The sequence below is a fragment of the Kitasatospora sp. NPDC056184 genome, assembly GCF_042268405.1.
Classification (GTDB): domain Bacteria; phylum Actinomycetota; class Actinomycetes; order Streptomycetales; family Streptomycetaceae; genus Kitasatospora.
In genome coordinates this window covers 1-55,830 of the sequence record NZ_JBHJUI010000033.1, presented here as the reverse complement: position 1 = coordinate 55,830, position 55,830 = coordinate 1, and the positions used below count along the sequence as shown (strand labels likewise).

48 protein-coding genes and 1 tRNA gene (1 of these 49 only partly in view) are annotated in these 55,830 nt (G+C 74.8%); 25 read left to right on the top strand and 24 right to left on the bottom strand.

What is annotated here, in order from left to right:
* The 4 genes from ACFC0B_RS37195 to ACFC0B_RS37180 all read left to right on the top strand — a co-directional run.
* Positions 1-710 carry the end of a Cys-Gln thioester bond-forming surface protein gene (locus ACFC0B_RS37195; RefSeq protein ID WP_376096680.1) on the top strand. The gene continues 763 nt to the left of window position 1, outside the view, so only the last 710 of its 1,473 coding nucleotides appear in the window; its start codon lies off the left edge, out of view; its stop codon occupies positions 708-710.
* A 214-nt stretch (positions 711-924) separates the two neighbouring features.
* A complete protein-coding gene (ettA, locus tag ACFC0B_RS37190; protein WP_376096677.1) occupies positions 925-2,589 on the top strand; it encodes an energy-dependent translational throttle protein EttA in 1,665 nt (554 codons plus the stop codon).
* 113 nt (positions 2,590-2,702) lie between these two features.
* Positions 2,703-3,143, top strand: a complete 441-nt coding sequence (locus ACFC0B_RS37185) for an acyl-CoA thioesterase (RefSeq protein ID WP_376096674.1) — start codon at positions 2,703-2,705, stop codon at positions 3,141-3,143.
* An 85-nt stretch (positions 3,144-3,228) separates the two neighbouring features.
* Positions 3,229-3,921, top strand: a complete 693-nt coding sequence (locus ACFC0B_RS37180) for a hypothetical protein (protein WP_376096671.1) — start codon at positions 3,229-3,231, stop codon at positions 3,919-3,921.
* A 21-nt stretch (positions 3,922-3,942) separates the two neighbouring features.
* Here ACFC0B_RS37180 and ACFC0B_RS37175 read toward each other — a convergent pair whose 3' ends face one another.
* From ACFC0B_RS37175 to ACFC0B_RS37130, 10 genes are all read right to left on the bottom strand, one after another.
* The gene (locus ACFC0B_RS37175) at positions 3,943-4,347 is read right to left on the bottom strand and encodes a globin (protein WP_376096668.1); all 405 of its coding nucleotides are present in this window, start codon (positions 4,345-4,347) and stop codon (positions 3,943-3,945) included.
* Positions 4,348-4,437: 90 nt separating this feature from the next.
* Positions 4,438-5,586 (bottom strand): ABC transporter permease, encoded by a 1,149-nt coding sequence (locus tag ACFC0B_RS37170; RefSeq protein ID WP_376096665.1) that lies wholly within the window; start codon positions 5,584-5,586, stop codon positions 4,438-4,440.
* Entirely contained in the window at positions 5,583-6,500 is a 918-nt protein-coding gene (locus ACFC0B_RS37165) for an ABC transporter ATP-binding protein (RefSeq protein ID WP_376096662.1), read from the bottom strand. Before ACFC0B_RS37165 ends, ACFC0B_RS37170 begins: the two co-directional genes overlap by 4 nt.
* A 105-nt stretch (positions 6,501-6,605) precedes the next feature.
* Positions 6,606-7,784 (bottom strand): FHA domain-containing protein, encoded by a 1,179-nt coding sequence (locus ACFC0B_RS37160; protein ID WP_376096659.1) that lies wholly within the window; start codon positions 7,782-7,784, stop codon positions 6,606-6,608.
* Between the two features lie 139 nt (positions 7,785-7,923).
* Entirely contained in the window at positions 7,924-9,279 is a 1,356-nt protein-coding gene (locus tag ACFC0B_RS37155) for a VWA domain-containing protein (protein ID WP_376096656.1), read from the bottom strand.
* Between the two features lie 190 nt (positions 9,280-9,469).
* On the bottom strand, positions 9,470-10,789 hold the full coding sequence (locus ACFC0B_RS37150) for a PP2C family protein-serine/threonine phosphatase (RefSeq protein WP_376096653.1): 1,320 nt from the start codon (positions 10,787-10,789) through the stop codon (positions 9,470-9,472).
* A 3-nt stretch (positions 10,790-10,792) separates the two neighbouring features.
* Positions 10,793-13,399, bottom strand: a complete 2,607-nt coding sequence (locus ACFC0B_RS37145) for a tetratricopeptide repeat protein (RefSeq protein ID WP_376096650.1) — start codon at positions 13,397-13,399, stop codon at positions 10,793-10,795.
* The gene (locus ACFC0B_RS37140; protein WP_376096647.1) at positions 13,399-14,844 is read right to left on the bottom strand and encodes a hypothetical protein; all 1,446 of its coding nucleotides are present in this window, start codon (positions 14,842-14,844) and stop codon (positions 13,399-13,401) included. The genes ACFC0B_RS37145 and ACFC0B_RS37140 overlap by 1 nt, the downstream gene beginning before the upstream one ends.
* Before the next feature lie 133 nt (positions 14,845-14,977).
* Positions 14,978-15,973 carry a glutamate ABC transporter substrate-binding protein gene (locus tag ACFC0B_RS37135; RefSeq protein WP_376096644.1) on the bottom strand — a complete coding sequence of 332 codons (996 nt, stop codon included), beginning with the start codon at positions 15,971-15,973 and terminating at the stop codon, positions 14,978-14,980.
* 16 nt (positions 15,974-15,989) lie between these two features.
* Complete coding sequence (locus ACFC0B_RS37130) at positions 15,990-17,369, bottom strand: hypothetical protein (protein ID WP_376096641.1); 1,380 nt, start codon at positions 17,367-17,369, stop codon at positions 15,990-15,992.
* A 330-nt stretch (positions 17,370-17,699) separates the two neighbouring features.
* On the opposite strand from ACFC0B_RS37130, the gene ACFC0B_RS37125 reads away from it, so the two are divergent.
* The 3 genes from ACFC0B_RS37125 (at position 17,700) to ACFC0B_RS37115 (ending at position 20,516) form a co-directional block, all read left to right on the top strand.
* Positions 17,700-18,275: a nucleosidase gene (locus ACFC0B_RS37125; RefSeq protein WP_376096638.1), complete on the top strand. Its 576-nt coding sequence runs from the start codon at positions 17,700-17,702 to the stop codon at positions 18,273-18,275.
* A gap of 157 nt (positions 18,276-18,432) precedes the next feature.
* Positions 18,433-18,957, top strand: coding sequence for a DinB family protein (locus ACFC0B_RS37120; RefSeq protein ID WP_376096635.1), 525 nt, complete (start codon positions 18,433-18,435; stop codon positions 18,955-18,957).
* A gap of 107 nt (positions 18,958-19,064) precedes the next feature.
* Positions 19,065-20,516, top strand: coding sequence for a trypsin-like serine peptidase (locus tag ACFC0B_RS37115; RefSeq protein ID WP_376096632.1), 1,452 nt, complete (start codon positions 19,065-19,067; stop codon positions 20,514-20,516).
* A 77-nt stretch (positions 20,517-20,593) separates the two neighbouring features.
* Here the strand turns inward: ACFC0B_RS37115 and ACFC0B_RS37110 are convergent, their stop codons facing one another.
* On the bottom strand, positions 20,594-21,523 hold the full coding sequence (locus ACFC0B_RS37110) for a sigma-70 family RNA polymerase sigma factor (protein ID WP_376096629.1): 930 nt from the start codon (positions 21,521-21,523) through the stop codon (positions 20,594-20,596).
* 102 nt (positions 21,524-21,625) lie between these two features.
* On the opposite strand from ACFC0B_RS37110, the gene ACFC0B_RS37105 reads away from it, so the two are divergent.
* Positions 21,626-22,453 (top strand): SDR family oxidoreductase, encoded by an 828-nt coding sequence (locus ACFC0B_RS37105; protein ID WP_376096626.1) that lies wholly within the window; start codon positions 21,626-21,628, stop codon positions 22,451-22,453.
* On the opposite strand, the gene ACFC0B_RS37100 is transcribed toward ACFC0B_RS37105, so the two are convergent.
* A complete protein-coding gene (locus ACFC0B_RS37100; RefSeq protein WP_376096623.1) occupies positions 22,440-23,063 on the bottom strand; it encodes a cysteine hydrolase family protein in 624 nt (207 codons plus the stop codon). The two genes, ACFC0B_RS37105 and ACFC0B_RS37100, sit on opposite strands and share 14 nt — an antisense overlap.
* An 86-nt stretch (positions 23,064-23,149) precedes the next feature.
* Here ACFC0B_RS37100 and ACFC0B_RS37095 point away from each other — a divergent pair, with 86 nt between their 5' ends.
* Positions 23,150-24,118: a GlxA family transcriptional regulator gene (locus ACFC0B_RS37095; protein ID WP_376096620.1), complete on the top strand. Its 969-nt coding sequence runs from the start codon at positions 23,150-23,152 to the stop codon at positions 24,116-24,118.
* On the opposite strand, the gene ACFC0B_RS37090 is transcribed toward ACFC0B_RS37095, so the two are convergent.
* The gene (locus tag ACFC0B_RS37090) at positions 24,115-25,056 is read right to left on the bottom strand and encodes a GntR family transcriptional regulator (protein WP_376096617.1); all 942 of its coding nucleotides are present in this window, start codon (positions 25,054-25,056) and stop codon (positions 24,115-24,117) included. The genes ACFC0B_RS37095 and ACFC0B_RS37090 overlap by 4 nt on opposite strands.
* 199 nt (positions 25,057-25,255) lie before the next feature.
* On the opposite strand from ACFC0B_RS37090, the gene ACFC0B_RS37085 reads away from it, so the two are divergent.
* The 3 genes from ACFC0B_RS37085 to ACFC0B_RS37075 all read left to right on the top strand — a co-directional run bounded on the left by ACFC0B_RS37085 (position 25,256) and on the right by ACFC0B_RS37075 (position 28,618).
* Entirely contained in the window at positions 25,256-26,368 is a 1,113-nt protein-coding gene (locus tag ACFC0B_RS37085) for an FAD-dependent monooxygenase (RefSeq protein WP_376096614.1), read from the top strand.
* Positions 26,369-26,496: 128 nt separating this feature from the next.
* Complete coding sequence (gltX, locus tag ACFC0B_RS37080; RefSeq protein ID WP_376096730.1) at positions 26,497-27,873, top strand: glutamate--tRNA ligase; 1,377 nt, start codon at positions 26,497-26,499, stop codon at positions 27,871-27,873.
* Between the two features lie 238 nt (positions 27,874-28,111).
* A complete protein-coding gene (locus ACFC0B_RS37075; RefSeq protein ID WP_376096611.1) occupies positions 28,112-28,618 on the top strand; it encodes a cupin domain-containing protein in 507 nt (168 codons plus the stop codon).
* A gap of 51 nt (positions 28,619-28,669) precedes the next feature.
* Here ACFC0B_RS37075 and ACFC0B_RS37070 read toward each other — a convergent pair whose 3' ends face one another.
* Positions 28,670-28,963, bottom strand: coding sequence for a hypothetical protein (locus ACFC0B_RS37070; protein WP_376096608.1), 294 nt, complete (start codon positions 28,961-28,963; stop codon positions 28,670-28,672).
* 141 nt (positions 28,964-29,104) lie between these two features.
* Positions 29,105-29,611, bottom strand: coding sequence for a hypothetical protein (locus ACFC0B_RS37065; RefSeq protein ID WP_376096605.1), 507 nt, complete (start codon positions 29,609-29,611; stop codon positions 29,105-29,107).
* A gap of 259 nt (positions 29,612-29,870) precedes the next feature.
* On the opposite strand from ACFC0B_RS37065, the gene ACFC0B_RS37060 reads away from it, so the two are divergent.
* Positions 29,871-30,365 carry a hypothetical protein gene (locus ACFC0B_RS37060; protein ID WP_376096602.1) on the top strand — a complete coding sequence of 165 codons (495 nt, stop codon included), beginning with the start codon at positions 29,871-29,873 and terminating at the stop codon, positions 30,363-30,365.
* Positions 30,366-30,384: 19 nt separating this feature from the next.
* Here the strand turns inward: ACFC0B_RS37060 and ACFC0B_RS37055 are convergent, their stop codons facing one another.
* Positions 30,385-30,858, bottom strand: coding sequence for an ATP-binding protein (locus ACFC0B_RS37055; RefSeq protein WP_376096599.1), 474 nt, complete (start codon positions 30,856-30,858; stop codon positions 30,385-30,387).
* 169 nt (positions 30,859-31,027) lie between these two features.
* On the opposite strand from ACFC0B_RS37055, the gene ACFC0B_RS37050 reads away from it, so the two are divergent.
* The 3 genes from ACFC0B_RS37050 (at position 31,028) to ACFC0B_RS37040 (ending at position 32,208) form a co-directional block, all read left to right on the top strand.
* A complete protein-coding gene (locus ACFC0B_RS37050; protein WP_376096596.1) occupies positions 31,028-31,984 on the top strand; it encodes a Scr1 family TA system antitoxin-like transcriptional regulator in 957 nt (318 codons plus the stop codon).
* The gene (locus ACFC0B_RS37045) at positions 31,941-32,081 is read left to right on the top strand and encodes a DUF397 domain-containing protein (protein ID WP_376096593.1); all 141 of its coding nucleotides are present in this window, start codon (positions 31,941-31,943) and stop codon (positions 32,079-32,081) included. The genes ACFC0B_RS37050 and ACFC0B_RS37045 overlap by 44 nt, the downstream gene beginning before the upstream one ends.
* 43 nt (positions 32,082-32,124) lie before the next feature.
* Positions 32,125-32,208 (top strand) — tRNA-Leu (locus ACFC0B_RS37040).
* Positions 32,209-32,256: 48 nt separating this feature from the next.
* Here the strand turns inward: ACFC0B_RS37040 and ACFC0B_RS37035 are convergent.
* Positions 32,257-33,396 carry a serine hydrolase domain-containing protein gene (locus ACFC0B_RS37035; protein ID WP_376096590.1) on the bottom strand — a complete coding sequence of 380 codons (1,140 nt, stop codon included), beginning with the start codon at positions 33,394-33,396 and terminating at the stop codon, positions 32,257-32,259.
* Positions 33,397-33,544: 148 nt separating this feature from the next.
* Between ACFC0B_RS37035 and ACFC0B_RS37030 the strand changes: the two genes are divergently transcribed.
* Both ACFC0B_RS37030 and ACFC0B_RS37025 read left to right on the top strand, forming a co-directional pair.
* Positions 33,545-34,798 (top strand): sensor histidine kinase, encoded by a 1,254-nt coding sequence (locus tag ACFC0B_RS37030; protein WP_376096587.1) that lies wholly within the window; start codon positions 33,545-33,547, stop codon positions 34,796-34,798.
* Positions 34,795-35,496, top strand: coding sequence for a response regulator (locus tag ACFC0B_RS37025; protein WP_376096584.1), 702 nt, complete (start codon positions 34,795-34,797; stop codon positions 35,494-35,496). Before ACFC0B_RS37030 ends, ACFC0B_RS37025 begins: the two co-directional genes overlap by 4 nt.
* A 64-nt stretch (positions 35,497-35,560) precedes the next feature.
* On the opposite strand, the gene ACFC0B_RS37020 is transcribed toward ACFC0B_RS37025, so the two are convergent.
* Both ACFC0B_RS37020 and ACFC0B_RS37015 read right to left on the bottom strand, forming a co-directional pair.
* Positions 35,561-37,384 carry a CocE/NonD family hydrolase gene (locus ACFC0B_RS37020; RefSeq protein WP_376096581.1) on the bottom strand — a complete coding sequence of 608 codons (1,824 nt, stop codon included), beginning with the start codon at positions 37,382-37,384 and terminating at the stop codon, positions 35,561-35,563.
* Between the two features lie 95 nt (positions 37,385-37,479).
* Entirely contained in the window at positions 37,480-38,121 is a 642-nt protein-coding gene (locus ACFC0B_RS37015) for a TetR/AcrR family transcriptional regulator (protein ID WP_376096578.1), read from the bottom strand.
* Positions 38,122-38,235: 114 nt separating this feature from the next.
* Here ACFC0B_RS37015 and ACFC0B_RS37010 point away from each other — a divergent pair, with 114 nt between their 5' ends.
* The gene (locus ACFC0B_RS37010) at positions 38,236-39,288 is read left to right on the top strand and encodes an alpha/beta hydrolase (protein ID WP_376096575.1); all 1,053 of its coding nucleotides are present in this window, start codon (positions 38,236-38,238) and stop codon (positions 39,286-39,288) included.
* 155 nt (positions 39,289-39,443) lie between these two features.
* Here the strand turns inward: ACFC0B_RS37010 and ACFC0B_RS37005 are convergent, their stop codons facing one another.
* Positions 39,444-40,313, bottom strand: a complete 870-nt coding sequence (locus ACFC0B_RS37005; RefSeq protein ID WP_376096572.1) for a DUF3592 domain-containing protein — start codon at positions 40,311-40,313, stop codon at positions 39,444-39,446.
* A 33-nt stretch (positions 40,314-40,346) separates the two neighbouring features.
* Positions 40,347-41,462, bottom strand: coding sequence for a hypothetical protein (locus tag ACFC0B_RS37000; RefSeq protein ID WP_376096569.1), 1,116 nt, complete (start codon positions 41,460-41,462; stop codon positions 40,347-40,349).
* A gap of 290 nt (positions 41,463-41,752) precedes the next feature.
* Here ACFC0B_RS37000 and ACFC0B_RS36995 point away from each other — a divergent pair, with 290 nt between their 5' ends.
* The 4 genes from ACFC0B_RS36995 (at position 41,753) to ACFC0B_RS36980 (ending at position 49,592) form a co-directional block, all read left to right on the top strand.
* Entirely contained in the window at positions 41,753-41,998 is a 246-nt protein-coding gene (locus ACFC0B_RS36995; RefSeq protein WP_376096566.1) for a hypothetical protein, read from the top strand.
* A gap of 433 nt (positions 41,999-42,431) precedes the next feature.
* Positions 42,432-45,791, top strand: coding sequence for an FtsX-like permease family protein (locus tag ACFC0B_RS36990; RefSeq protein WP_376096563.1), 3,360 nt, complete (start codon positions 42,432-42,434; stop codon positions 45,789-45,791).
* Positions 45,792-45,843: 52 nt separating this feature from the next.
* Positions 45,844-48,663, top strand: coding sequence for a hypothetical protein (locus ACFC0B_RS36985; RefSeq protein WP_376096560.1), 2,820 nt, complete (start codon positions 45,844-45,846; stop codon positions 48,661-48,663).
* Between the two features lie 23 nt (positions 48,664-48,686).
* Entirely contained in the window at positions 48,687-49,592 is a 906-nt protein-coding gene (locus ACFC0B_RS36980; RefSeq protein ID WP_376096727.1) for an ABC transporter ATP-binding protein, read from the top strand.
* Between the two features lie 99 nt (positions 49,593-49,691).
* On the opposite strand, the gene ACFC0B_RS36975 is transcribed toward ACFC0B_RS36980, so the two are convergent.
* Positions 49,692-51,953: a glycoside hydrolase family 3 C-terminal domain-containing protein gene (locus ACFC0B_RS36975; RefSeq protein WP_376096557.1), complete on the bottom strand. Its 2,262-nt coding sequence runs from the start codon at positions 51,951-51,953 to the stop codon at positions 49,692-49,694.
* 150 nt (positions 51,954-52,103) lie between these two features.
* On the opposite strand from ACFC0B_RS36975, the gene ACFC0B_RS36970 reads away from it, so the two are divergent.
* Both ACFC0B_RS36970 and ACFC0B_RS36965 read left to right on the top strand, forming a co-directional pair.
* Positions 52,104-52,748, top strand: coding sequence for a TetR/AcrR family transcriptional regulator (locus tag ACFC0B_RS36970; RefSeq protein ID WP_376096554.1), 645 nt, complete (start codon positions 52,104-52,106; stop codon positions 52,746-52,748).
* 584 nt (positions 52,749-53,332) lie between these two features.
* Entirely contained in the window at positions 53,333-54,682 is a 1,350-nt protein-coding gene (locus tag ACFC0B_RS36965) for a glycoside hydrolase family 18 protein (protein WP_376096551.1), read from the top strand.
* Here ACFC0B_RS36965 and ACFC0B_RS36960 read toward each other — a convergent pair.
* On the bottom strand, positions 54,648-55,127 hold the full coding sequence (locus tag ACFC0B_RS36960) for a hypothetical protein (protein WP_376096548.1): 480 nt from the start codon (positions 55,125-55,127) through the stop codon (positions 54,648-54,650). The two genes, ACFC0B_RS36965 and ACFC0B_RS36960, sit on opposite strands and share 35 nt — an antisense overlap.
* A gap of 97 nt (positions 55,128-55,224) precedes the next feature.
* On the bottom strand, positions 55,225-55,461 hold the full coding sequence (locus ACFC0B_RS36955; protein ID WP_376096545.1) for a chaplin: 237 nt from the start codon (positions 55,459-55,461) through the stop codon (positions 55,225-55,227).
* Positions 55,462-55,830 lie beyond the last annotated feature (369 nt).

The following is a 55,830-nucleotide window of genomic DNA, read 5'->3' as shown; positions in this document are numbered from 1 at the left end:
ACGGCACGGCCGCCGTCGACGCCTCCGCCGAGACCGTGGTGCCCAGCGGCCGCGTCTTCCTCAGCAAGGGCTACACCGCGGACAAGCACAGCCAGACCATGATCCTGGCCGGCTCGACCAAGCTCGGCGTCAAGGACTCCGTCAAGGCCACCTGGAGGGCCGGCAAGGGCCCGCTGGTCGACAGCTCCGCGGTCGTCGAGTGCGTCGCCAACGGCGTGAAGGTCTTCGTCTCCAACGGCGGCGACGAGGCCGCCACCGTCTCGGTGAAGCCGGGCAAGGACGTCACCGTCCAGCCGGGCAAGATCGAGACCGTGGTCGTCCCGGTCACCGAGGACAGCCCCTACGACATCACGGTGACCGGCCCGAACGGCTTCACCAAGAACTTCAAGGGCATCCTGGACTGCAAGACCACCAGCGTGACCACGCCGAGCCCGTCGGCGACCCCGACCACCAAGCCGTCGACCCCGGCGCCGACCACCCCGGCCCCGACCACCAGCAAGCCGGCCACCCCCAGCGCCACCCCGTCGGCCACCGCCACCACCGCGCACCCGGCGCCGCCCAGCACCGCCCCCGGCACCACCGGCGGTCTGGCCCAGACCGGTGGCAGTGACGCCACCCCGGTCATCGCCGCCGTCGCCGGCGGTCTGGTCGTGGCCGGCGGAGCCGCGGTCTTCCTGCTGCGCCGCCGCCGCGGTGGCAACGCCGCCTGAGGCACCACCCGGAACACGGCCCGGTAGGGCGTGATCCGAGGGCACCGGCCCGGCTCCCCGCACCACGTGTGCGGGGAGCCGGGCCGCGCCGTGTGCGGGACACCCCGCGGGGCGCCCGGGGACGGGTACCCGGCGGTTCGGGGCTCCGGGTCGGGTGCGGCACAATGGAAGGCTGCAAGCCGAATTACTCCCGACGACGCCGGAGCGATCTCACGTGGCGGAATACATCTACACGATGCGCAAGGTGCGCAAGGCGCACGGGGACAAGGTCATCCTTGACGACGTGACGCTCAGCTTCCTCCCCGGAGCGAAGATCGGCGTCGTGGGCCCCAACGGCGCCGGTAAGTCCACCGTGCTGAAGATGATGGCCGGCCTGGAGCAGCCCTCCAACGGCGACGCCTTCCTCTCGCCGGGCTTCACCGTCGGCATGCTCCTCCAGGAGCCGCCGCTCGACGAGTCCAAGTCGGTCCTGGAGAACGTCCAGGACGGCGTCAAGGAGATCAAGGGCAAGCTCGACCGCTTCAACGAGATCGCCGAGCTGATGGCGACCGACTACTCGGACGCGCTGCTCGACGAGATGGGCAAGCTCCAGGAGGAGCTGGACCACGCCGAGGCCTGGGACCTGGACGCCCAGCTGGAGCAGGCCATGGACGCCCTGGGCTGCCCGCCCGGCGACTGGCCGGTCACCAAGCTCTCCGGTGGCGAGAAGCGCCGCGTGGCGCTCTGCAAGCTGCTGCTGGAGGCCCCCGACCTGCTGCTGCTCGACGAGCCCACCAACCACCTGGACGCCGAGTCGGTGAACTGGCTGGAGCAGCACCTGGAGAAGTACAAGGGCACCGTCGTCGCCGTCACCCACGACCGGTACTTCCTGGACAACGTCGCCCAGTGGATCCTGGAGCTCGACCGCGGCCGCGCCTACCCGTACGAGGGCAACTACTCCACCTACCTGGAGACCAAGCAGTCCCGTCTCAAGGTCGAGGGCCAGAAGGACGCCAAGCGCGCCAAGCGGCTCAAGGAAGAGCTGGAGTGGGTCCGCTCCAACGCCAAGGGCCGCCAGGCCAAGTCCAAGGCGCGTCTGGCCCGCTACGAGGAGATGGCCGCCGAGGCCGACAAGATGCGGAAGCTGGACTTCGAGGAGATCCAGATCCCGCCGGGCCCGCGTCTGGGCAGCGTCGTCATCGAGGTCGAGAACCTCAACAAGGCCTTCGGCGAGAAGGTCCTGATCGACGACCTCAGCTTCACCCTGCCGCGCAACGGCATCGTCGGCATCATCGGCCCGAACGGCGCCGGCAAGACCACCCTGTTCAAGATGCTCCAGGACCTGGAGACCCCGGACAGCGGCTCGGTCAAGGTCGGCGAGACCGTCAAGATCAGCTACGTCGACCAGAGCCGCTCCAACATCGACCCGAAGAAGACCCTCTGGGAGGTCGTCTCCGACGGTCTGGACTGGATCAACGTCGGCCAGGTCGAGATGCCGTCCCGCGCCTACGTCTCGGCGTTCGGCTTCAAGGGCCCGGACCAGCAGAAGCCGGCCGGCGTGCTCTCCGGCGGTGAGCGCAACCGCCTGAACCTGGCGCTCACCCTGAAGCAGGGTGGCAACCTGCTGCTCCTCGACGAGCCCACCAACGACCTCGACGTCGAGACCCTCTCCTCGCTGGAGAACGCGCTGCTGGAGTTCCCCGGCTGCGCCGTGGTCATCTCGCACGACCGCTGGTTCCTGGACCGGGTCGCCACCCACATCCTCGCCTACGAGGGCGACAGCAAGTGGTTCTGGTTCGAGGGCAACTTCGAGTCGTACGAGAAGAACAAGATCGAGCGGCTGGGTGCGGACGCGGCCCGTCCGCACCGGGCCACCTACAAGAAGCTGACCCGCGGCTGACACCCAGTCGTGACGACGGCCCGGCAGGCCGCCCGCCCCGTGGGGGCCGGCCTGCCGGGCCGCGGCCCGACCGGCACGCACCGCCGACGGGCACCGGACGTCGAGGAGAACCCGTGGCACGCCACATCTACGCCTGCCCGCTGCGCTGGTCCGACATGGACGCCTTCGGGCACGTCAACAACGTGGTCTTCCTGCGCTACCTGGAGGAGGCCCGGATCGACTTCATGTTCACCCAGGCCGCCGAGGCCGGCGCGGGCGAGTTCGCGGGCGGCTCGGTGGTGGCCCGCCACGAGATCGACTACAAGCGCCCGCTGGTGCACCGGCCCGAGCCGGTCACCGTCGAGACCTGGGTGACCAGGATCGGGGGCGCCTCGCTCACCGTCTCGTACGAGATCAAGGACACCGCCGCCGACGGCACCGAGACCGTCTACGTCCGGGCGTCCACCGTGGTCGTGCCCTACGACCTCGCCGAGGGCCGGCCGCGCCGGATCAGCCCGGTGGAGCGGGAGTTCCTGACGCGCTTCATGGACGAGGAGCCGGCCGTCGCGGTCTGACCGCGCCTGTCCCCGTCCAGCCCCGTCCCCGTCCAGCCCTGCCCCCGTACGCCCGATGCCCGATGCCCGGATGTGAGCCGAAGCGTTGAACAGCACCGCCGCCCTTCCTCTCGCCGACACCGGGGAGGCCGCCGACCTGGCCGCCTTCCTGGTCCGCCTGCTGCGCTTCGACAAGGCGGCGGCGGTCCGGCTGCAGGGCGTGCCGCGGCCCGACGGCGGCGGCGTGCTGGCCGTCTTCGGGCGGCTGCCGCTGGGCGGTTCGGGCGCGCTGGCGGTGCGCACCGCGCGGCTGGCCCGCCTCGCCGGTCCGCTCGACCTGACCGCCTCGGCCGGGCAGCTGCTGGACGGCGTGGACACGGAGGCGGACACCGTCGCGCTGCCCGCCCCGGTCACCGGCCCGGCCTGGGCCGGGCTGCTGCCGCCGCGTACCGGCTGGCGGCCGGTGGGCACCCCGCCCGCCGCCCAGGTGCGCCTCGAAGTGGCGGCCGCGGTGCGGGAGTTCCGTGAGCGCAGCGAGGCCGTCCCGGCGCACCACCGGACCCGTGCGGTGCTCGACGCGCTGGCCGACGAGATCTGGTCCCGCCCGGTGGCCGTGCTGCCGGAGATGCCGCTGCGGGCCGCCCACGCGGCCCAGGTGATCGGCTTCCTGGCCCCGCAGGCCCCGCTGACCGTGCACCGGGCCGGCGGCTGGCTGCGGCTGTCCGCCCCGGCCGGTTCGGTGGCGGTCCGGACGGCGGCCGCCCCCGGCGCGGGGCTCGGTCTCAGCCCGATCGGGTAGCTCCCGGGGGCAACGCCCCGGTCAGCCCTCGGTGTTGATCATCGAGGCGGCGGCGTAGGTGAGGTACTCCCAGAGCTGCCGCTCGGCGTCCTGCGGCAGGCCCAGCTCGTCGAGCGCCACCCGCATGTGCTTCAGCCAGGCGTCGTGCGCCGCCCGGTCCACCTTGAACGGCACGTGCCGCATCCGCAGCCGCGGGTGGCCGCGCTGCTCGCTGTAGGTGCGCGGGCCGCCCCAGTACTGCATCAGGAAGAGCGCGAACCGCTCCTCGGCCGGCCCGAGGTCCTCCTCCGGGTACATCGGCCGGAGCAACTCGTCCTCCGCGACGCCCTGGTAGAACCGGTGGACCAGTCGCCGGAAGGTCGGTTCGCCGCCGACCTGCTCGAAGAAGGTCTCCTCGCTGAGCGTGCCACGCCGGATCTCGTTCACCCGACCATGGTCGCAGACGGCGGCGGGGCCGTACACCGGGACCTGGGAACCAGGTCCGCGGGCGTACGACCCCGCGCGGGCGCCGGGCGCTCAGTCCTCCCAGCGGAACAGCTTCCAGGAGATGCCGGTCAGCACGGCCGCGAAGAGCAGCAGCCCGCCCATCGCCGGCAGCGCGTCCATCACGCCGCCGCCCCGGGAGAGCACCGACTGGGCGGCGGTGACCAGGTGCTTCAGCGGCAGCGCCTCGGAGATCGCCTTGAGCCAGCCCGGCATGTCGTCGGTCGGGAAGAACGAGCCGGACAGGAAGGACATCGGCAGCACGATGATCTGCGAGAGGCCGTTGGCGGCCTCCTCGGTCTTGGCGATCGAGCCGACCAGCAGGCCGATCGACATGAACGCGATGGTCGCGCAGACCACCAGCGGGATCACCAGCCACCAGTCGCCGGTGAGCTTCAGCCCGAAGAACGGCAGGGTGGCGAGGGCCAGGAAGATCGCGGTCTGGGCGAGCGCGGTCAGCACCGAGACGGCGACCCGGGAGGCGACGATCGCCCCGGCGCTCACCGGGGCGAGCCGCAGCCGCCGCAGCACCTTCTTCTGCCGCCAGCCGACCAGCGTCAGCGCGGCGCTGAACACCGCGCCGGTGGCCACCGCCCAGCCGAGCAGGCCGGGGGTGAGGAACTGGATCGGCTTGAGCGAGCCGTCCTCGACCCGGCTGCTCTCCAGGGTGTACGTGGGCGCCTTGCCGCTGGCGGCCTGGTTGGCCTGCTGGACCACGGAGTTGACGATGCCCTGGACGGTGCCGGCGCGGACCTGGTCGGCGGCGCTGTAGCGGACGACCACGGTGCCGTTCGGGCCCTCCTTGATCATGGCGTCCAGGTCGCCCTTGCGGACCTTCTCCAGGGCGGCGGCCTCGTCGTCGCCCCGGGTGATGGTCAGCACCTCCTCCAGGCCGGTCCTGGCCTCGCCCTGGACCGAGTCCAGCAGGCGCACCGCGCCGATCTGCTCGACCTTGGCGTGCTGCGTGGTGGCCCCCTTGAGCAGGGTGCCGAACAGCATCAGGAACATCAGCGGGAAGAGCAGCACGAAGAACAGCGCGCTGCGGTCGCGGACGAAGGCGACCAGCATCACCCGGGAGAGGCTGACGAAGGCGGAGACCCGCTCGCGCTCGGCGGGTTCCGGGGGCGTGCCGCCCGGCGCGGGGGCGGCCGCGGGCGCGGCCGTGGTGGGCTCGGCACTCATGCGCGGTACTCCCGTCCGGTGAGCTGGAGGAAGACGTCCTCCAGGGTGGCGCCGCGGACCTCCAGGCCGCGCAGCGCGCCGCGCTCGGCGAGCACGGAGAGCACTGGCGCGGGCAGGCGGGTGGAGAGCGACAGCGAGACGCCGTCGTCCTCCAGCGAGCTGATCTCCGCCCCGGCGGCGGTGAACAGCCCGCGCGCGGTGTCGAGGGCCAGCAGGCCGGACTCCACGCTGATCCGGACGGTGTCGTCGATCTCGCGGATCAGCGCGGCGGGCGCCCCGGTCCGCAGGATCCGGCCGCGGTCCATCACCGAGACGCGGTCGCAGAGCACCTCGGCCTCGTCCAGGTAGTGGGTGGTGAGCACGACGGTGCGGCCCTCGGCGTTGATGTCGCGCAGGAGGTCCCAGAGGTTGCGGCGGGCCTGCGGGTCGAGGCCGGTGGTGGGCTCGTCCAGGAAGACCAGCTCCGGGCCGTGCACCAGGGCGCAGGCGATCGAGAGGCGCTGGGCCTGGCCGCCGGACATCTTGTCGGTCATCACCCCCGCCGACTCGGTCAGGCCGACCCGTTCCAGCATCGCGTCGGCCCGCTTGGGGCCGACGCCGTAGAAGGAGCCGAAGGTGCGGATGGTCTCCCGCGCCGTGAGCTTGTTGAAGAAGGCGGAGGCCTGGAACTGGACGCCGATGCGCGGCAGCAGTTTCGGGTTGCGCGGCCAGGGCCTCAGGCCCAGCAGCTCGATCCGGCCCTCGTCGGGCTTGCGGATCCCCTCCAGGATCTCCAGCGTGGTGGTCTTCCCGGCGCCGTTCGGCCCGAGGATTCCGTAGAATTCGCCGGCCTCGACGGTGAGTGACACCCCGTCGACGGCCTGCACGTCCCCGTACCGCTGACGGATTCCGTCGGCGGATATTGCAGCAGTCATAACGACTGAGACTAGGGGTGGCAGGCCGTCACGGGGAGTTCTCCAAGCATCATTTGATGATCAGTTTTACAACGGTGTCGAACGCCGGGTCCCGATCCGGGGCGGTCAGGCGCGGTGGACGGTGATCGTGGTCCAGGCGCCGATGTGGATCCGGTCGCCGTCGTTCAGCGGGATCGCCGTGTGCGGGGCGACCGGCTCCGCACCGCCGTTCACCGTGGTGCCGTTGGTGGAGTCCTGGTCGACCAGCACCCAGCTGCCGTCCGGCTGCTCCGCCAGCAGGGCGTGCTGGTGCGAGGCGCCCGGGTCCTCCGGCGCGACCGAGAGGTCGATCTCCGGCACCGTGCCGCGGTGCTGGCTGCGCCGGCCGATCCGCAGCTGGCCGCGCCCGGTCAGCGGGATCCGCCGCTCGGGGCAGTACGGCGGGAAGAACAGGCCGGCCGCCTCCGGACCGCTGCGGGCCATCATGTCGGTGAAGTAGTCGCGGTCGGCCGCGATCACCGCGAACCAGGTGGTCCGCACCGGCTCGGCGGGCGGGCCCTGCGGGGGCGCCGGCGGGGCCAGGTGGAACGAGGTGCCGAACTCGTCGCCGCGCCGGGCCGGGCCGGGCTGGGCGTAGACCGGGCCGGAGTCCTCGCGCGGCTGCGGCGCCCCGTACGGCCGGTCGGGCCGCGGGTCCGGGTGTCCGGGGGCCGGCTGCTCGACCGGGGCCGGGGCCGGGGCCGGCTGGGCGTGGAGGGGCTGGGCGTGGAGGGGCTGGGCGTGGACCGGCGGCGGGTAGCCGTAGCCGGTGGGCGCGGTGGGCTGCGGCGGCAGCGGCGGGGCCTCGCCCGGGTGGTGGCCGAGGTGCTGGCCCGGGTGCCGGCCCTGGCCCGGGTGCTGCCCCTGGTACGGGGCGGGGTGCGGGGCCTCCGGCGCGCCGCCGTACGCCGCCGGGATGTTCAGCGGTGCGGGCGCGGGCGGCGGCGCGGGGGCGGCCTGGAACGGCTGCGGGGCGCGCTGCGGCGCCGAGAGGTCGTAGTCGTACCCGCACTCCTCGCAGAACCGACCGGTCTGCGGGCTGCGGCAGATCGGGCAGACCGCCAGGCCCTCGGTGAGGTCGGGGAAGCCCTGCGGGGGAGGGGGCACCGACCCCGGGGGCGGCGGCGGGACGGCCCCGGGCTGCGGCAGCGCGCCCGGAGGGAGCGTGGGGTCGTACGGCGCGCCGGGTGCGCCGTGCGCCCCCGGATGCCCGGGAGCGCCGGGGAACCCGCCGTGCGGTGGCGGCAGCGGCTGCGGCGGTGTCATCGGAAATCCGCAGAAGTCGCACCAGTCCTCGGCCTGCGACTCATGGCCCCTCGGGCAGATCGGCATCAGGTCCCCCCTCAATTCCAGCGCGGCCGGGGCTGGGCCCGGCCGGTTCGCGGCCCGGTCGGCGCTTCGGCGGTCACTTCTTCACACGGACGGTCTTGGTCGACCGGGTCTCGACGATCATCGAGTCGGCCTCGCTCACGTTCTTACGGAACCGAACGGTACCCTCCTTCGGGTCCACCACGTCCACCACCTTCTGCAGCAGCCGGAAGGTGCCGTCGTTCCCCGTGGCGTGGGCGATCCGCACGGCGGCCCCGAGCCTGGCGGTGGCCCGGTGGACGTCCCCGGCGCGGTGCGCCTCCATGCCCTCCCGGACGGCCTCGGCGAGCTCCGCCTGGCCGGTGTAGTGGGCGACCTGCGGGCTGATCCGGGTGGACGAGGCCAGGTCGTCCGTCCAGACCGCCTTGACCAGGCCCTGCGACAGCACCTCGGGCGTCCCCCCGGCGACCGACGGCGGCAGGACCAGGCTCACCCGGGCGGCCAGCATCTCGTTGCCGACGGCCGAGGCCGGGACCTCCACGCAGACGTGGTAGTCGCGGCTCTCGTCGCCCCACGAGCCGGTCGGGTAGTCGCCGGCCCGTGGTCCGGCCTCGGAGCGGCGGTCGGTGAGGTCCTCCAGCGCGGGGGCGACCTGCTTGACGAACCTGACGACCGCGTTGGCGGGCGTCCAGATCCGCAGCGCGACATCGGCGACCTGCTTGCTCATCGCGCCGGCCATCATCGAGCGGAAGTCCTCGGCCAGGCCGGACGGCTCGGGGACGATGTCGACGGTGCCGAGCAGCGCGGAGGAGATCCGGCGCAGCTCCTCGACCCGCCAGTCGGTGCCCACGCCGCGGCAGTCGGCCGTGAAGTGGCCGGAGACCCGCTCGATCGCCTGCTCCAGTTCGGCGGCCGTCTGGTGCTCGTTGTTGCCGTCGGTCAGCAGGATCGCGTGCCGGATCGGGATGTCGCGGCGGGTGAGGAAGAGCTGGTCGGCCTTGGTGAGCCAGGTGCCCATGGCGGTGCCGCCGGCCGCGGTGAGCCGGCGCAGCGACTCCTTGGCCCGGGCGCGGGTCTCGGCCGAGGCGACCGCGAGGGTGCCGTCGCCGGGGAAGACCTCGCGGGCCTCGTGGGTGCCGGCGACCACGGCGAAGGCGACGCCGTCGCGGACGGTGTCGATGGCGGCGGCGGTGGCCTCGCGGGCGCCGCGCAGTTTGCTCGACGGGTAGTCCATCGAGCCGGAGCAGTCCACCAGGATCACCACGGCGGCGGACTGCCCGCCGCTTCCCGGCGCGGCGTCGGCGACGCCGAGCGGCCGTCCGCCGGAGGTGCCGCCGCCGGTCGCGGTCACGGTGACGATGGCGTTCACCTCGCGGGCGCCGTCCGCGAGGTACTCGTTCTGGAAGATCTCCACGTCGAACCTGGGCAGGTTCGGCTTCGCCAGTGTTGCCATGGGCCGGTGGCTCCCGTCGGGTGGTCGGTTGGTGCGGGGGCTGCTGTGCTCGGAGGTCGGGTGGCCGCCCCGGGGGCGGGCGCGGTGCGGGCGTGCCGGGGCGGAGCGTGCGGAGCGTGCGGGGTGGAGCGGGGTGGAGCGGGGTGGGGCCCGCGCCCGGGAGGGCACGGGCCCCGACGGGGCGGACCGGTCAGCGGGCCGGGGGCACGGTCGGGCGCGGCGGGACGGCGGGCGGCGGCGGGACCGCGGGCAGCGGCGGGTGCGGGGGCAGCGGGGCGGCCGGCGAGCCGATCACCGGGATGTCCGGCAGGGTCGGGTCGTACTCCTCGTCGTCCGCGGTGACCAGCGGCAGGTCGAGCGCGGTCGCCGTCCGGGCGTCCTCCCCCGGGTCCGCGGCCGCCGGGGGCGGGTCGATCGGCAGCACGGCGACGGTGATGTTGTCGTGGCCGCCGGCCGCGACGGCGAACTTCACCAGGGCCTGCGCGGCGGCCAGCGGCTCGGTCCGGGCGTCCGGCCGGACGTAGTACGCCAGGTCGGTGGCGGCCTCGGCGTAGTTCCACAGCCCGTCGGTGCAGACCAGCAGCACCCCGGGGACGTGCGGGGTGAAGCCGAGGGTGTGCGGCACGACCTCCTCGGCGTCCGCGCCGAGCCAGCCGGTGATGGCGTGGGCGCGCGGGTCCGCGTACGCCTCGGCCTCGCTCATCAGCCCGGCCTCGACCATCCGGGCGGCCCAGGAGTCGTCCTGGGTGAGCCGGAACGGCTCGGCGGCGAACCGGTCGTCGGGGATCCAGTAGGCGCGGGTGTCGCCGACCCAGCCGATGGTGATCCGCCCGCCGGCCGCGATGGCGCTGACGTAGGTGCAGGCGGGCGCGTTGACGTCGGGCCGGCTCGGCCGGGTGCCGTCGGTGGCGAGCGCGGCCACCGCGTCGGCCGCGTCGGCGATGGCCCGGCGCATCGCGCTGGTCGGGTCGGTGCCCGCCTCCAGCGAGCTGAGCAGCGACTCGGAGGCGGCGTCGACGGCGGTCTCGGAGGCCTCGTCGGGGCGGTCGGAGGAGGAGACGCCGTCGCAGACCACGGCCACCACGACCGGCTCGCCGCCGGGCAGCGAGGTGGCGGCGACGGTGAAGGAGTCCTCGTTGCGGTGGTGCCGCAGGCCGCGGTCACTGACCCCGGCGACGCCGGCCAGCGCCTTCTCCATGTGGTCGCGGGGGCGCGGCTGGGCGCCGCCGCAGCCCTCGCAGTAGCCGTCGGCGGTCACCTGGCGCAGGCCGCAGTGCACGCACGCGGCCGCGCCCGGCGCGCCCGGGCCGCCCTGGGCGGGCACCGCGGGCGTGTTCGGCAGGGTCGGCGGATGGTCCTCGCCGTCGGCGGCCGCCCGGGCGGCGGACCAGCCGGCCGGCATCGCGCCGGGGGCGGGCCGGCCGTCCCGGTTCGCCCCGCAGGAGCCGCAGAAGACGTCCTCCGGGTCCATCGGCTCGGCACAGCTCTGGCACACGGTCTGCTGCGGCATCTGTTACACCCACGTCCTGGGACGGGCCCGGTTGGCCCGCTCCACCATCTCGATCCTGGTATCGGCCCGGTCGGCCAACCGGGCGAGTACCCGGTAGGACTGCTCCAGGGCGAACCGCAGTTCCCGTTCCACCGCGGGCCGTCCCAGCACGCTGACCTCGCCGGTCGTCCGGCCGGGGCCGGTCCCGCCGGGGGACCCGGCGGTCACCCAGCCGAGCGCCGCGCCGAGCACCTCGACGGCGAGTTCCTCGCGGCGGCGGTCGTCCAGGCGCAGCGCGGTCAGCTGCTCGGAGCTCGCGCCGAGGTCGGCGCCGAGCGGGTCGGTGGCGGGCCGCTCGCGCAGCCGGGCCCGGACGGCGGCGATCCGGGCGGCGGTGTACTGGCTGGAGGTGGCCGGGACGGACTCCAGGACGGCGACCGCGCCGGTCCGGTCGTCCCCGGCGAGCCGGACCCGGGCCAGCCCGAAGGCGGCGCTCAGGTAGCTCTGGTCGGTGCTCCACACCAGGCGGTAGAACTCGGCCGCGTCGCCGCGGTCGCCGAGGAGTTCGGCGCAGACGGCGAGGGCCAGCTTGGGGGCGGCCTCGCCCGGGAAGGCGTCGTAGACGGCGTCGAAGGCCTCGGCGGCGGCGCGCAGCGCCTGTGCGCGCGGGTCCGCCCCGCCCTCGGGGCCGGCGGCCTCCGGAGCGGCGGCGGGGTCGGCGGCGGCCGGGTCGGCGGCGGCGACCAGCGAGGCGAGGCCGCGGTACCAGACCACCCGCCAGTCGTCCGGGTGGTCCTGCTCCAGCGCGGCGAGCGCCTCGGCGGACCGCCGCCCGTGCCCGAGTTCGAGCAGCGCGCGCAGCGCCCGCAGCCGGCGCTCGATCGAGTCGGTGGGGGCGCCGTCCAGCGCGGCCAGCGCCTCCTGCGCGTCGGTGGCGAGCAGGGTGGCGAGGAAGCCGGCGTTCGGGTCGGCCGGGTCGACCCGGGGGACGGGCAGCGCGAGCGCGGCGGCGGCCGGGTCGACGCCGGTCAGCCGCAGTTCGCCGGGCTGCGCCGAGGGCGCCACCAACTCGGTGTCGACGACGCGCAGTTCGGGGCCGAAGAGGGTGGAGGGCGCGGGCCTGGCGCGGCCGTCCTGGAGCGCCAGCACCTCGCGCAGCACACCGGTGAGCTGGTCGGCCATCTCCTCGGCGGAGGCGAACCGGCGGGCCGGGTCGGGGTCGGTGGCGCGCACCAGCAGCCGGTAGTAGGACTCGTAGGCGGCGAAGGCCGGGACGGACTCCGGGCCGGGCAGGGTGTCGCGGTAGGTGGTGGAGTAGCCCTGGAAGTCGAAGCTGAGGACGGCGAGGGTGCGGGCCACCGTGTAGAGGTCGGAGGCGGGGGAGGGGCCGTCGGTGGCGATCTCCGGCGCCTGGTAGCCGATGGTGCCGTAGATCGGGCCGTCGTCGTCGAAGCGGCGGACGGCGCCCATGTCGATGATCTTGAGGGTGTCGCCGCTCTGGATCACGTTGTCGATCTTGAAGTCGCAGTAGACCAGGCCGCGCTGGTGCAGGTAGCCCAGCGCGGGCAGCGCCTCCAGCGCGTACGCGATCGCCTGCTCGACCGGCAGCGGGTCGCGCCGGCCGTCCGGGGTGCGGCGCTCGTTGGCGATGTCCTTGAGCGACTTGCCGCCGACGTACTCCATCACGATGTAGCCGTCGGTGGCCCCGGTGCGCAGGTCCGGGTGCTCGGCGAAGTTGATGATGCGCACGATGCCCGGGTGGTCCACCTCGGCCAGGAAGCGGCGCTCGGCGACGGCCACCGCCAGCGCGTCCTCGTCCCCGGTGTCCAGCAGGCCCTTGAGCACCACCCACTTGTCGTTGACCCGCCGGTCCACCGCCAGGTAGATCCAGCCGAGCCCGCCGTGCGCCAGGCAGCCCACCACCTCGTACTGCCCGCCGACCAGGTCGCCGCGGCGCAGCTTGGGGGTGAACGAGTACGGGGTGCCGCACTTGGTGCAGAAGCCCTCCGGGCGGCCCTGCTTGCCGTTGCGCTCCCGGCCCACCGGGGCGTCGCACTTGGAGCAGTACCGCTTGCGCTCCGGCACCTCCGGGTTCTCCAGCACCGCCTGCGCCGGGTCGGCGGCCGGGACGGTCGGCACCGTCACCAGGCCGGCGCCGAGGCGGTGCCGGTTGGCGGTGGCGCTGCCGCGGCTGCTGCGCACCGAGACCGAGCGGCCGCTGCCGGTGCGGGTCGAGCGGTGCGAGCGGGAGCGGCCGGACAGCGAGCGGGCCGAGGCGCTGCGGGCCGAGCCGGTGTCCGGGTCGAACACGATCTCCACGGTGGAGGTGTACGCCCGGGAGCCGCTCGTCGCGGAGCGCGGGGCCGGCACCCCGGGCGGGGTGAGGCCGCACTCGTCGCAGTAGCCGTCGGTGTCGACCGTCCCGGCGCAGTCGCGCGGGCAGGGGTCGCCCGCGCCCGCCGGGGCGGACGCCGTCGGCCCGGCGGTGCCCGCTCCGGTGGTGCCGGCCGAGGAGGCGGTCCGCACGGAGGAGGTGCCGCCCTCCGGCGCGAGCCCGCACTCGTCGCAGTAGCCGTCCGCGTCGATCGTCCCGCTGCCGCCGCACTCCGGCCGCACGCACGTCTCGCCCATCACCCTCGGCCCCCCTGTACCCGTCCGTCGACAGCCTGTCCGTCGGCCGGCTCCCCGCCGGCCCGCGCCCCGCCCCGCTCCGCCCCGCCCCGCTCCGCACCGCCCCGCTCCGCCCCGTCCACCGGGCCCGTTCCGGTCCCGTCGTCCGGACCGCCGGGTGCCGGGCGCAGCGCCTGCTGGAAGCGGGCCACCGCGCCCGCCGCCGCCCGCAGGTCGCACGGCGCGCTCCACAGCAGCCAGCGCGCCTTCTCGTACCGCTCCACCACTTCCGGGTCCTCGGCCACCCGCAGCCGGGCCGCCATCGCCTTGTACGCGTCCAGCCGCCCGCGCAGCTCGGCCCGGACGGCCAGCGGCTGGGTCACCTCGGTCAGCGACTGCCGGGCCCGGGCCAGCTCCTTGGCGGCCGCGTCCTCCAGCGCGTCGAGCAGCGGTGCCAGCCGGTACCACTGCCCGCTCTGCCGCAGCTCCAGCGCCACCACGATCCGTTCGCGCAGCGCCGAGGCCGGGCCGGGGACGGCCGGCACCTCGGTGGCGGCGATCTTCGCCAGCACCTCGCCGCGCGCCCGGCGGGCCTCGGCCAGCGTGGCGTCGGCCCGCTGCAGCAGGTCCCCGACGCCCTGCAGGCGCTCCTCGGCGTCGTCGCGCAGCCGCAGCAGGTTCTCCAGCTCCAGCCGGACGCCGTCCAGCGCCCGCCCGGCCAGGTCGAAGCGCTCGGTGTCCACCACCCCGGACGGCGTGGCCAGCGCGCCGCCGTCCGGCACCGTGCCGCGCTGTGCGGGGACCCGGGCGGGCCGCCAGAGCGCCAGCGGGTCGGTGCGCACCTCGGTCCGCAGCCCGCCCAGGTCGGCGTCCAGCGCGTCCAGGTCGTCGCCGAGCGGATGGGTGCCGGTGCGCACGCCGAGCGAGGCCGCCAGGGTCTGCACCCGGCGCAGTTCGGCGATCAGCAGGTCGATCCGGGCGGGCAGCGCCGTCCAGACCGCGTCGGCCGCCGAGACCACCTCCAGGACGGTCGCGTACCAGGCGTTCATCCGGTCCATCAGCCCGTCCAGGCTGACCCGCTCGACCAGCCGGGCGGGCGCGCCGAGCCGCTGCGGGCCGTCCGGCGCGCCGCCGGGCACGGTGACCGCGTCGCCGGTCAGCAGCTCGCTCAGCTCGGCGAGCTCCGGGCCGCCCGGCCGGGCCTTGCGGGCCCGCACCGCGCGGGCCGAGGCGAGCACCTCGGAGTAGCGGTCGAACAGCGCCCAGAGCAGCGGCAGTCCCTGCCCGGCGACGGCCCAGCGCTCCTGGGTCCGCCCGGTCAGGTCGGCGCCGTCGAGCAGGCGCAGGCCCGGGTGGTCCTGGAGCGAGAGCAGCGCCGACTCGACCGCGTCGCGTTCCGCGCCGAGGCGCGCCAGCGCGCGGTCCACCTCCTCCCGGCTCAGGACCGGGCCGGCCGAAGCCGCCATCGCGCTCTCCCCTCCTCCACCTGCTCCGCTCCCGTCACCTGCTCCGTTCCGCGCCCCCGGGGACCGCTCCCGGCCCCGGCGGCCGCCGGACCGACCCTAACGCGTGCCTCCGCCGCCCCCGCCCGTCCGGTCGTCACCGCGGTGTCGGCCAGTGCCGGTCGGCGTCGTCCAGCAGGTACGGCTTGAGCCAGCTGTCGTACGCGCCGCGCCAGGCGCCCCTGGCGTAGTAGTCGTTGATCACCTGGTTCACCCGGGCCGCCAGGTCGGTGCTGTCCTTCAGCATCCCGACGCCCATCACGCCCGGCCGCACGTCGCCGTCCAGCACCTTGACGGTCTGGTCCTGGGCCGCCTGTCCGGCCGCCAGGCCGTCGTCGGTCATCGTGGCGTCGACCTTGCCCAGCTGCATCAGCACCAGGCAGTCCAGGTTGTTCTCGACGGGGACGAGCTGCTTGAGCGGACGGGTCTTCAGCTCCTCCAGGGCGGAGGAGCCGGTCGCCGCGCACGCGGTGGTGCCGTTCAGCGCCTCGTCGAGGGTCTTGGCCGGCGAGGTCCTGGGCACCAGGACCCGCTGGCTGGTGGTGAAGTAGGGCCGGGAGAAGCCGATCTCCGCCAGTCGCTCGCAGGTGATCGACATGGTGCGGACGATGATGTCGACCCGGCCCTCCTTGATGTACTTGATCCGGTCGGCGGTCGGCACCGCCTTGAACACCACCTTGTCCGGGTCGCCCATGATCGCGGTGCCGATCGCCCGCGCCAGGTCGATGTCGAAGCCCTCCAGCTGACCGGTGTTGGGGTTGCGCGAGCCCCACCGGTAGCTGTTCAGGTCGATGCCGACGACCAGGCTGCGGCGGGCCTTGATGGCCTTGACGGCCGCGCCGTCCTCGGTGCTCGGCGGGACGCTCTTGTAGAGGTCGCAGGGCTCCGCCTGCTCGGACCGGCCCGCCTGTTCCTGCTGGTCCTGTTGCTCCTGCTGCGCGGCCAGCGGCACCTGTGCCGGTGCGCCGCCGTCCCGCGGTCCGCCCGCCCCGAGCGCCAGTGCGCCGGAGGCCAGCAGCGCCAGCGCGGCCGCCGTCCGGGCCGCCCGCAGCGCGGTGGCGCGGCCCCGTCCCCGGTCCGTGATCGTGCCCATCTCGTCCGTCCCCCCTCTACCGGTACTCGGCCAGTCGCCGGCCGAGGCCGCCCAGGGCCGCGGCGGCGGCCGCCAGGCCCAGGGCCGCGACCCCCGCGGCGGCGGTGCGCAGGTCCTCGTCGACGCCCAGCGCCGCGTCCCGGAACCGGCCCTCCTCCAGCACGGCGGCCTGGGCCAGTTCCCGGTCGGCGGCGCTGAACGCGGCGTCGGCCGTCTGCGGCGCGTCGGCCTCCTTGGCCGTCACGGTGGCGTCCAGCGCGGCCTGGTAGTCCCCCTGGTTCTCCAGCGCGGTCGCCGCGGTGTGCCGGTCGGTCCACCGCTGGTAGTCGCGCAGCGCCTGGTCGACCGTCGCCAGGGCGTCCGTCGGGGCCAGCGCCCGGGCCTGCGCCAGGGTGCCGGAGGCGTCGCCGGTATCGCCGGGGCGGGCGTACAGCCGGCCGGTGGTCTCCGACCAGAGCTTCGCGTAGGTGGAGCTGGAGCCGCGCGACACGTAGTGCAGGTTCTCCGCCAGCCGGGCGGTCAGCACGTCCACCCGGGCCGCGTTCAGCGCCCGCAGCGGCGCTCCCCCCTCGCGCTCGCCGCGCCCGAGCGCCGAGTCGGCGCCGGTCGCGCTCACGGTCAGCCAGAGCACCGCCGCCAGGACGGACGCGGAGGCGGCCAGCAGCCCGATGTTGAAGACCCGGTTGGTCCGCCGGAACAGCGCCAGCTGGACCCAGACCAGGGCCAGCAGGGCCACCACCCCCAGCGCGTACCCGGCCCACGGGGTGGCCCGGGCGTCCGCGATGTCGCGGGCCAGCACCTCGTTCTGGGCGGCCGACAGCCGGGCGGCGGCCGGCAGCAGCTCGGTGCGCATCTGCTGGGAGGCGTACCGCTGGTAGGCGCCGCCGAGCGGGAAGCCCTGCCGGTTGTTGGCCCGGGCGGTCTCCACCAGCCCCGCGTACTCCGGCACCTTCTGGTTGAGCGTGGAGAGCAGGTCCTGGAGGCCCGAGGAGGTGGTGGCGCGGGCGGCCGCCTCGGAGATCAGCTGGGAGGCCGTCCTGAGGTCCTGCTCGTAGCGCGCCCGGACCGCGCGCGGTTCGGCGCCCGCCAGCAGGAAGCCGGACGCCGCGGTGGCGTCCGCGTCGGCCAGCGAGCGGTTGATGTCGGCGGCGGCCTGGCTGAGCGGCTGGCTGGAGCCGACCACCCGCTCGGCCGCCGCGGCCCGGGAGTTCAGCTGGACGGCGGTCAGCGCGCCGAACGCGAGGGTCAGCACCGCGAGCAGCGTTCCGGCCAGCCGCAGCCGCCCCGGCGCCGTCCGGGTCGCCCGTGCCAGCCGGGCGGCCGGCCCGGGCCGCCGTACCTCCGCCTCCGTGCCGCCGGACCGCGGCGCCGGCGGTGCCGGCCTCTCGATACGCACCGGTGTCGCCACCAGCCTCCCCCTCCCCTGTGGCCCGCCCCCCGTCTCCGGGGCCCGGCCGTTGCCAGCAGTATGGCCGTCACTCCCGGCGGCCACACCCGAGTTGCGCGGATCTTGAGCTGTGCGTCCCCACCGTGCTCCGTGACTCCCGGCCCCCGCTCCGGGCCGCCCCCGGGGCGTGGGGCGGGCGGCGAACGGGTCGACGCGGCACGCACCCTACGCGGTTCCCGGAGGTTCCGGAGGGTCGGGGTCCGTTTCTGCCGGCCGCACACCCCGGCCCGGGCGGTTCATGCGCCGGTGCGACGGCCGGGCCGTCCGTACGATGGCGGCATGCGTCTTCTGGGAACGATTTCCGCCGACCGACCGCTGCTCGTCGTCGCCGTCCGGGAGGAGGCCGCCCACCTCGGCGACCATCTGCCGGTCCTGCTCACCGGCATCGGCAAGGTCAACGCCGCCGCCGCGCTGGCCACCGTCCTCGCCGAGGGCCCGCACCCCTCAGAGATCGTCAACCTCGGGACCGCCGGCGCCCTGCGCCCCGGATGGGAGGGCACCCACACCGTCACCCAGGTGATCCAGCACGACCTCGACACCCCGACCCTCTACGCCCTGACCGGCCGCACCTACGGCGCCCCGCTGGTCGTCGGCAAGGGCGACGGGCCGGTGCTGGCCACCGGCGACCTCTTCGTCTCCGACCCGGCCGCCCGCGACCGCCTCGCCGAGCACGCCGACCTCGTCGACATGGAGGGCTACGCCGTCGCCACCGTCGCCCACCGGGCCGGCCTGCAGGTCCGGCTGGTCAAGCACGTCAGCGACGAGGCGGGCGACGGCGCCGGCCACACCTGGCGGGAGACCGTCGACGGCTGCGCCCGCCACCTCGCCGACTGGCTGCACTCCCAGGGCTGGTGAACCGGCTCCGTCCGCCGGGGGCCCGGGAATTCCGGGCCCCCGTTCTTCGCGTGTCCGTCAATTCGTGGGCGATGCGGTTCGGTTGGACGGCGAACGAACTCCGGCGAACCGCAGGGGGCGTGGCCGGGGGCGGGGGGCGGGTCCTACGCTGGCGGGCGTGACCGATGACACCGCCGACACCGCGCGCGGGCGTACCGATCTGCGTCCGCCGGGGATCAACGCCGACGAGCACAGCACGCTGCTCTCCTTCCTCGACTACCTGCGCACCTGCGTGATCGCCAAGACCGAGGGGCTCTCCGACGAGGACGCCCGGCGGCCCGGCGTCGCCTCCGGGACCAGCCTGCTCTGGCTGGTGCGCCACCTCACCGCCGTCGAACTCAACTGGTTCCTCTGGGCCTACCGGGGCGACGACGTCGAGCTGTGGGACGACGACGCGCCCTCGCCGGGCGACGAGACGGTGGCGGAGTCGGTCGCCGCGTACCGGGCGGCGATCGCCCGTGCCAACGCGGTGATCGCCTCGGCGGCCGACCGCCTCGACCGTCCCGGAGCGCGCTCGCTGCGCCCCAACGCCGAGGCGCCGTCGATGCGTTGGCTGCTGGTGCACATGATCGAGGAGACCGGCCGGCACGCCGGTCACGCCGACATCCTCCGGGAGCGGCTGGACGGCGCGGTCGGCCGCTGACGGGGGCGGGTGGGCGCGCGGCTGACGGACAGTGGAATACTCCCCCGCGCAGTTCCCGGCGCCGCTCCGGCGGCGCCGGGTTTTTCACACAGGGGGAACAGAAGTTCATGTCATCGTCTGACAGAAATATTGGCCGCCGTCGCGGCGTGCGCACCGCCCGGACGGCCCTGGGGGCCTCGGCGCTCGCACTGACGCTGCTGACCACCGCCGCCTGCGGGCCCGACAACAGCTCGGCCGACTCCGCCGTGACCGCGGCGGCGGGCGCCGGCGCGGGGCCGAACCTCGGGCTTCCGGCCAACCTCGACGATCTGAAGAAGTGGAAGTTCGAGGACTGGGAGAAGTGGGCGAAGGACTACGCCCTCCCGGCCGCCGCCAAGGGCTTCTGGACGCTGGACAAGCTGCTCAAGGCCAAGCCCGTCGAGCCGATCGCGCCGCCGGCGCCGCCCGCGGCCCCGCCCGCCCAGCCGCCGGCGCAGCCGGGCGGGCCGACCCAGCCCGGCGCACCGTCCGCGCCGACGTCCACCCCGAGCGGCAAGCCGCCGGCGGGCCAGCCGACGCAGCCGGGCCACCCGACGACGCCGCCGCCCGCGCCGCCGAAGCCGTCCGGCACGCAGCAGCCGGCCTCGCAGGCCCCGGCCCAGCCGCCCGCCCAGCCGCCCGCCCAGCCCGCGCAGCCGAGCCAGGCCCCGGCGCAGCCGTCGGCCCCGCCCACCCAGCCGCCGGCCCAGCCCGCCGACAACGGCAACGACCCGCTGCCCAGGACCGTCAACGCCCAGCCGCTCCCGCACCCGTACACCAAGCCCGGTGTCCACGGGAAGCTGTTCGCCGACAAGCCGGGCAGCGGTGCCGACGCCGCCGCCGGGCTCAACCACTACCAGTGCTCCGCCACCGTGGTCGCCGACCCGGCCCACCCCGGTAAGAGCAATCTGGTGTGGACCGCCGGCCACTGCGTCCACCAGGGCAAGGGCGGCACGTACTACAGCAACATCTCCTTCATCCCGGCGTTCAACAGCACCGGCGCGCTGAGCGGCGGCAAGCAGGCGGAGGAGGCCCAGTACGCGCCGTTCGGCGTCTGGAACGCCACCCAGGCGGTGACCTCCCCGCAGTGGAAGGCCGAGGGCGGCGACGGCGGCTCCCCGGCCACCCACTACGACTTCGCGGTCATCCGCGTGCAGCCCGCCGACGGCGGCAAGTCGCTGGAGGAGGCGGTCGGCGGCGCGGTGCCGGTCTGGTTCAACGCCCCGCGCGACCAACTGGGCATCACCGAGTACGGCTACCCGGCGGCCCCGCCGTTCGACGGCACGGAGCTCAACCGCTGCGAGAGCGGCAAGCCGACCCGGCTGTCGTACGACCCGACCCGCCCGCCGATGCTCGCCATCGGCTGCACCATGACCGGCGGTTCCAGCGGCGGCGGCTGGCTGGCGGTGAAGGACGGCAAGCCGGCGCTGGTCAGCAACGTCTCCGTCGGCAAGCACACCGGCGACCCGAAGTTCCAGGCCGGCCCGTACCTGGACGACGTCGCGGCCGGCGCGTACGACTTCATCTCCAAGAAGGGCTGAGGCCCGCCCGGTCCGGCCGCCCCCGCGCACCCCTCCGGTGCGCGGGGGCGGCCGTCGTTCCGGCGCGGTGCCCCCGCTCAGTCCGCGAACGCCGCCAGGTCGAGCGCGGCCAGCCGGTCCGGGTCGCTGAGCACGTCGATCGCCACGATCGCGCCGTCCACCACGGTGAACGCCATGACCGACACGGGCCGGCCGTTGGCGCCGATCACCACCACGCCCGCCGCGCCGTTGATCAGCGCCGGGCGCGCGTACGGCGACAGGGCGCGGAACATGACCGCCTGCCCCGCGACCGTCCGGGCGCCCCGGAGCAGCACCGGACGCCGCTCCCGGCCGGCGCCGCCGTCGGCCCGCAGCACCACCTCCGGGTCGAGGACGACGAGCAGCGCGTCGAGGTCCCCGGTGCGGGTGGCGGCGAAGAACGCGTCGACGGCCACCCGCTGCCGGGCGAGGTCCCGGTCCGGAGTGGGCGCCCGGCCCTGCACCTTGCGGCGGGCCCGGCTGGCCAGTTGGCGGGTCGCGGCCGCGGTCTTCTCGATCAGCGGGGCGATCTCCTCGAAGGGAACGGCGAACAGGTCGTGCAGCACGAAGGAGACCCGCTCGGCGGGGGAGAGCGACTCCAGCACCACCATCAGCGCCAGCCCGACCGAGTCGGCGAGCAGCACCTCCTGCTCCGGGTCCGGCGCGTCCGCCCGCCCGATCAGCGGGTCCGGTATCCGCGGCGGCGGCTCCTCGCCGCCCGCCTCGGTCCGGGACTCGAAGGACTCCTCGCGGCGCTGCGCGCGCGAGCGCAGCTGGGTGAGGCAGAGCCGCCCGATCACCGTGGTCAGCCAGCCGCCGAGGTTCTCCACCCCGGCGGTGTCGGTGCGGTCGTAGCGCAGCCAGGTGTCCTGGACGGCGTCCTCCGCCTCGGCGAGCGAGCCGAGCATCCGGTAGGCGACGGCCCGCAGGTGCGGCCGGTGTGCCTCGAACAGGTCCGCGGATCCGGCGGCCGGATATTTCTCTTCCACCCGTGTCACATTCCTTCGTCGCCGTCAGTCAAAGCTCCGGAACCACGAAACCTAACGGCTCCACCTCAGGCCCGGCTTCCGGCCGGCGAAGGAGAGACGATCATGACGAACCCGACGAACCCGACCGGCGCCCCCGTCCTGGTGACCGGCGGCACCGGCACCCTCGGCCGGCAGGTCGTGCCGCTGCTGCGGCGCGCGGCGGGCCAGGACGTCCGGGTGCTCACCCGCAACCCCCGCCCGGCCGCCGACGGCGTCGGGTACGCGGCCGGCGACCTGCTGACGGGGGAGGGCGTGGACGCGGCCCTGGCGGGCGTCGAGACGGTCCTGCACCTGGCGGGCGACGCCAAGCACGACGAGGCCACCACCCGCACCCTGGTCGACGCCGCCCGCCGGGCCGGGGTGCGGCACCTCGTCTACATCTCGGTGATCGCCGCCGACCTGGTGCCGCTGGGCTACTTCCGGGCCAAGCACGCCGCCGAGCGGATCGTCGCCGGGTCGGGCATCCCCTTCACCACGCTGCGCGCCGCCCAGTTCCACGATCTGACGCTCAGGACGGCGGCCGCGATGGCCAAGCTGCCCGTCGTCCCGGCGATCGACGGCATCCGCTGGGAGCCGGTGGACGCCCGGGACGTCGCCGAGCGCCTGGTCCGGCTGGCCCTGGACGCGCCCGCCGGGCCCGTCACGGACCTCGCCGGCCCGGCCGTGCGCTCGCTCGGCGACCTGACCCGCGACTACCTGGCGGCCGCCGGCAAGCGCCGCCCGACGCTGCCGCTGCGCGTCCCCGGCAAGGTGGGCCGCTGCTACCGGGAGGGCGTCAACCTGGCCGCGCCCGGGGCCGACCGGGGCGCCCGCACCTGGGAGGCCTTTCTCGCCGAGACCTTCCCGGCGGGTGCGCCGGCGGTCGGCACCGGCCGGGTCAGGACCAGCTGACGGCGGCCGGCTCGCCGGTCTTCGCCGCCGTGACCACGGCCTCGGTGGTCACCACCTTGGCGAACCGCATCGCGTGCAGCACCGTCCCGGTGGCGCGGGCGAGTTCGGCGGCGGGGACGGTCACGCCGTCGGGGCCGGTCAGGTCGAAGGCGTGCATGGCGTCGATCGGGAAGACCGCGTCGTAGCCGAGGTTGCCCGCCATCCGCGCCGTGGTCTCGTTGCACACGTTGGTGATGATCCCGGTGATCACCACCTGTCGGGCACCCCGCTCCCGGAGCCAGGCGTGCAGGTCCGGGGTGCCGTAGAAGGCGCTGTTCACGGTCTTGGTGACGTGCAGGTCGGGCGTGATCGCCGCGACGAAGTCCTTCAGCTCGTACCCGGGCGTGCCCGTCGCGAGCGGGCCGGCCGGAGAGGCGTGCTGGACGGTCACGACCGGCCGTCCGGTGGCCTGCCACACGTCGATCAGCTCGCCGATCCGCTGCTCGGCCGCGGGGTTGTCGCGCTCGCCCCAGAACGCGGTGTCCTCGAAGCCCTTCTGGACGTCGATGACGACCAGGACGGCGTCGGAGTCGATGGTGAGCGGGGCGTCGAGGGCGCTGGTGTTCGTCATGCGTCCATGCTGCGGCGGGCCCGGGCCGCTCCGTGAGCGGCAGTGGAGCCACCCATCGATACGATCCTGCCACTACCATCCTGCCCATGCGGACGGTGGGATGCGTGATCTTCGACGGTGCCCGGCCCTTCGACTACGCCGTGATCGGCGAGGTCTGGGCGAACCGGGAGAGCCGCCCCGGCCTGCCCGCCTTCGAGCTGCGGATCTGCGGGCCGGCCGGCACCCGGGTCCGGTTCGGCGGCGGGCTGGAGCGCGTCCCGGACTTCGGACTGGACGCGCTGGCCGACTGCGACCTGGTCGTCGTGCCCGGCCCGGAGCGGCCCGACGAGCCCGGCGACCCGGCCGTCCTCGCCGCACTGCGCGCCGCCCACGAGCGGGGCGTCACCCTCGCCTCGCTCTGCGCGGGCTCCTTCCTGCTCGCCGAGGCCGGCCTCCTGGACGGCCGCACCGCCACCACCCACTGGGCCTTCACCGACCTCCTGGCCCGCCGTTTCCCCGCGGTGGACGTCCGGCCCGAGGTGCTGTTCACCGGCGAGGGCCGGCTCTGGACCTCGGCCGGGGTGGCGGCCGGCATCGACCTCTGCCTGCACCTGGTCCGCGCCGCCCACGGCGAACGCGCGGCCGCGGCCATCGCCCGCGCCATGGTCACCGCACCGTTCCGCTCCGGCGGCCAGGCCCAGTTCATCCCCTCCCCGGTCCCGCCGCCCACCGGGTCCGGCGACCCCCTCGCCCGGGTCCGCACCGAGGTCCTCGCCGCCCTGGACACCCCCTGGACCGTCCGCCGGATGGCCGCCCTCGCCGTGATGTCCGAACGCACCTTCGCCCGCCGCTTCACCGCCGCCACCGGCACCACCCCGCTGCGCTGGCTCCTCGACCAGCGCGTCCTCACCGCCCAGCGCCTCCTGGAGGACACCGACCTCCCAGTCGACGCGGTCGCCGCCCGCTGCGGCTTCTCCTCCGCCGTCTCCCTCCGCCCGGCCTTCACCGCCCGCCTCGGCGTCCCGCCCCGCGAGTACCGCCGCACCTTCCGGGGGCGGGAGCCGGGGGCCTCCTAGCCGTTCGCGGCGGCCTCGACGCGGGGGGTGAGGCCGTCGAGGAGGGTGGCGAGGCCGAGCTCGAAGAGGGCGTCGAGGTCGAGGTCGTAGCCGTCGGGGAGGCCGGCCGTCAGGCGGGTGAAGACGGGGAAGCGGGTGGCGGCGCCGGGGGCGTCGAGGGCGGCGAAGCGGGTGTCCGTCCACTGGTCGCCGGTGAGGCCGGTGGCGGCCTGGGCCTGGGTCTCGCGTTCGAGGTTGACGGCGACTCCCTCGATGTAGCTGTAGAGCAGGACGTGGAGGTCGAGGGCGGCCGTGCTGCTCAGACCGTGGCCGTCGAGGGCGGCGAGGGCCCACTCGGCGTGGGTGAGCAGGTTGGGGAGCAGCAGCGGGCGGGTGACCGGGCTGAGGTGGGCGAGCCAGGGGTGGCGGCGGAAGAGGGCCCACAGGGTGCGGGCGCCGAGTTCCAGGCGGGGGCGCCAGCCGGCGGGGGGATCGGCGGGGTAGGCGGCCTCGCCGAAGGCGGCGTCGGCGACGAGGAGGACGAGTTCGTCCTTGCTGGTGACGTACCGGTAGGCGGACATCGCGGAGACGCCGAGCCGGGCGGCGACGGCGCGCATCGAGAGGGCGGCCAGTCCTTCGGTGTCGGCGATCTCCAGGGCGGCCCGGATCAGCCGGTCGCGGCTCAACTCCGCCGGTGTGTCGTGGGGTTGGGCTTCCGCGGGCGGCGCGGTGGCGGTGGCGGTGGCGACCACGGTGCCAATCCGGGGGCGGGCCTCGACCAGGCCCTCCTGGCGCAGCACGGTGAGGGCCTTGGTGGCGGTGGCGAGGGCGACGCCCCAGTCCTGGGCGAGCCGCCGGTTCGAGGGGACGCGGTCGCCGGGGGCGAGTTCGCCGTCGGCGATGCGGCGCCGGAGGTCGGCGGCGATGCGCCGGAACGGCGGGTCGGTCTCGGGTGCCATGGTGCCGTCCTTCTCGCCGTCGCGGTGACTGTACTAGCTCAGACGCTACCAGGGCGGATCGTTGGAGAAGGCTGCCTGTACTAGCTCAGAACCTGCTCTGAACTGCGATTTTCCTGCTTGCAGGGCGCTGTATGTACGTCGTACATTCAGAGTGCTTACGGCGTACGAGCACGCCGTACCGAACCCCAGGGGCCCACGCATGCAGAACGTCCTCGTCTCCGGCGGCGGCATCGCCGGTACCGTCCTCGCCCACTGGCTGGTCCGCCGCGGCTTCGCCCCGACGGTCGTCGAGGCCGCCCCCGCCCCGCGCACCGGCGGCCAGGCGGTCGACATCCGCGGCACCGCCCTGGACGTGATCGAGCGGATGGGCCTCACCGGGCAGGTCCGCGCCGTCCGCACCCGGATGCGCGGCATGTCCGTCCTCGACGCCGACGGCACCGAGGTGCACCGCTCGACCGAGGCGACCTTCAGCAGCGGCCGGCTCGACAGCGGGGACGTCGAGCTGCTGCGCAGCGACCTGCTCGGGATCCTGCACCGACACGCCCTGGACGGCGTCGAGTTCGTCCACGGCGACAGCATCACCGCGCTGCGCGAGGACGAGCGCGGCGTGCACGCCTCCTTCACCCGCGGACGGCCCCGCACCTTCGACCTGGTGGTCGGCGCCGACGGCCTCCACTCGCGCGTCCGCCGGCTGGCCTTCGGCCCGGAGGAGGAGTTCCTGCGCCCGCTCGGCACCCACCTCGCGATCTTCTCCGCCGACAACTTCCTCGGCCTGGAGGACTGGCAGGTCTGGCAGCGCGACGGCGACGCCGGCTACGGCGTGTACCCCGTGCGCGGCAACCGCGAGCTGCGGGTCTGCTTCGGCTGGGCGGACGACCGCCCCGCCGAGCGCGACCCCGGGGCGGCGCGCCGGACGGTCGCCGAGCGGATGGGCGCGCTGCGCTGGGAGACGCCCCGCCTGCTGGAGGCGCTGCACCGCTCGACCGACTTCTACGCCGACGTGATGGCGCAGGTCCACCTGGACACGTGGTCCGCCGGCCGCACCGTCCTGGTCGGCGACGCCGGCTACTGCGCCTCCCCGCTCTCCGGCCAGGGCACCGGCCTCGCCCTGGTCGGCGCCCACGTCCTCGCCGACGAACTCGCCCGAGCCCGCGGAACGGCCGACCACCGGGTCGCCTTCGCGCGCTACGAGCACCGGATGCGCCCGTTCGTCGCCCTCAACCAGGCCCTCGCCACCGAGAATCCGGGCGGCCCGGCGGCCGAGGAGTCGGTCGAGCGGGCGAAGCGGGCGATCGCCCTGGACGCCGGGTAGGGAGCCCCGCCGGAGGGGCGGGACGGGGGTGGGTGTGCCGGGCACCCCGCCGCGGCCCGATACCCTTGGGTTTCATGACCGAGGTAGCCCGTCCCGTCCGCGTCCGTTTCGCTCCGAGCCCCACCGGCATGTTCCACGTCGGCGGTGCCCGCTCGGCGCTGTACAACTGGGCGACGGCACGACAGCAGGGCGGTGTCTTCGTCCTGCGGATCGAGGACACCGACGCAGCCCGCAACAAGCCCGAGTGGACCGACGGCATCATCAGCGCCCTCGCCGCGATCGGCATCCACGAGGGCGACCCGGGCTTCGAGGGCCCGTACTTCCAGTCGGCCAACGCCGACAGCCACCGCGCCGCCGCCGAGAAGCTGTACGCGGCCGGCCGCGCCTACTACTGCGACTGCACTCGCGAGCAGGCCGCCGAGCGCTCCGGCTCCGCCCAGACCGGCTACGACGGCTTCTGCCGCGAGCGGGGCCTGGAGTACGCCGAGGGCCGCGCGCTGCGCTTCCGCACCCCGGACGAGGGCACCACCGTCGTGGTGGACCTCATCCGCGGCGAGCCGGCCTTCCCGAACTCCGCGATCGAGGACTTCGTGATCGCCCGCGGCGACGGCAGCCCGGTGTTCCTGCTGGCCAACGTGGTCGACGACCTGGAGCAGGGCGTCACCGAGGTCATCCGCGGCGAGGAGCACCTGTCGAACACCCCGAAGCAGCAGCTGCTGTGGGAGGCGCTCGGCGCCACCCCGCCGGTCTGGGCGCACCTGCCGGTGATCGTCAACGAGAAGCGGCAGAAGCTGTCCAAGCGCCGTGACAAGGTGGCGCTGGAGGACTACCTGGCCGAGGGCTACCTGCCCGAGGCGATGGTGAACTACCTGATGCTGCTGGGCTGGGGCCCGAAGGACGACGTCGAGATCCGCCCGTACGCCGAGCTGGAGCAGCTGTTCCGGATCTCGGAGGTGAACGCCGCCTCGGCCTTCTTCGACGTGCAGAAGCTCCGCTCGTTCAACGGCGAGTACATCCGCGCGCTGTCGGTGGAGGAGTTCATCGCCGCGACCGCGCCGTACCTGGCCGCCGACCGGGCGCCGTGGCCGGCCGAGTCCTTCGACGCCGCGGCCTACGCCGAGCTGGCGCCGCTCGCGCAGTCCCGGATCGCGGTGCTGGGCGAGATCGTCGAGCAGGTCGACTTCCTGTTCCTGGCCGAGCCGGTCCAGGACGAGGCGTCCTGGGCGAAGGCGATGAAGAACAAGGACGTCGCGCTGGCCCTGCTGCGCACCGCCCGCGAGAAGCTCGCCGCCGTGGAGGCCTTCGAGGCCGCCGCGCTGAAGGAGGAGCTGGAGGCCGTGGCCGCCGAGCACGGGCTGAAGCTGGGCAAGGCGCAGGCGCCGATCCGGGTCGCGGTCACCGGCCGCACGGTGGGTCTGCCGCTGTTCGAGTCGCTGGAGGTGCTGGGCCGCGAGCGGACCCTGGCCCGCCTGGACGCGGCGGCGGAGCGCCTGGCCGCCGCCTGACGGCAACGCTGTTCCGAGGGCCGCACCCCGCCGACGCGGGGTGCGGCCCTCGGGCGTTTCCCGGGTGCGTCTCCCGGCGGTGCACGCCGAGCTGCCGCCGTTCCCCGTCACATCGGGAAATTGACCCATGATTTTGAGGGGGAAATGCACCTCAGGGCGGGTCGATCGAGTCCGTAGAGTGATCATCACAAGGTCGCGGCAGGGGAGCCGGGACCGCCCGAAACCGGGGAGAACCACCGTGAACGCCGTCCCGCCGAAGCCGCTGCTGACCCGCGCCGCCACCGCCGAGACCACCAGCGACCCGAGCAGCGTGATGACCCTGCTCGCCGACTGCGGCACCGACGGCAGCCCGATCACCAGCTACCGCTCCACCTTCGCCAAGGGCGCGGTCGGCGCCCCGGCCCACTTCCACACCCGGGCCTCCGAGCTGTTCTTCGTGATCGGCGGCTCGCTCCAGGTCCTGCTGGACGACGAGGTCGAGCTGCTCGGCGCCGGCGACTTCCTGCTCGTCCCGCCGCACACCCCGCACGCCTTCGCGGCCGCCCCCGGCTCCGAGGCCGACGTCCTGTTCGTCTTCACCCCGGGCATGCCGCGCTTCGACTACCTGCGCCTGCTCGGCCGGGTGATGCGGGGCGAGGCGAGCCCGCAGGAGATCAAGGACTCCTCCGAGCTGTACGACAACCACTACGTGGACAGCCCGCGCTGGCGCGCCACCCTGGAGGCGGCCGCAGGCGCCGGCGAGTGAGGCGGCGGCTGCGCGGGAAGTCGGTCCGGCCGACTTCCCGAGCAGCCGAGGTCACCTGACGAACACGGAGGAGCCGAACTCCTGGGTCGTGCCACCGCCGGGGGGAACGACCGCGATCACGCTGCCTGTGCAGTTCGGACCGTCGTAGACCAGGACGGTTCCGTCGGTCTCGTTGAACACGATGAGCGGAACGATCGACGAGTTGTAACAGCCGCTCGGGTTGGTGATGACCGTGCTGGGCGCGAGGACGAGCTTCCCGTTGGCGGCGAGGGCCGTGCTGGGCAGGGCCAGGGCCACCGTCCCGGCGGCGGCGAGGGCGCCGAGGACGGTCGTGAGACGTCGCATGGTGACTCCTTGGGGGTCGGGTGTCGGGGGGCCGATGCCCCGATCACAACTTCTCCGCCGGTAGGAGTGGTCGCAATCCGCGCGCGCCGAGCGGGCGATGCGGATACGCGCGAATGGGTGCGAGGCCCAGGGGGCCTGCGGCTATCGGCTGTGGAGGTGGCTGTCCGGGAAGCCGGCCGGCTCGCGCATCACCAGGGCGGAGAGCAGGGGCCAGTGCGCCGTCAGCCCGGTCACCACGACGCAGCCGGTGTCGTGGGGGAGCCGGGGGAGGCGGGCGGTGAAGCAGTCCAGGTGGTGGTGGACGTGCACGGGGATCAGCAGCGAGTCCAGGCGGATGTCCCGGCCGAGGTGGGGCAGGTCGGCGGCGAGACCGTCCGTGCGGCGTCCGCTGTTGGCCAGGAAGCTCCACAACGCGGTGACCGGGTCGACGAGTTGCCGGGACGTGGACACCGCGGCCACCGGCTCGTTGTCCGGCAGGTGGTAGGTGAGCTCGACCTGGAAGAGGCCCTCGTCGGTACCGTGCCGCCCCATCGCGAGGGGCCAGTCGGCGGGTGCGTCCCGCAGGACGGCCACCGGCTCGCCGAACGCCAGCGCCGTCTCCCGGTCGGTGGGGATGCGGAATTCCTTTGGCGGCCTGCCACGTAACACCTGCGCCTCCCAGAGCAGTTGACCGACCGAAGCAGTACACCACGGCGGCAGGCCCGGCCGAGTGGCCGGGTCCAACGGCCACGCCCCCCCGGGCCAACCTGCCCTGAGGGAAGTGTCGTTCCGGAAGTCCGGCGGGCCCTGCTGTGCGGAGCTTCCGCGGGGCAGGGCCTGTCCGCCTCCGTCGGTTCAGGGCAGGGGGCTTACGGGGCCATCCGGCCGTGAGTGGTCCTGTCTGTGGTGACGGCGGCAGAATGAGTACATGGCCGAGAACGAAGCGGATCAGCTCGCGTTGCTGCGAGAGCTTGACGATCCGGAGTGGCTGGAGTGGCCGCAGTGCTACGACCGGGGCGAGATCGCGGCTCGCTTCGCCGTCTTGGTGACCCGGCTCGAAGGCGACTTCGCGACGAGCTGTACGGCTGAGCAGGACACCCAGGACTCCAGCGAGTACGGTCGCGTCGTCGTACCCGCCGACGCGACCGTCTGCGGAACCCGGATCGTCGTCTGCGTGAGCAAGTTCGGTTCGCTGGCGCTGGTCTGCGCGGACAACCCGGGCGCCTTCCTGGGCACGGATGAGGCCCAGGCCGAGGGCGAGTTGGACGGCGCCGACCTCGCCAAGGTCAACCGGGCGTTGGTCGAGCTCGGCTATGAAGTGGTCGCCGAGGAGCTGATGGAGAGCGACTACGCCGGGCCGAGCAGGCTGCGCGATCACCTTCAGCGGCCCACTTGGTGGCATCGCTTCTTCGGGATCTTCTGACGGATCGCACGAGGGGGCGTCAGGCCGTGACGAGCTTCGGGGCGCGGCCGTGGGTGAGGTCGGTGCAGCCGGGGGCGGGGGCGATCAGGGCCCAGACGAACTTGCCGACGCCGCCGGCGCGGGGGCAGCAGCCCCAGCGCTCGGCGAGTTCGTTGACGAGGAAGAGGCCGCGGCCGTGCTCACTCTCGGGGTGGGTGGGCGGTTGAAGGGTGGGGCGGCCGGTGCCGGCGTCGTGGACCTCGATCCGGAGGCGGTCGGCGACGACGGAGAACCGGATTTCGACGAGGCGGTCCGGCGGGGCGTCGCCGTGCTGGACGGCGTTGGCGAACAGTTCGCCGAGCAGCAACTCGCCGATGTCGGAGAAGCGTTCGCCCCGTGGCATTCCGGTGAGATAGGCGCGGAGGACGGTTCGGGCGAGGGGGGTGGATTCGACCCGCGAGGCGAGCCGGGTGGCGAACTCGCGCGGTCGGCGGGAGGCGCAGTGGAAGGGCATGGGGACCTCCGGGGAGTGAGGGGGGAGTGGAACAGGCGCGCGAGCGGGGCGCAAATATCACGCTGTGCAGGCGAATAACTGCGTTCCGGTGTCAATGATCGAGGGTCCCCGGCTACCGTGACGACCAATTCATGGTGCAGCAGCCCATTGCACAAGAGGGGTGACGGACGTGTCACATCGGAAGGCAGCCGCGGGACCGACGGCGAGCCCGGCGAAGCTGTTCGGGGAGGCGGTGCGGTTCGCCCGGGAGCGGGCGGGTCTCACCCAGGAAGCGTTGGGGAAGCTCCTGCACTGTGACCGCACCGTGGTGACGCGGTACGAGGGCGGTCACCGGCCGATGCCTCTCGACACCGTCCTGGCCTGCGACGAGATCCTTCAGACGGGCGGCATGCTCCACTTGCTCTGGAAGCGGGTGGACTGGCAGGCGGACGTGGAGCATCCGGACTGGTTCCAGAAGTACGTGGACCTGGAGAGCGAGGCACTGGCGATCCGGGTGTATCAGTACGCCCGGGTCAACGGCTTGTTGCAGTGCGCGGACTATGCATACGCTCTGTTCCGGGCCGGGCTCGACAGGGACAACCCGGCGCTGCTGGAGGAGCGCGTGGCCGCGCGCATGAGCCGGCAGAAGCGGTTGCTCGGGCCCGACGGCCCGTTGCACATTGCCGTGCTGGATGAGAGTGCGATCCGTAGTGCCTTCGGCGGGCCAAATGTGATGCGGCGCCAGATGGAACACCTGCTGGAGGTTGGCGAGCGGCCCAACATCAGCATTCAGGTGGCGCCCTTCGGCTGCGTGCCGAGCAGGCGTCCCGCCACTTCAATGTTCTTGATGGAGATGCCGGATGGCAGCGAGTGGCTCTACTCGGAGAGCCTCTATCGCGGGCACTTCAGCGATTCGCCGTCGGTCGTCGCGGAGCATCGCGGTGACTATGATCTGCTACGCGGGCACGTACTCTCGGTGAGCGACTCTCGGGCGCTGATCGCCGATGCGATGGAGGAGTACCGGTATGAGGAGCGTGGATCTCAGCGCGGCGGTGTGGCGGACGAGCAGCTACAGCGCAGATCACGGGGGCGAGTGCGTCGAGGTGGCCCTCGCGTCGCCTCCCCCCGGCATCGTCCCGGTGCGTGACTCCAAGGATCCCTCCGGCCCCGTCCTCCTCTTCCCCGCCGCCTCCTGGCAGTCCTTCCTCACCTCCCTCCGGGACGGCTCCCTCCCCGTTGGTTAAGACCACCCCCAGGGATGGGCTACTATTTACCCATCACCCAGTTGCGCGGGTGGCGGAATAGGCAGACGCGCTGGATTCAGGTTCCAGTGCCCGAAAGGGCGTGGGGGTTCAACTCCCCCCTCGCGCACACAGAGAACGGCCGGTCGATCCTCGGATCGACCGGCCGTTCTGTTGTTCAGCGGCAGAGGGCCGTGTCCACCACCGCTTCGAGATGGGCCGTGGCCGGCGTACCGTCCAGCGGCATGCTGGTCACCGTGATGTTGGCGGCGCGGCCGTCGTCGGTGACCCCGCCCCGCGTCTCGTAGCCCGGGATGTCGCCGCCGTGCCCCCAGTAGACCCCGCCGCACGACAGCGGGCGGCTGATCAGCCCCAGCCCGTAGCCGGCGCCGCTGTTGCCGATGGGAACGGTGGTGCGCATCTGGGCGAGCTGGGCCGCCGGGAGGAGGCGGCCGGCCAGGAGGGCGCTGAAGAACCGGTTGAGGTCGGCGTTGGTGGAGATCATCTGGCCCGCCGCCCAGGCCGCGGACGGGTCCAGTTCCGTGATGTCGCGCAGGGGCTCGCTCGCCGACTCCCGGTGGTAGCCCTTCGGGTGGGGTTCCCGGATGCTCCGGTCACCGGCGGCGGGGAAGGAGGTGTGCCGCAGCCCGAGGGGGTGGAGCACGCGCCGCCCGATCTCCTCGGCGAGCGGGCGGCCGGTGAGCTTCTGGACGATCAGGCCGACCAGCACGTAGTTGGTGCTGCTGTACCCGAACCTCTCGCCGGGGGCGAAGTCGGCCTTGTGCTGGAAGGCGATGTCCAGGATGTCGCGCGGTTCGAAGTACCGGTTCCGGATGTCCGCTTCGCTGATGTAGCCCTCGTACTCGGGCAGTCCGCTGGTGTGCTGGAGGAGTTGTCGGACGGTGATGTGCCGTCCGTCGATCCCGTCCCCGCGCACCAGGCCCGGCAGGTAGGTGTCGACGGTGGCGTCGAGGTCGACCTTCCCTTCGCCGACCAGTTGCAGGGCGACCACCGCGGTGAACGTCTTGGTGTTGCTGCCGATCCGGACCTGGCCGTCCCCGGGCACCTTCGCGCCGGTGGCCAGGTCGCCGACCCCCGCCGTGTAGGTGCGGGTGCGGCCGGTACGGTCCTTGACGCTCGCCAGCGCGGCGGGCAGGCCGTCGTCACGCACCAGCGCGTCAAGACCCCGCTGGACGGTGTCGGGCCGGGCGGCGGCGGATGCGGCGGGCGACGCGAGGACGCCCGCCGCCATGGCGGCGACAGCCATCGCGACGGCGGCCGACCGGGAACGAAGCCTGGGCCTCGACTGCTCACGCATGGGTCAACTCCTGGGGAATCGCTGGGAGAAGTGGTAGCGACACGATCATGGGATCCGGGGCCCGCGGGGCGCATCGCGGGAAAGCGGGAAGCGCGGATCCCTCGATCGGGGGAGGCCGCCGCCGGGCCGCCCGCCCATACTGGCGATCATGATCAGGGGAATCCGGCCGCTGCTGAGCGGCTCCACGTACACGGGTGTGCTGTTCGCCTTCTGCGGTGCGTTGGCGAGCCTTCCGGTGCTGCCGTTCGCCACGCTGCCGGCGCTGCTGTGGGGGCAGGCTCCCTACGCGGTGCAGGCGGTGCTGACCCTGCTGGTCTGGGCGGCCCTGATCGGCCTGCTCGGTCTGGCCCGCACCACGCGGCGGGTGCTGGTCGCGTCCGCCCGCCGGCTGTTGAGGGTGCCGTTGCCGGATCCCGCGGCCGGCCGCCGGTCCGCGGGCCCGCGCGGTCCCGCGGACCGGCTGCGGACCCCGCTCTGGCTGCTGCTGCACGTGGGACTGGGCTGGACGGGGGCGCTGCTGGCCGGGCTGCTGCTGCTCCTGGGCCTGTCACTGCCGGGGAACTGGCTCGGCGGCAGCGCGCGGCTGAACCTGTTCGACCGGTCGGTGGACCTGGCGGGTGGCTGGTGGAGCTGGCCGGTGGCGGCCGGCTGCGTACTGCTGGCGGCGGTGGTGTGCGCGGTGGTGACGGGCGTCCTGCGCCGGGCGGCGCCCCGGCTGCTGGGGCCGTCGGCGGCCGAGCGGCTGGCCCTGGCGGCCGAGCGGGAGCTGCTGCTGGCCGAACGCAACCGGCTGGCCCAGGAGTTGCACGACTCGATCGGGCACACGCTGACGGCGGCCACGATCCAGGCCGCGGTGGCGGGCGAGGTGCTCTCCGCCGACCCGGCGGCGGCGCGGGCCGCGATGCGCAGCATCGAGGAGTCGGCCCGGGCCGCGCTGGAGGACCTGGACTACGTGCTGGGCGTGCTGCGCGAGGAGGAGGCGGGGACGGCGCCGGTCCGGACCCTGGCCGACCTGCCCGAACTGCTGGACCGGCTGCGGCACGCGGGCGCGGTGGTGGAGCCGGTCCTGTCGGGCGAGCTGGCCGGGGTGCAGGGGACGCTCTCCCGGGCGGCGTACCGGATCCTCCAGGAGGGGCTGACCAACGCCCTGCGGCACGGGGCGGGCGGTCCGATCGAGGTCGGGGTGGTGGCGGCGCCGGACGCCCTGGAGCTCCGGGTGGTCAACCGGACCGGGACGGGGACGGGTGGCGGCAAGAGCCCCGGGGCCTTCCCGACGTCCGGGCACGGCCTGCCCGGGCTGGCCGAGCGGGTGCGGCTGCTGAACGGGGAGTTCGAGGCCGGCCCGGACGGGCCGCGGCACTGGCGGCTGGCGGTCCGACTGCCGGTCCGGGTGTCGGCGTGACTCCCTCCGAGGCGGGCGGGGCCGGGATTCCCGGCCCCGCCGCCGTCACTCTCCTGATCGCGGACGACGACGAGGTGACCCGCAGCGGTCTGCGCACGCTGCTCGCGGCCCAGCCGGGGATCGCGGTGGTCGGGGAGGCCGCCGACGGCGTCGAGGCGGTCGAGCGGGCGCGCCGGCTGCGGCCGGACGTGGTCCTGATGGACGTGCGGATGCCGCGCCTCAACGGGATCGAGGCCACCCGGCAACTGCTGGCCGACCGGTCTGCCGAACCGCCGAAGGTCGTGGTGATCACCACCTTCGAGAACGACGGCTACGTCACCGCCGCACTCGGCGCGGGCGCCAGCGGCTTCGTGCTCAAGCGGCTCCCGGTCCGGCAGATCGCGGAGGCGGTGCGGGTGGTGGCCGCGGGGGAGGCGATCCTCTTCCCGGCCGCTCTGCGCCGGATGGTGGCCGCCCGCCCGCTGGACTCCGCCGAGGCGCTGCCGAGGGCGGCGCTGACGGGGCGGGAGGAGGAGGTGCTGCGGCTGATGGCCACCGGCCTGTCCAACCCGGAGATCGCGCAGTCGCTCGTGGTGAGCCCGGAGACGGTGAAGACGCACGTCGGCAACGTGCTGACCAAGCTCGGCGCCCAGAACCGGACCCACGCCGTGGTGATCGCGTACGAGTCCGGCCTGGTGGTGCCGGGGTCCGCGGGCTGACCGCACGGGGAACGGCCGGTCGATCCCCGGATCGACCGGCCGTGTCCGCGGCCCGCCGGGCCGCTCAGCCGAGCGGCAGCTCCAGCAGGGCCTCCTCCCCGCTCAGCGAGGTGACGGTGGTCCTGGTGGTGCTGCCCTCGCTGCCGACGAACGAGTAGAGCCGGTCGCGGCTGTTGACGACCAGGGCGAGGCGGTGGCCGTCGCGCAGGTCGTAGGCGGCGGGCTGGAGCGTCCAGTCGACGGTCCGCTCCGTGCCGGTGCTCAGACCGGTGACGGTCAGGGGCTCGTGGGTGATGATCCGGGCGGAGCCGTCCGGGGCGAGGTCGAAGAGGTAGGCGACCAGGGAGGCGGCGTCGCCCTCGTCGGTGCCCACGGCGAGCCGGAGCCTGGCGGCGCCGCGGATGCGGCGCCCGCCCGCCAGTGCCTCGGTGGACCAGACCAGCAGCCGGTCGCGCTCGAAGCCGGCCGGGTCGTAGGGCTTGGGGTTGCCGAACCACTCCTTCTGCCCGGTCTCCATGATGTCGTCCATCGCGGTGGCGGTGGTCTCGGTCCCGGCGGTGAACGGGCGGCTCCAGCCCGTGGACGGCTTGTCGGACAGGGTGCCGTCGCCGCCGTTGCCGTCGCCGCCGCCCAGGTACCAGGCCTCGGTGTCGGTGGTGGCCCCGGACCAGGAGTCGAGCGGTTCGCGCCGGGCCGCCTTGGTGATCCGCCGGCCGCCGCCGATCGCCGGGGCGGTCTCGTAGGTGAACATGACCTGGCTGTTGACCACCGGCCAGGTCGGCACCTCGTTGGGCTTGTCGAGCAGGTGGTGGTCGAGCCAGGCGTAGGCCTCCAGCATCGGCGTCAGGAAGCCGGTGAAGGGCGCGCCGCTGGGGAAGCCGGTGATGCCGGTGCCTTCCGGGGCACCGTGGTCGCCGATCCACAGGTTCAGGTGCTTGGGGACGGTGAGCTGCTCGAAGGTGGCGATCGCCTCGGCGGCCGGGAACAGGCTCTCGTGCCAGGTGTTCGAGTAGAAGGTCGGGATGTTCCGGTCGTTGGTGAGGCCGACGAAGGTCTCGGGGGAGCGCTGGGTGCCCCAGGCCACCACCTCCTCCATCTCCTCCCCCTTCAGGAAGTTCTGGAGGATGCGCCAGGTCTCCTCGTCGAACCTCTCGTGCTCCTTGCCCTCCTCGGCCCCGGTGAACTTGATCAGCAGCTCGACGGCCTTCAGGTGCCGGGTGCCGTGGTCGTAGAGGCTGGTGGCGAGGTTGCCCCAGGTGCTCAGGGCGGCCACGGCGGCGACCCGGTTCTTCCGGTCGTGCGCGGCGATCAGCTGGCTGATCCCGGAGCCGTAGGACAGGCCGAGGAGCCCGACCCTGCTGGGCGAGAACAGCCCCTCCGCGTGGTCGATCACCAGCGACCCGTCCGCCCGGTCGACCGGTCCGGCGACGTTGATGAACCCGTTGGAGCTGTAGATCGCGTCCGGCGCGCCGAACCCCCGGGGGGTGTAGGCCAGCACGTGGTAGCCGCGGGCGGCCAGCGAGAGGTAGCCGACCATGAACGGCAGCCAGCCGTACGGGTTCCAGCCGGCGGGGACGATCACGACCGGGCGCGGTTCCGAGGTCTTCTGCTGGATCGCGAACGCGGAGAGGCCGACCTCCTCCGTGACGGGAATGCGGGGGAAGGTGACCCCGGCCTCCCGCAGGACCTGCTCCACCAGCTTCCGCAGCTCCTCGGGGAGCGCGGCGGCCGGGGCGGTGCCCTGGAGGGCCGCGAGCAGCGCCCGGGCGACGGCGAGCACCGCCGGGTTGATGTCGAGGCTCGCGCCGCGCCAGACGCCGTTGGCGGCGATGTCGGCGAGTGTCGCATCACTGACCGACGGGGTCGGCTCTCCGCCCGCTGTAGTCATACGAGTTGCCCTTTCCTGGAAGGCCGGGACGCCCGGTGGGGCGCCGTCCAGGCGGATCATGGACCCGGGCGGGGGGGCCGGAAACCGAAGGGCGGTCAGCTGCACCCGAACGAGTGAGGGGAGGCGGGCGGTCCCTGACTCCCTCCCCGCAGCCCGTTCAGCACCAGGTCCGCCAGGCGCTCCGGCAGGTCCGGTTCGGCGACCGGGCGGTGGCCGAGCAGGGCGCGGGTCTGGAGCGGGGAGCAGAGCAGCTCCAGCGCCAGGGCCGTGTCGGTGCCCGCCGGGAGCTCCCCGCGTTCGACGGCCCGGGCGACGACGGCGCCGGCCTGGTTGAGGCGGGACTGCCAGAAGGCCTGCCAGGCCTCGGCGAGGCCGGGGTCGTCGGAGCTGAGCGCGGCCGCCCGGGCGACGGAGCGGCCGGCCGGGGTGGCGAGGTACTCGGCGAGGGCGCGGGCGAAGGCGGCCAGGTCGGTGCGGACGGCTCCGGTGTCGGGGACGGGGATGCCCTCGTTGCTGCCGGCCAGCATGGCGTCCAGCACGAGCTTCTCCCGGCTGCCCCAGCGCCGGTACACCGTCGTCTCGTTGACCCCGGCGCGGGCCGCGACCCCGGCGACGGTGAGCCGGGTGATGCCCTCCTCGGCCAGCAGCTCCATGGCGGCCGTCAGCACCGCCTGGCGGACGCGTGCGGCGCGGCCGCCCGGGCGGCGGCGGATCGGCTCCGGTTCTTCCTCGGTCATGTGTCGATCACCTCGGCCACCACCTTAACGCAGGGTCGCTTGCGTTAAGCGACATCCAGGCGCATAGTCGCTAAGGCAAGAGTTCCGGCTTTAAGAACGGCAGGAGGCACCGCCATGTCCTTCACCTGGCCCCTGGACCCGCAGGACCTGTTCGTCGAGCGCTATCCGCAGATGACCCTCGGCCTGCCCGTCGACGAGGTGGACGCGGTCCGCGCCGCCGTCACCGGGATGTGGCCCGACCGGCCCGGCGGCTGGGTGCACGAGTGGTCCGCCCTCGCCGCCCGGCACGCCGCGGCGGGGCGGCACCGCCTGGCCGCGCAGGCGTACGGCTGGGCCAAGTTCCCCTCGCTGGCCGACGAACCGAAGCGCACCGCGCTCGCCCGCCAGGTGGAGCAGTACGTGCTGGCCGCCGCCGACTTCCCGGTGGAGTTCGAGCGCCGGGTGCTCACCGTCCCGTACCGCGGCGGCGAGGCCGCCCTGCCGGTCCACCTGATGGCCGCCCCCGGCCTGCCCGCCGACGCCCCGGTGGTGCTGGCCAGCGGCGGGGTGGACTCCTGGAAGACCGACCTGCACGGCATGTGGGAGCAGCTCGCGCTCGCCCTGCCGGCGCGGCTGCTGCTGTTCGACCTCGCCGGCACCGGCGAGACCTCCCACCTGCCGATGACCCCGGACGGCGGCGCCGAGGTGATCGACGGCCTGGTCGCGTACGCCCGCGCGCTCGGCAACGGCACGGTCGGCCACTTCGGCATCTCGATGGGCGGCTACTACTCCGCCCGGGCCGGGCTGACCGGGGCGGTGGACGCCTCGGTGGTGCTCGGCGGCCCGGTGGAGCGCTCGTTCGCCGCCGGCCGCGGCTTCGCCTTCGGCATGGACGGCATCGTCGGCAACGCCCTGGGCTTCGACGCCGCGCCGAGCGGGGCCGAACTGGCGCGGGCCTTCGCGTCCTTCGACCTGCGCCCGCTGCTGGACCGGGACGACAACGGGCCGATGCTGGTGGTCAACGGCACCGAGGACGTGCACGTCCCGCTGGAGGACACCACCGTGTTCGAGGGCCGCCGGGACACCCGGGTCGTGCTGATCCCGGACACCGGCCACTGCGCCATCTCGCGCTTCGGCGAGGCGATGGCCGTGATCGTCCCCTGGCTGAAGGACACCCTCGTCGGCTGATCCGGCGCCCCTGCCACGGGAAGCGGCCGCTCGACCCGGCGAAGGCGTCCGAACCGCCGGGTCGACCGGCCGCAGGGTCTTCGGAGGCGGAGGCGGAGGCGGAGGCGGAGGGGAGGGGGCGGAGGCCGGCCCGGCCGGGGGGGCGGTCCCGTTCCTCAGACCCGCAGGAGCACCGCTCCCGCCACGGCGACGGCCGCGAGTACGGCGATCACCAGCACGTGGACGACCACGTCCCACCTCTCCGAGCGCTCCCCGGCCGCGCGGTCCACCGTGAACTCGGCCGGGTCGGCGGCGGTGTAGTGGACGGTGACGTCGCGGCCGTACGCGCCGGCCGGGTCCGGGAGGTTCGCCGTGCAGTGGGCCGTGACGACCGCGCCCGCGCGGGTGGTGAACGAGAGGACCGGGGTGATCGTGGTCCTGGTGTGGCCGTCGTCCTGGTCGACGCTGACGTCCCGCAGGACGGCGACGACCCGGCCCGGCACGGCCTCCATCGCGGCCAGCCTGCCGAGGCGGCCGCGCCTGTCCCGTACCGCCCCGGGCAGGTGGACGGCGCCGAGGACCGCCGCCGGACCGCCGGAGCCGATCAGCGCCCACGGCCAGCCCCGGTCGACCGCGACCAGGGCCACCAGCCCGGCGTAGACCAGGAAGGCCGCGCAGCCGGCCCGGCCCAGCCCGCGCGTGGGCGGCTCGGGGGCGTTGGAGAACCGGTAGGCGTGCGGTCTGCCCCGCGGGTGGCTGACCCCGATCTCCCGGCCCTCCCACGCGGCGGTGATCATCTCGCCGCGCTCGCCGTCGTTCGTCACGGTGACGTCCTGCCCGGAGGCCGGGTCGCGGTAGGAGACCACCACCGATATCCCGCCGGCCCGGGACCCGCCGTGCCGGGGCGCCCGCACCCGCTCGATCCGCCCGGTGAGCCGGACCGTCCGCTGCGCCCGGGTCACGCCGGCCAGCGACATGCCGCACCAGATCAGCGCCGCCACGCCCCATACCGCACACCACAGCACCAGTGAACCGTGCCAACCCATGCGCCCTCCTCCAGCCGGTCGTGGTCGGTCGGGTCAACTGCCGTTGCGCCGCAGCACCTTGCCCTGTCCGTCCGCCTCCAGGATCCCCGTGCCGCGCTCGCCGGTGACGGTGATCCTGAGCGTGGGAGAACCGGTGACGCCGTCGGCGGTCAGCTGCCAGCTCCGCGGGGAGTCGACGCCCAGGGTGGTCCTGGCCTCCTCGACCAGCGCGGCGACGCGGTCGAGGGGCAGCGAACGCGGGTCGAACCCGGCGGCGCCGGCACCGGCGGGGGAGTAGACCACCGTCAGCAGACGGTCCTGCACGACCAGGGTGAGTGCCTGGCGGTGGTCGGCGTCCTGCGTCAACGACTCGACCGACCTGCGCAGTTCGCCCTGGTCGAGCATCGACCGGCCCGGACCGAGGGTGACCGTTCCGGTCGCCGACGTCACGGTGGTCGTGGTCGACGAGAAGGTCGAGGAGAAGGTCGACGACGAGGTGGACGAGGAGGTGACGGACGGCTTCGGGGCGCCGCCGCCCGCGTCGCGGCCGAACAGGTCGGCGCGGAACAGCAGGAGGACGGCGCCGGTGCCGAGCAGCAGGCCGAGCAGGGCGAGGAGCCCGGTTGCGCAGCCGCGCAGGGGATCCTCCTTCATGGCCGGTCCCGGCGCGGAGTCCAGGACGGCGCGGGCCGCCCGCTCCTCCCACGCCGGCGTCGGCCGTTTGACGATCCGCACCTTCCAGGGCCGGTCCGGTGGATACTCGACGACCACGATCCCGCGGGGCCGGTAGTCGGGAAGCTCGACGAGGTTGACGGCCTGCCGGAACTCGACGCGGTACGCGGGTGCTCCGTCCGGCGCGACGGTCAGTTCGAACCGCACCGGGACGTCGCTGTCCTCGCCCCCGAGGGCCTGCAGATTCTCGATCATCGCGAGCGCCGTGCGCGGCGCGACGGCTCGCTCACGGGCCCGGCGCGGCCGGGTGCCGAGGTAGCGGAGCAGGCCGAAGACCGTGGGCAGGAGCAGGCCCAGGACGATCAGCGGGGCCTTCGCGGTGGCGCACCCGCCGATGAAGGCGGTCAGCGAGGCCCCGATCACCCCGCCCGTCAGGAGCCCCAGCGCGAGGCGGCCGGGCGTGGTTCGCGTGGGTGGAGCGCCCGGGGTGATCGTCATACGGCTGATTGTGCACGTCCCGGGTGACGGCCGACAGCCCCGCGGACGACCTTCTCTCCCACGGCGAACGGCCGGTCGATCCTCGGATCGACCGGCCGTTCGGCACGCACCGGTCACATGACTGCGGACCGCCGGGCTCCGACGGTCGGCGCGTCGTCCCGGGAGACGGCCCAGAAACATGGGATGTCGCCGCACCGGCCGCTGCCGCGAGGATTCGGTCCACGGCGTCGGCCACCGGAGGGAGGTGCCGGGCGCCGGCGATGCCGTTCCCCCGAAGGAGGGTTCTTCCCATGAGTCTTCGCCGACCGGTCGCCGCGGCCGCCACCGTGGCCGTGCTGGCCCCACTGCTGGCCCTGACCGCCGCCGCCCGGGCGAACGCGGACCAGGGCGGCACGCCGCAGCCTCCGCCGCACTCCCACGTGGTCTCGCACTCGCAGTACGAGCAGTGCGAGGCGGCGTGGAACGTCAACTACTGGTCGGGCGGCGTAGCCTTCGCCACCACCCAGTGGAACCTCTGCATGAGCGCCCCGGCCTGACCGGCCTCCCGCGGACAGCTCCGTACGGATCGGGGGCGGGGCTGTCCGCGGCCCGGTGGCCGGAAGCCCGGCGGTCGGAACCCCGGCCGCCGGGCTCCTGCGTGCCGGGACGCCCGCGCCCGACACGCTCTTCCGGTGCCGAAACCGCCCGGCTGCTCCGCTCGTCGGGGATCGCGGACCGGGCTCCCCAGGCGTCCGGATCCCGGGGTCCCTCCGAATGCCGGATGTCCTTCCGGGCAGAGATTCGACCCGGGCGGACACAAACAGCCCGCCGATCAACTGAGCTGTCGATCCGTCAGCCATGATGCGACCCCGTACCGAATTGGTACAGACCACATGGGGTTCGCTGTGGTAGAACCTCAACTCCGCGTCCCGGCCGGTGCCGTGGCGCGGTGCGCCCCTCCGGTGGGGAGGGCGGCGAGGGGAGCGGTGGATGGCACTGGCGGAGGCGGGGCGCCGGATCGGGCGCCGGGCGGGGCGGCACGGGCTGGTGCTGACGGCCGCCGCCGTGAGCGTGCTGGTGGCCACGGCGGTGCTCGCCGCACTGGCCGGGCTGGCCCAGTCGGCCGCCACCACCGGGGTGCGCCAGCGGCTCGCCGCCGATGCCGGAAGGTCGGTGGAGGTCACCGCGCGCTGGCAGGCCGAGGGCCTTCCGGCCGCCGACCGGGCGGTGCACGCCGCACTGGTCAGGACGATGGGCGGCATCCCGTTCCGCACCGAGAACGCCCTGCGCGCCACCGGCACGGTGGACCTGCCGCTGCCGCCCGGCGGCCGCCGGTGGGCCACCGACACCGCGCTCACCGTCCTCCCGGTCGCGCTGCCGGACACCGGGCGCTACGGCGAACTGCGCAGCGGGAGCTGGCCGGACGCGCCCGAAGCGTCGGACAGGCCGGACGCGCCGGCGACGGCCCCCGCCGCCGGCGGCGGACTGCGCGTCGCCCTCCCCGAGGACGCCGCCGACCGGCTCGGGCTGGACACCGGCGGCAGCGTGGTCATCGGCTCCCCCGGCACCGGCGAGCCGCTCACGCTCACCGTGACCGGCGTCTACCGGCCCGGCCCGGACGCCGCCGCGGTCTGGGCGGGCCTCGGCGGCGGTGTCGGCGAGGGATTCGCCCTGATGCTGGTCGACGGCCGGCAGCTGACGGCGCTCCCCGCGTACAGCAGCCGCACGGTGGCCCTCTGGCTGGCCCTGCCCGACCCCGCCGGGTCGAGCCTGGCCGAACTCGCCGGGCTGCGGGACCGGGTGGCCGCCTTCACCCGCTCGGACCCCGCCCGCTCGGTCCACCGCGGCGGCGGGCCCGCGCTGACCGGCACCGAGGTGCACAGCCTGCTGCCCGCCGCCGTCGACCGCCAGGTGGTGCCGGCCCTGACGGCCAGGTCCCAGATCGCCGTGCCGATCGCCCTGCTCGCCCTGCTCGCGGCCGTGGTGCTCGTGCTGACGGCCCGCCGGCTGGCCGACGCGGTCGCCGCCGAACAGGCGCTCCGGCGCACCCGCGGCGCCGGAGCGCCGTGGCTGCTGGCGACGGCGGCGGGCGAGTGGGCGGTCGCCGCGGTGCCGGCGGCGGCCTGCGGGCTGCTGCTGGCCGAGCCGCTGCTCGCCGTCGTACTGCGCGCCGTCGGGGCGCACGGGCTGGCCGCGGACGGCGGCCGGACGGTCTGGTGGGCCGCCGCGTTCGCGCTCCTGGTGCACGGCGCGGCCCTGCTGCTGCCGCTCGCCCGGCAGGCGCTGGACCCGGGCGCCCTGCGCGCGCTGCGCGGCCGGAGCCCGCGCCGGCTGGGCCTGCAGCGGGCCGGCGCGGACCTGGCGCTGCTCACCGTGGCGCTGCTGGGCTTCCTCCAACTGCGCCGCTACGGGGGCGTGGTGGTGACGGACACCGGCGCCGGGTTCGACTCCCGGGTCGATGCGACGCTGGTCCTCGCGCCGATGGCGATGGCGGTGGCGGGCGCGGTCCTGCTGCTGCGGGTGCTGCCGGCGGCCGGGCGGCTGCTGGAGCGGATGGCCGGCCGGGCCCGCGGCCTGGTCCTGCCGCTGGGCGCCTGGCGGCTGAGCCGCGACACCGGACGCCAGGCGGTGCCGGTGCTGGCCACCCTGCTGGCGGTGGCCTGCGGCAGTCTCGCCGCCGGGGTGCTGGGCGCGCTGCCGGACAGCGACCGCGACCGGGCGGCCCACGCGGTCGGCGCCGACCTGCGGCTCACCGGGGTGCCCGGAGTCCAGGTGCGGCAGCGCGCCGAACTGGCCGCGCTGCCGGGCGTGACGGGCCTCACCCCGGTGGCCGAGCAGTCCGTGTTCGTGGGCAGCACCCTGGTGCAGGCGATCGGCCTCGACAGCACGGCCGCCGCCGCCGCGAACCTGCCGACGCTGCGCGGGGACCAGGCCGACCGCCCGCTCCCGGAACTGCTCGCCCCGCTGGCCGGCGCGCCCGCGCCGGGGATCGGACTGCCGGACGGGTCGAGCGCCCTGGAGGTGACCGTCCAGGCGGGCACCGACCTGCCGGTCCCGGAGCCCGGCCTCGGCCTGCGGCTGTGGATCCACGACGCCGCGGGCCTGACCGAGCAGGTGACGGTCCCCCTGCCGGCCGACGGCCGCCCGCACACGCTGACCGTCCCGCTGGCCGGCGACGACCGGCCGGCGATCGGCCGGCTCGGCGTCCACTTCCCCGGCACACTGGGCCGGCGCGTCACCCTCGACCTGCGCGTGCCGCGGATCACCGCCCTCGCCGACGGCCGGCGGACCGACCTCGCGCTGCCGCCGGGGCAGGCCTGGGCCCGCCCCGGCACGGCCCCCGTCGATCCCGCCGCGCTCGACTGCCCCGGCACCACGCGCGGGCCCGAGCAGGAGACCTCCGACCGGGCCGACGCCTGCACCTGGCAGAGCGACGGATCCGACCTGCTGCGCACGGTGCTGCGCTCCAACGAGCCGCCGCAACCCCTGACCCCGGCCGGCGCGGACGCCGTCCTCGCGGTGCTGCCCGGGTCCGGCACCGGCACCCTCCCGCCCGCGCTCCCCGTCCTGCCGGTGCTCGCCGACCGCGCGCTGCTCGACGCCGTTCACGCCCGGGTCGGCGACACCGTCCGACTCGACTGGGAGCGCGACGGGCACAGCACCCAGAAGGTCCGGATCACCGGGGTGGTCGACGCGTTGCCCGGCTACGGCAGGCGCAACGGCCACCTGGTGCTGGACCTGCGGGCCCTCACCGCGACCCGCACGGCCCTGGGCGGACCCCCGCCCGTCGCCGCCCGCTGGTGGCTGGCCAGCGACGACCCGGCCGCCACCTGGGCCGCCGTCGACGGCCGCGGCGGGCTCGGCCGACCGGAGAGCGTCCTGAAGGCCGCCGCCGCCCTCGCGGACGACCCGTTCCGGGTCGGCCTGCGCTGCGCCTGGCTGCTCGTGCTGGTCACCGCCCCGCTGTTCGCGGTCACCGCGCTCACCCTGCACACGGTGAGCACGGTCCGCGCCCGCCGACGGGAGTTCGCGGTGCTGCGCGCGCTGGGCGTACGGCGCGGCGAACTGACCGCGCTGCTGCGCGCCGAACAGGTGGCGGTGACCGCGCCGCCGGTCCTGCTGGGCGGGCTGCTGGGAGTGCTGCTCGCCGCCCTGCTGCTCGTGTTCACCGTGCTGGACGACACCGCCGGCCCGGTCTTCCCGTCCCTGGCCGCCGGCCCGGGGCGCCCCGCGGCCCTGCTCACGGCGCTGGCCTCGGGTGTGCTGCTCGCCCTCGCCGTGCTGGTCCTCACCCGGCTGCTGGCCCGGGTCGACCTGGTCCGGGCCCTGCGCGCGGGGGAGGACGGATGAGCCCGGCGGACGGCGTGCCCGCCGACGGACGCTTCGACGGGGGGAGCCCCACATGCTGACCCTGCGCCTGATCCGGCGCGAGGCGCGGATCGCCTGGCCGGTGGCGGCCGTGCTCGCACTGCTCGCCGTCCTGCTCACGGCGATCCCGCTGAGCTGGCCGCCGCGGTTCGACCGGCTGGCGGCCGGCACCTTCGCGGACCGCGTCTCCCGGGCCCAGCTGGAGCGGCCGCTGGTCTCCGCCGCGACCGTCGCCGTCCCGCGGTCGTGGCTGCCGCCCGCGCGGCCGGGCACGCTGGACCGGGACCTGGACCGGATCGGCGAGGGGCTGCGCGCCGCCGGCGGCCCGCGGACGGCCGCCGCATTCGGCAGATCGCGGGCCGCCGTCACCACCAACGCCGGGTTTCCCGCGGGGCCGGGCGCACCCACCGCCACCGACCTGCCGCAGAAGCTGAGCCTGGTCCACGCGCAGCCCGCCACCGGGGACACGCCGGTCGAGTACGTCGAGGGCCGGGCGCCGGCGCAGCCCGAGGACCGCGCCGCGGACCGGGCCGGGTCCTCGGAGCCGATCGAGGTCGCGGTCTCCGAGGCCACCCGGGACCGCTTCGGGATGGCCGTGGGCCGGCGGTTCGACCTGATCGGGGGCGGGATGTCCGTCCCGGTGATCCTGGTCGGGGTGTTCCGCACCGACCACGGCGCGGACCGGCTCTGGCGGCGCAACCCGATGCTGGTCGTGCCCGTGGTCCTGACGGAGCGGGTCGGCCAGGTGCTCTACGGCGAGATGCTGACCAGCGCCGGGGGCATGGAACTGGCGGCGAACCGCGGCGCCGGCCTCGCGGTGGACTGGGAGCTGCCGGTGGCCCTCGACCGCTCGGGGCCGACCGCCACCCCGGCGGGCCTGGCCGGCCTGCGGTCCGACCTCGCCGGTCTGCGCTCGGCGCCGCTGGAGAAGCTGTGCGGGAGCGGGGCGTGCGAGCTCGCCGGCCGGCCGGTGGAGGTGATCGACGTCACCGAGCAGCTCGGCCGGGAGGCGGACGCCTTCGCCGGCCAACGGCGGCGCACCGAGCAGCTCCAGGGCTTCGCGCTCGCCGGGCTGCTCGCCGTGGTGGTGGCGACCGCCCTGGCCGCCGCCCGGCTCGGCAACCGCCGCCGGGCCGGTGCCTTCGCGCTCCAGCTCACCCGCGGCGCGGGCCTGTCGGGGATCGCCGGCCGACTGCTGGCGGAGGCCGCGGTCGCGGTCGGCGCCGGCGCGGCGGCGGGCTGGGCGGCCGGCCGCGCGCTCGCGCCACCGGGCGCCGCCCTCGGATCCCCGGTGCCGGTCCTGGTCGCCGCCGTACTGGTCTGGTGCGCCCCGGCCGCGGTGCTGCTCGCCTCCGCCGGGCGGGCCCGGCCCGTGCCGCGCTCGCGCCGGCTCGTCCTGGAGGCCCTGGTCGTGCTGCTGGCCGCCGGCGGGCTGGTCGCGCTGCGCACCCGCGGCGCCTACGCGGGTTCCGGCATCGACCCCCAACTCGCCCTCGCGCCGGTCCTCCTGGCGCTGGTCGTGGTGGGGGCGCTGGTCCGGCTGCTGCCCCCGCTGCTGCTCGGGGCCACGCGCTGGGCGCGCCGCTCGCGCGGCCTGGTCCCGCTGGTGGCGCTCGCCCGGGCCGGCACCCGCAGCGGCGCGGCCGCGCTCGCCCTGCTGGTCCTGGTGCTCGCCCTGGGCTACGGGGTCTACGGCGGGCTGGTTCCGCGCACCCTCGGGGACGGCCAGACGCAGCTCGCCGACTGGCACACCGGCGGGGCGCCCGCCGCCCTGGTCGGACCGAAGGCGCGGCTGACCGGGGAACTGCCGCCGACACCCACCGCGCCGCTCCGGGTGACCGTCACCGGCGCGACCGGCGACCTCGTCTCGCAGGACGACGGCACCGGCTACGAGGGTGTCCGGCTCGTCGGGCTGGACGCCGCCGCCCTGGGTTCCGCGAACCCGTCCTCCCCGCTGGCCCGAGCCCTGTCCGCCACCGGACTCGACGCACGGGTCAGGCCGGTCGGGAACGACAACGCGGTGCCCGTGCTCACCGCGCTCGCCGATCCCGGGCTCGCCGCCCGGTTCCCCGACGGCGGCTTCGACCTCTCCGCGCTGGGCATGGACCACGCACTGGTCCACGTGGTCGGAGCCCTGCCCGAGGAGGCCCTGCGCGACCCGGTGCTCGGACCGGTGCTCGGCGACGGGCGGCGGTCGGGCCCGCTGCTGGTCTTCACCGGTCCGTCCGCCGAGCGGCTGCCCGCGCAGCACCGGATGCCGTCCGCCGTCCTGTTCTACCCGGCCGCCGGCGGGCCGCCGCCGGACCCGGTCGCCCTGCGGAGCGCCCTCGCCCCGCGGCTGTCGCCCGGCGGGAACGCCGGGCCGCCGGCCGAGTTCCGCGACCGGGCCGGCGAGCTCCGCGCGCTGCGCACGGACGGGCTGGCCCGCTCGGCGCAGCTGGCCTTCCGGATCACCACCGTGCTCGGCCTGCTGCTCGGGCTCGGCGCGTTCGCCCTGGACCTGCTGCTGAGCGCCACCGAGCGCGCCCGGACCACGTCCTACCTGCGCACCCTGGGGATCGGCGGCCGGGCGGTGCTCGGGCTGCACCTGCTCCAGCTGGTGCCGCTGGTGCTGGCGGCGGCGCTCGGCGGCACCGCGCTCGGCCTGCTGCTGCCCGCCGCGCTCGGCCCCGGGCTGCGGCTGGGGGCGATCACCGGCGGGCCGTTCGAGCCCGCCGTCCACATCGACTGGACGATCACGGCGGCGCTCGGCGTCGCGCTGGCCGTGCTGATGACGGCGACCGCCGTCCTGGAGGCGGCGATCGCCCGCCGCCGCGGACTGGGCGCCGTGCTGCGACTGGGGGAGGCCCTGTGACCGTCCGTCCGACCGACCGGCCCATGGTGGCGTGCGAGAGCCTGGTGCGGATCTTCCGCACCGGCACCCGCGCCCGCGACGGGGTCGAGGTGCAGGCCCTGCAGGGGCTCGACCTGACCGTGCAGGAGGGCGAACTGCTCGCGCTGGTCGGCGCCTCCGGCTCCGGCAAGTCCACCCTGCTCGCCATCCTGGCCGGCCTGGACACCCCCAGCGCCGGCACCGCCCGGGTGGCCGACACCGACCTGGGCACGCTCAAGGGGCGCGCGCGGACCGCCTACCGGCGCCGCACCGTCGGGACGATCCAGCAGCAGACCGCGGCCAATCTGCTGCCCTATCTGACGGCCCGCGAGAACGTGCAGCTGCCGATGGGCTACGCCGGGGTGCCGCGCCGGCGGCGGGCCGAGCGGGCGAGGGAGCTCCTCGGCCTGATGGGCATCGCCGAGGCCGCCGACCGCACCCCCGCGATGCTCTCCGGCGGCGAGCAGCAGCGGGTGGCGATCGCCGTCGCACTGGCCAACGAACCGCGGCTGCTGCTCGCCGACGAGCCCACCGGCGAGCTGGACACCGCCACGTCGGAGGAGATCTTCGACGCCCTGCGCACCGCCAACACCGAGCTGGGCACCACCGTGCTGATCGTCACCCACGACGCCCTGGTGGCCGACCAGGTCGGGCGCACGGTGCGGATCCGCGACGGCCGGACCTCGGCCGAGGTGCTGCGCCACCCGGCCGTCGCCGGGGCTGATGGGGCGGACGGCGTGGGCGGCGAGCAGGAGTACGCCGTGCTGGACCGGGTCGGCCGGCTCCAACTGCCGCGCGAGTACACCGAGTCGCTGGGCCTGGCGCACCGGGTGCGGCTGGTCCTGGAGGCCGACCACATCGAGGTGTGGCCGGACCGGGACCAGCCGCGACCGGAGGGCGCGGGGGGCTGAACGGCGCTGCGGACCCGACGGCGCCGGTGGGTCGGGCTTCGACGGCCCGGGCGGCGGGCGGCTCGCGGCGGCCGGCTCGCGGAGAACAGCTCGCGGAGGTCAGCCCGTAGCGGTCAGCTCGCGGTGGGCGGCGACCAGCCGGTCGATGTCCTCGGGCGTCACGCTGGCGACGAACGCCGGGATGCGGCCGATCGGCAGGCTCGCGCCCATGGCCGAGGCGAGCGGGTCGTCGACGGGCATGCCGACGGCGTCCGCCGCCGCCCGCATCGCCGCGCCGATGATCCGCGCCCCGACCGGGTCGGCCAGCCACTCGCCGAGGGTGGACTCCGCGGTGAGCGCCGGAACGTAGCCGTCGCCGGGGCAGTCGACCGTGGTGCGCAGCCGCAGGTCCCGCGAGGAGGCGCCGATCCGCAGCTCGAACTCGCCGCCCTCGACCCGCCAGCGGTGGTCGCGCACCGACCAGTGGGCGAAGGCCCGTTCGTCGAGCGCGACGGTCACCCGGGCGCTCTCGCCGGGCTCCAGGCGGACCTTGGCGAAGCCCTTCAGCTCGTGCTCGGGTCGGCGCAGCCGCGGCGCGCACTCGTGCACGTACAGCTGGGCGACCTCGGCGCCGGCCCGGTCGCCGGTGTTGGTGACCGTGAACGAGACGTCGTAGCGGTTGTCCCCGGTGGGCGTCACCTCCAGGCCGTGGTAGCCGAAGGTGGTGTAGCTCAGGCCGTGGCCGAACGGGTGGGCGACCGGCAGGCCGAGGGTGTCGTAGTACCGGTAGCCGACGTACAGGCCCTCGCCGTGGTGGACCTTGCCGTCCGCGCCGGGGAAGTGCAGGTGGCTGGGGGTGTCCTCCAGCCGCAGCGGGATCGTCTCGGCGAGCCGGCCGGAGGGGTTGTCGAGGCCGAACAGCAGCCGGGCCAGCGCCGAGCCGCCGGCCTGGCCGAGCAGCCAGCCCTCCAGGACCGCCCCGACCCGGTCCTGCCACGGGGCGAGCCGCACCGGCGCGCCGTTGGAGAGGACCACGGCGACGTCCGCGCCGGCCGCCCCGGCGGCGGTGGTGACGGCGTCGAGCAGGGCGAGCTGGTCGGCGGGAAGGTCGATGTCGGTGCGGTCGTAGCCCTCGGACTCGTGGGTCTCGGGCAGGCCGAGGAAGAGCACGACGTGCCGCGCGGTGCGCACGGCCTCGACGGCCTCGGCGACGAGGGCCGGGTCGGCCACGCCGTCGAGGGTGAAGCCGGGGGCGAACCGGATCCGCTCCGGGTCGGTGACGGTCGCGCGGATCGCGTCGAGCGCGGTGTCGAGCCTGGTGGGCACGACGTGCGAGCTGCCGCCGCCCTGGAACCGCGGGGTGCGGGCGAACTCGCCGATGACGGCGAGGGTTTCGGCGCCGTCGGGGGCGAGCGGCAGCAGGCCACCGTCGTTCTTGAGCAGGACGGCGCACTGCGCGGCGGCGGCGCCGGCCAGCGCGTGGTGCTCGTCCTCGTCGAACCGCCCGCCGGGCACCCGGGCGGCGGCGGTGCGCGCCAGCAGCTCCAGCACGCGCCGGGCGGCGGTGTCCAGGGCGGCCGGGTCGAGCCGGCCGTCCTCGACGGCCGCGACGACCTCCGCCTCCCGGCGGGAGGGCGGCATCTCCAGGTCGAGTCCGGCGGCGAGCGAGGCGACGCGCTCGCCGACCGCACCCCAGTCGCTGACGACCGCGCCGTCGAAGCCCCACTCGCCGCGCAGCAGTTCGGTCAGCAGCCAGTGGTTGCGGGCGGCCGGGACGCCGTTGACCGCGTTGTAGGCGGCCATCACGGTGGTCGGGCGGGCGGTGGTGACGATGTGCTCGAAGGCGGGCAGGTAGATCTCGCGCAGGGTGCGCTCGTCGACCTCGGCGCTGACCCGGAACCGGTCGGTCTCCTGGTTGTTGACGGCGAAGTGCTTGAGCGAGGTGCCGACGCCCCGGGACTGCACGCCGTTCACCAGGGCGGCGCCGATCCGGGCGGTGAGCAGCGGATCCTCGGAGAGGTACTCGAAGTTGCGCCCGCCGAGCGGGGAGCGCTTGATGTTGACGCCGGGGCCGAGCACGACGGAGACGTTCTTGGCGACGGCCTCCAGGGCGATGGCCCGGCCGACGCGCTCGGCGAGCTCCGGGTCCCAGGAGGAGCCGAGGGCGCAGGCCGGCGGGTAGCAGGTGGACGGCTCGCTGGTGCCGATGCCGAGGGCGTCCCCGCCCTCGGGCTGCTTGCGCAGGCCGTGCGGGCCGTCGGTGAGCATGATGCTCTCGACGCCGGCCTCGGGCAGGGCGCGGGTGTGCCAGAAGTCGCCGCCGGAGGTCAGCGCGGCCTGCTGCTCGGTGGTCAGGGCGGGGTGGTGGCTCCGGTCGGTCATGGGTGTGCTCCTTAGCCGCTTCGCGCGGGGGGTGCCTCGGGGTGCCTCGGAATGCCTCACCCTAAGCACGAAAACATGACAGGGCAATGCTTTCGCCGTCGAAAACCTGGCGGCGACATGTTTTTGTGTCGGGCCCGGTAGACTCCGCCCATGAGCAAGCCTCGGGGGCCGTACGCCAAGACCTCGGCCAAGCGGCAGCAGATCATCGACGCCGCGCTCGCCGCCTACGCGGAGGCCGGCGGCCGCAACGTCTCGCTGCGCGACATCGCCCAGCGCGTCGGGATGACCTACGCCGGCGTGATGCACCACTTCGGCAGCAAGGAGGCCCTGCTCACGGCCGTCCTGGAGGCCCGCGACGCGGCGGCCGAGGAGCGCTTCGGCCCCGCCGCCGGGAACACCGAGCCGCCGCACTCGGCGGTGCTGCGGCACAACGCGTCCACCCCGGGGCTGGTCAAGCTCTTCGTCGACCTCGCGGCGGCGGCGGCCGAGCCCGACCACCCCGCGCACGACTTCTTCGAGCAGCGCTACGAGCGCCTCCGCGCCCGGCTCGCGGAGCGCATCGAGCACGGCGTCGCCGACCCGGCGGCCGTGGACGCGGCCTGGCTCGCCCGGATCTTCATCGCCGCCGCCGACGGCCTCCAGCTCCAGTGGCTGCTCAACCCTGACATCGACATGGCCGCCGACATCGACCGCCTCGGCGAGGCCCTGGTCGGCCAGGGCTGGGCCGCCGGATCCGCGCCGCGGCGCCCGGCGCCGGACGCTCCCGAGGGGGAGGGCCCGGCGCCGTCACCGTGAGGGCGGCCCCGCCCCGGCGGACCGGCCCCCGGCGCGGCGGGCCCGCTCAAGGGCGCCGAAGAAGCGCGGCGGCGGGCTCGTCCCGCTCCTCGCGCTCGGCCTCGAACCGCGGCCGCCCGTCCCGCAGGTGACGGCGCGCCCGCACCGCCGGCTGACGGCAGGCCGCCTCGGGACGGTCCACCGCGGCGGCCGCCTCGGTGTAGCCGGAGCCGGACACCTCGCGCGGCCCGGGGCCGTCAGGCCTTTGATCGGCGTGCCGCCGGTGCGGGTGGCGAAGAAGGCGAGTCGCGCGCCCGTGACGGGCCCTCCGTCGTGGTGGCCGGTGCTCTCACCCCCGGGACGGGCCGTCGCTCTGTGGCATGCGGGGGCGGGACGCGCACCCGGGCGAGGTTCCGGTCGGGCCGTTCGGTGAGGCCGCTCCGATCGGCCCGTTTTGCAAAACCTTTGCCGAACTCCGTTGACAGGAAAGGGCCGTGGCGTGTTGAGTCGTCGCCGCCCAGTACGGGTGCACCCTGCGGACTCCCTGTGCCGTCCACCGTTCCCACGATCGTGCGGCCCCCACCGCACAAGGGGTGATCTCGTCCATGCGTCACAGATTCCCGACCCGCTTGACCTTCGGCGCCGCGGCCGCGGCCGTCCTGGGGCTGCTGGTCCCGCTCGCCCCCGCCGCGGCGGCGGCCGACTTCGACGGGGCGGCCGACTCCTCGCGGCACGGCTCCGCCTCGTACAAGCGGGTCGGCTACTTCATCCAATGGGGCATCTACGGCCGCGACTTCCACGTCAAGGACCTGGAGACCAGCGGCACCGCCGGCAAGCTGAGCCACATCAACTACGCCTTCGGCAACGTCGGCCCGGCCGGCACCTGCCAGATGGGCGGCCCCGGCTCGGACCCGTACGCCGACTACACCCGCCCGGTCGGCGCGGCGGAGTCGGTGGACGGTGCCGCCGACACCGCCGGGCAGGCGCTGGTCGGCAACTTCAACCAGCTGCGCAAGCTCAAGGCCGCGCACCCGGGCCTCAAGGTGATGATCTCGCTGGGTGGTTGGAGCGGCTCGGCGTACTTCTCGGACGCCGTGCGCACCGACGCCGGGCGCAAGGCGCTGGTCGCCTCCTGCGTGGACCTCTACCTCAAGGGCAACCTGCCCGTGAACGACGGCCGGGGCGGCCCGGGCGCGGCGGCCGGGCTCTTCGACGGCATCGACCTCGACTGGGAGTGGCCGGGCTCCGACGGCGCCCCCGGCAACGTGATCCGCCCCGAGGACAAGCAGAACTTCACCAAGCTCGTCCACGAGTTCCGCACCCAGGTCGACGCGTACAGCCGCACGCTCAAGGGCCGCAAGCACTTCGAGCTCAGCGCGTACGTGCCGACCGCCCCCGCGAAGATCGACGCGGGCTTCGAAGTCGCCAAGATCATGCGGGACTTCGACTTCGTGAACCTCCAGGGCTACGACTTCCACGTCTCCGGTGAGAAGACCACCGCCCAGCAGTCCGCGCTGTACGCGAAGAACGACTTCAGCGTCGACCAGACCGTCAACGCCTGGCTGCGGCGCGGCGCCCCGGCGCGCAAGCTGGTCACCGGTATGCCGTTCTACGGCCAGGGCTGGACGGGTGTCACGGGCGGGGGCGACGGTCTCGGGCAGCCCGCCGCCGGTCCCGCCCCGGCGACCTGGGTGGCCGGCACCGAGGACTACAAGGCACTGAAGAAGCTCGCCGACTCCGGTGCGTACAAGCTGTACCGCGGGCCGCGCAACGGCAGCGCCTGGCTGTTCGACGGCAGCACGCTGTGGACGTACGACGACGCGACGGTGCTGCGCACCAAGGCGGAGTACGTGCGCCGCGAGGGCCTCGGCGGGGCGATGATCTGGTCGCTGGACGGGGACACCCCGGACGGCGAGCTGATCACGGCGATCGACCGCGGGCTGAGCCGGCGGTGACGCGCTGAGGGGTGCGCCGCCGGTCAGGCTCGGCCCGGCGGTGTGCCCCCGGCCGGCCGGTCGGCCTCGGATCCTGAACCCGGCCACGTAGCACCGTGGTTCGCGAGGCAGGCCGTGTTCCCGGCGGTCGGCACACTGCTCGACGGAGGTCCGTCGGGTGCAGCGCCTCGTCCAGCGGGTCGAGGAGGTCCAGCACCTGCGGCGGCTCCCGTTCGGCGTCCACCCGGGCCCGCAGGCCGGCCCGGGCGAGCCGGACCGGCTCGGCGGCGAGTTGGAGGACGCGCTCGCCGCCGAGCATCGTCCGCAGGCCCTCGGCCGACAGTGCGGCGGTCGCCGCCCGGCGCTGGTCGGCCGTGAAGCCCTGCGGCAACTCCCATGCGGCGGTGCGGGATTCGCGGTGGTGGCCGAGTCCGGTCCAGAGCGCGGGCGCGGCGCCCGCGGCCATTCGGAGGCGGCGACGCGCGGACGCGGGCCCGCCCGGCTGGGCGGACCCGCGACGGTGTGCCGGCCGGGCCGCTCGCGGCCCGGTCACGGCGGGCGGCCTACTTGTTGATGCAGGTGTTGCCGAAGGCCGGGTTGAGCAGTCCGATGATGTTGATCGAGTTGCCGCAGACGTTGACCGGGATGTGGACCGGGATCTGGATCTGGTTGCCGGACAGGACACCGGGGGAGTTGGCGGCGACGCCCGAGGCGGTGGAGTCGGCGACGGCGGTGCCGCCACCGGCCAGCAGGGCGGCGCCGGCGAGAACACCGGCAGCGAGGGCGGTACGAGTACGCATGTCTCTCCTCAGGGGGTGAGTTGGCAGATCAGAGCACCAATCACACCGGTGAGGAGCGCGGATTCCTCCGGATTGGTCGAATCGAGGGCGTGTCCGAGGAGCGGCTCGGCGGGATATGTAGACCGGTCTGCATATTCCTCCCGCAGTGCCGGGGGAGGTGTGGAGTGGAAAGTCGGACGGGCCGACTTTCCACTCCCGCGTGTTGTTCCGCGGGGCGCTATGTAGACCGGTCTGCATATTCGTGGGTGTGGGGTGGGTGGGGCGTGGGGGGGGGGGGGGGGGTGGGGGGGGGGGGGGGCCCCAAATCGGGCCCGCCCCCCCCGGGGAAAGACAGGAGTGGAGTTTAAATAGAGGGGGGGGTGGGAGGGG

Bases quoted from the DNA above. Each gene is read 5' to 3' on its own strand.
- ACFC0B_RS37005 (WP_376096572.1), bottom strand. From the start codon at position 40,313: ATGGGTTGGCACGGTTCACTGGTGCTGTGGTGTGCGGTATGGGGCGTG.
- ACFC0B_RS37150 (WP_376096653.1), bottom strand. From the start codon at position 10,789: ATGCCGCAGCAGACCGTGTGCCAGAGCTGTGCCGAGCCGATGGACCCG.
- ACFC0B_RS37105 (WP_376096626.1), top strand. From the start codon at position 21,626: ATGACGAACCCGACGAACCCGACCGGCGCCCCCGTCCTGGTGACCGGC.
- ACFC0B_RS37170 (WP_376096665.1), bottom strand. From the start codon at position 5,586: ATGAGTGCCGAGCCCACCACGGCCGCGCCCGCGGCCGCCCCCGCGCCG.
- ACFC0B_RS36995 (WP_376096566.1), top strand. From the start codon at position 41,753: ATGAGTCTTCGCCGACCGGTCGCCGCGGCCGCCACCGTGGCCGTGCTG.
- ACFC0B_RS37135 (WP_376096644.1), bottom strand. From the start codon at position 15,973: ATGGGCACGATCACGGACCGGGGACGGGGCCGCGCCACCGCGCTGCGG.
- ACFC0B_RS37060 (WP_376096602.1), top strand. From the start codon at position 29,871: ATGGCCGAGAACGAAGCGGATCAGCTCGCGTTGCTGCGAGAGCTTGAC.
- ACFC0B_RS36960 (WP_376096548.1), bottom strand. From the start codon at position 55,127: ATGGCCGCGGGCGCCGCGCCCGCGCTCTGGACCGGACTCGGCCACCAC.
- ACFC0B_RS37020 (WP_376096581.1), bottom strand. From the start codon at position 37,384: ATGACTACAGCGGGCGGAGAGCCGACCCCGTCGGTCAGTGATGCGACA.
- ACFC0B_RS36980 (WP_376096727.1), top strand. From the start codon at position 48,687: ATGGTGGCGTGCGAGAGCCTGGTGCGGATCTTCCGCACCGGCACCCGC.
- ACFC0B_RS37160 (WP_376096659.1), bottom strand. From the start codon at position 7,784: ATGACACCGCCGCAGCCGCTGCCGCCACCGCACGGCGGGTTCCCCGGC.
- ACFC0B_RS37000 (WP_376096569.1), bottom strand. From the start codon at position 41,462: ATGACGATCACCCCGGGCGCTCCACCCACGCGAACCACGCCCGGCCGC.
- ACFC0B_RS37140 (WP_376096647.1), bottom strand. From the start codon at position 14,844: ATGGCGGCTTCGGCCGGCCCGGTCCTGAGCCGGGAGGAGGTGGACCGC.
- ACFC0B_RS36975 (WP_376096557.1), bottom strand. From the start codon at position 51,953: ATGACCGACCGGAGCCACCACCCCGCCCTGACCACCGAGCAGCAGGCC.
- ACFC0B_RS36970 (WP_376096554.1), top strand. From the start codon at position 52,104: ATGAGCAAGCCTCGGGGGCCGTACGCCAAGACCTCGGCCAAGCGGCAG.
- ACFC0B_RS37095 (WP_376096620.1), top strand. From the start codon at position 23,150: ATGCGGACGGTGGGATGCGTGATCTTCGACGGTGCCCGGCCCTTCGAC.
- gltX (WP_376096730.1), top strand. From the start codon at position 26,497: ATGTTCCACGTCGGCGGTGCCCGCTCGGCGCTGTACAACTGGGCGACG.
- ACFC0B_RS36985 (WP_376096560.1), top strand. From the start codon at position 45,844: ATGCTGACCCTGCGCCTGATCCGGCGCGAGGCGCGGATCGCCTGGCCG.
- ACFC0B_RS36955 (WP_376096545.1), bottom strand. From the start codon at position 55,461: ATGCGTACTCGTACCGCCCTCGCTGCCGGTGTTCTCGCCGGCGCCGCC.
- ACFC0B_RS37010 (WP_376096575.1), top strand. From the start codon at position 38,236: ATGTCCTTCACCTGGCCCCTGGACCCGCAGGACCTGTTCGTCGAGCGC.
- ACFC0B_RS37030 (WP_376096587.1), top strand. From the start codon at position 33,545: ATGATCAGGGGAATCCGGCCGCTGCTGAGCGGCTCCACGTACACGGGT.
- ACFC0B_RS37100 (WP_376096623.1), bottom strand. From the start codon at position 23,063: ATGACGAACACCAGCGCCCTCGACGCCCCGCTCACCATCGACTCCGAC.
- ACFC0B_RS37015 (WP_376096578.1), bottom strand. From the start codon at position 38,121: ATGACCGAGGAAGAACCGGAGCCGATCCGCCGCCGCCCGGGCGGCCGC.
- ACFC0B_RS36965 (WP_376096551.1), top strand. From the start codon at position 53,333: ATGCGTCACAGATTCCCGACCCGCTTGACCTTCGGCGCCGCGGCCGCG.
- ACFC0B_RS37090 (WP_376096617.1), bottom strand. From the start codon at position 25,056: ATGGCACCCGAGACCGACCCGCCGTTCCGGCGCATCGCCGCCGACCTC.
- ACFC0B_RS37165 (WP_376096662.1), bottom strand. From the start codon at position 6,500: ATGACTGCTGCAATATCCGCCGACGGAATCCGTCAGCGGTACGGGGAC.
- ACFC0B_RS37085 (WP_376096614.1), top strand. From the start codon at position 25,256: ATGCAGAACGTCCTCGTCTCCGGCGGCGGCATCGCCGGTACCGTCCTC.
- ACFC0B_RS37055 (WP_376096599.1), bottom strand. From the start codon at position 30,858: ATGCCCTTCCACTGCGCCTCCCGCCGACCGCGCGAGTTCGCCACCCGG.
- ACFC0B_RS37115 (WP_376096632.1), top strand. From the start codon at position 19,065: ATGTCATCGTCTGACAGAAATATTGGCCGCCGTCGCGGCGTGCGCACC.
- ACFC0B_RS37125 (WP_376096638.1), top strand. From the start codon at position 17,700: ATGCGTCTTCTGGGAACGATTTCCGCCGACCGACCGCTGCTCGTCGTC.
- ACFC0B_RS37070 (WP_376096608.1), bottom strand. From the start codon at position 28,963: ATGCGACGTCTCACGACCGTCCTCGGCGCCCTCGCCGCCGCCGGGACG.
- ACFC0B_RS37145 (WP_376096650.1), bottom strand. From the start codon at position 13,399: ATGGGCGAGACGTGCGTGCGGCCGGAGTGCGGCGGCAGCGGGACGATC.
- ACFC0B_RS37155 (WP_376096656.1), bottom strand. From the start codon at position 9,279: ATGGCAACACTGGCGAAGCCGAACCTGCCCAGGTTCGACGTGGAGATC.
- ACFC0B_RS37035 (WP_376096590.1), bottom strand. From the start codon at position 33,396: ATGCGTGAGCAGTCGAGGCCCAGGCTTCGTTCCCGGTCGGCCGCCGTC.
- ACFC0B_RS36990 (WP_376096563.1), top strand. From the start codon at position 42,432: ATGGCACTGGCGGAGGCGGGGCGCCGGATCGGGCGCCGGGCGGGGCGG.